Raw genomic sequence first — 52,888 nt, 5'->3', positions numbered from 1 at the left:
TAGACCGACGGAGCATCGCGCCACTGCAAACCGTTCCGCTTGACGTAGATGATCCCACTAAGAACCCGCCGATCATCCACCCTGGGCCTACCCTGAGATTTCCGAAAGTGCGGTCGAAGACGCTCCATCTGCGCCTCCGTCAACCAGTGGTAGTCGCTCATGCTGCCCCCATTGTTTGGCAGCGTGAAGCACGATCGTCCAACGGGCTCAAGAAGGTTTATGGGTCCTGACCCTAGAACCAGATTCTAGATGGAACCCATACCGATAGCGGAGTGCCCCTTCACCGCCCCATGGCTCACCACCGCCTGCCCATTAAGCACATAGCCCGATGGCCGGACCTCCGCGTGATGATGAAGCACGGCCGACTACAGCGCCACACTCGTCGCCTGCCCGCGACCCAGCCGGTCATGCCTCACCCGATGGCTGCCGAAGGAGTTGGCCCCGCTGGAAAGGTGCCCCGGTCGGGCTGCGCGAGGCAATAGATGGCCTCGTAGGTTTCAGGGTTCGGGATTTCTTCCAGGTCGTCGAGGAAATTGCCCCACAGGCCGGCGACAGCCTCCACATTGCGTTCCGAATGGTCTTCCGATTCAAGATAGGCGATCACGTAGCCGAGGCCGGTGGAACGATTTCCGACCACGGAGAGATGAAGTAGGCCATCAATGCGCCTCAGGTTCCCCTCGGTCCGTAGCAGATGGTGAATCGCGCCATCGACAGCCTCCGGCTTTACCTTGAATGGCGTGATACGTACGAACATCTGTATTTCCGCTCCCTGCGGCGGCACCGCTTCCCTGTCCGGGGTAGTTTGGGCAAAGGCTACGGCCACTTGCTTGAGGCGAGGTTAACGCGCGCCGGCCCGGCATCTGTCCGGCGAAGGCACTTGCGGAGCCGCGACCCGCCCCCTAGATTCCCGACGCAACGAAGAAAGGACTTGCCCATGGCCATCGAGGCCCAGGAAATCGAGGACCTCATCCGTGCCGCCTTTCCGGACGCGCGGATCACCATCACTGACCTTGCGGGAGACGGAAACCACTATGCAGCCGAGGTGATCGACGAATCCTTTCGCGGGCAGAACCGGGTGCAGCAGCAACGTGCTGTCTATGCCGCGCTGAAGGGCAAGATGGATGGGAACCAGGGTGAATTGCACGCCCTCGCGCTGACCACGAAAGCGCCGGAATAGTCCACGAGGCCCCTCCACTGGCGCTGTCATCGCGTTGTCCCTGCCCAACGCAGGTCGCAATTTGCATTGCCGCGGCGCCCCACCATGCCTATTTGACACCAAACCGCCGTTCCGCCCAGGCAGGATCACAGGTCCGGTCGTGGCACCCCGAAGGCAGGTGGCACTGGATACGACAGACGGCGGAACGCAACACCGGGAATGCTGGCCTACATGGGACAGCGTCCGCCGCGAGCAAGATGAAACAGGGCGCTTCGGCGCAACACGAGGAAACCAGAGATGAGCGACGCAAAGACCCGTATCGACGAAACCGTGAAAGCAAACGACGTGGTTCTCTACATGAAGGGCACGAAGATGGCGCCGCAGTGCGGCTTTTCCCAGCGCGTTGCCGGTGTGCTGAACTTCATGGGCGTCGATTTCGCTGACGTGAATGTTCTGGCCGACGATGAGATCCGTCAGGGGATTAAGGAGTACTCCGACTGGCCGACCATCCCGCAGCTCTATGTCAAGGGGGAGTTCGTCGGCGGTTGTGACATCATCACGGAAATGACGCTCTCGGGAGAATTGGACAAACTCTTCGAGGACAATGGCGTGACCTACAACAAGGATGCCGCCGACAAGATCCGGGAAGCAAACAACTGACCCTAACGGGTCGAGACCGGTAAACGAACTAGAAGGGCGTCCGCATTTCGGCGCCCTTTTTTTGCTTTGAGAGACCGCCACAGTAGTCACCGATCGGCGGCAAATCCGGGAACCGGGAGCCGGGCGCTCGAATTGCGCTCCTGATCGGCCTTCCCGCCTGCCTTTGCACGCCTTCGAGACGAAACCCAGAACACCGAACTAGCCGGTTGGCCGCGCGATATCGAGCCAATCGATGAGGATGGCAGGACATCTGTCGCCCACCAAGAGCAATGCCGAAAAAGATCGAACGACCGGCCGCGATTGACCAGCCCAACCGCATGCTTGCCGGACGTCACACTTCGGTCCCGACATAGGCGATCACGGCGGATCAGTGCCAAGTGGGAAAGCCGCTGCGCCCTAGCCCGCAGTTTTTTCCTCGGCCAACGCCGCAATGGCTTCCGCGCGGGCGGCAAGTTCTGCGAGGTTGTCGGACACAGAGCTCGGGATCACGGGCACTTCGACCTTCTCCGGCTCCGGTGTCGGCGCCGCGCGCATCTCCTCGATCAACCGCTCCTGCCGGGCGAGTTGCTCTTCGACCGAATTCACCTTTTCCTCGTAGGCGGCTGTTCGGTCGGCGAGCATCAGCCCGGCCATCAGCAGCATCCGCGTTTCCGGCATCCGGCCAATCTGGCTCACCAGCCCCTGCGCCTCACGGTCGAGCATGGCTGCGGCGGAGCGAAGGTATTCTTCCTCCCCGTCCTGGCAGGCCACCCCGAACTCCTTGCCACCGATGGAAATCATCACTTCAGGCATCGCGTTGCTCCTTCACCAGCGGCTCCAGCGCCGCGATCAACCCGTCCAGTTCCGCCCGGTCGGCGTCTCGGCTCTCCGCCTGTGTGTACAATTGCGTCTCCAACTCGTGAATTCGCTCCTGCTGGCGGTCTTTCATCGTCTTCAGCGAATTGACCCGCTCGCGCAATTGCGCACCGGCCGTTGTCTCCGCTTCCAGCGCCTCCTGAAGGCGGCTCACCTCGGCCTCGGCAGCTTCCGCCCGTGTTGCGGCCTCCGCCTCCGCCGCTTGCGCTGCCTCCGCCGACGCACGGGCTTCGGCCAGATCCTGCGCTGGAACGCCCGGTGCGTTCGACGCCGGCTCAAAGGCCTGAACCGCCCGCCCAATACGCTCCATGGCCGAGCTGATCCTGTTCTCCAGGTCGGAAATCTCGCTCATGCCGCTCTCCCCAAAGGTCTTTTCGTTTTTCCTTGATTGGCGCTCCACAGCCGCGAATCGCCCAACCGCTGCATGGCACACAGTTTAGCAAGGCAGAAAAGGGAATGCGCCCTCTTTATGCTCAGCCACTTAGCACCACTTCTTCATGTTCACGACCTCGCGTCGCGCCGAGCCTTGACGCTACCGCCCCCCCTGCTACACCGCATGGCGGAGAGAGGACGCGCCACCGCCGCTGGCCCGCAGCAAACCGAAAGGAATTTCCGTTGGAAATTGCAGCCCTGAAAAAAGCCCACCCAGATCACTGGCGAAAGGCCTGCGCAATCCGCACGCTGACGCTCGACGCCGTCGCTGCTGCGAACTCCGGCCATTCCGGCATGCCAATGGGCATGGCCGATGTTGCGACCGTTCTCTACGAGAAGCACCTGAAGTTCGACGCTTCGAACCCCGAGTGGCCGGATCGCGACCGCTTCGTGCTTTCGGCGGGGCATGGGTCCATGCTGCTCTACTCGCTGCTGCACCTCACCGGTTCGCCCGACATGACACTTGAGCAGGTGAAGAATTTCCGCCAGCTCGGTTCGATCACAGCCGGCCACCCCGAATACGGTCACGCCCGCGGTGTCGAGGTGACCACGGGTCCGCTCGGCCAGGGCATTGCGACCGCCGTAGGCATGGCCATCGCCGAAGAGCACCTGCGCGCGGTCTGGGGCGAGGAAATCTGCAACCACCACACTTATGTCATCGCCGGTGACGGCTGCCTCATGGAAGGTGTCAGTCAGGAAGCCATCGCTCTGGCCGGTCGCCAGCAGCTTGGCCATCTGATCGTGTTCTGGGACGACAACGGAATCACCATTGACGGCAATGTCGGCCTGTCCGACAGGACAGACCAGCAGGCCCGCTTTGCTGCCTCCGGCTGGCAGGTTCTGACCATCGACGGACATGATCCGGTTGCCATCGACCGCGCCATCACCGCCGCCAAGATGAGCGACCTGCCGACAATGATTGCCTGCAAGACGCATATCGCCCTCGGCTCCGCCGCGCAGGACACGTCCAAGGGGCACGGGGCGCTGACAGACGCCCAACTTATCGCCGACACCCGGGCCGTCTACGGCTGGGACCACGGGCCGTTCGAGATTCCCGCGGACGTCAAATCCGCCTGGGAGACCATCGGCGCACGCGGCGCTGCCGAACGCAAGGCGTGGGAAGGCCGGCTTGCCGGTCTGGAGGCGTCCGCCAAGGCCGAGTTCGAGCGCGCGCAGGCCGGAGAGCTGCCTGCCTCGCTGTCGGTGGCAATCGTCGCCCACAAGGAGAAAGTCTCCGCCGATCAGCCCAAGGTCGCGACCCGCAAGGCCTCCGAGATGGCGCTGACGGTGATCAACCCCATCCTGACTGAGACCCTCGGCGGATCTGCCGACCTGACCGGCTCGAACAACACCAAGACCGCAGATCTCGGCGTTTTCGACAACAACAACCGCGCCGGTCGCTACATCTACTATGGCATCCGCGAGCACGGGATGTCGGCGGCCATGAACGGCATGCAGTTGCACGGCGGGGTGCGCCCTTATGGCGGCACTTTCATGTGCTTCGTGGACTATGCCCGCCCGGCCATGCGGCTTGCGGCGCTGATGGGCATTCCGGTGACCTATGTCATGACACATGACTCCATCGGTCTCGGCGAAGATGGTCCGACGCACCAACCCGTCGAACACCTCGCTCTGATGCGCGCCACGCCGAACACGCTGGTGCTCCGTCCCGCCGACGCGGTGGAGACCGCCGAAGCCTGGCAAATCGCGCTGGAGCAGAAAAAGACGCCTTCTGTCCTCGCGCTTTCCCGCCAGGGCCTGCCGACCGTGCGCACCGAGCATACGGCGGAGAACCTGACCTCGAAAGGTGCATACATCCTTGCGGAGGCCGAGGCTAAGCGGCAGGTCATTCTTATGGCCAGCGGCTCCGAAGTGGCGGTGGCGCTTGAAGCCCGCGAGATGCTTGAAAAGGACGGCATCGGCACGCGCGTGATCTCTGTGCCCTGCATGGAGCTTTTTGCACAGCAATCGGAAGCCTATCGCAAGAAGCTTCTGCCCGGCACCAACGTGCGGGTGGCGATCGAGGCCGGCGTGCGCCAGGGTTGGGATGCACTTCTGATGGGCGAGCGTGGCCGTGCCGCAAAGTCCGATTTCGTCGGCATGAGCACGTTCGGCGCGTCCGCGCCGGCCGGCACCTTGTTCGAGCACTTTGGCATCACGGCAGAAGCCACGGTGAAGAAGGCCAAGGCCCTGCTCTGAGCCCCCGGCGCTCCATCTCCAGTATCAAAGGCCGCGCCCCAAAGCGCGGCCTTTTTTTTCGGACAGGGCCCGGATTCCATCATCGGCAAATTCTCTGCCCGCCCACCTCGAATGCCAACACTCGTCCTTCCGTGCCAACTGCTAGTGATCCAGGGACGGCGCAATAACACACGAACTCCGTCGCTGGTGCGCAGACGCAATGGCGCAAGGGTCCACCTCGCGTGCACCACCGGCCACCAACACAAACCGGGGTCGAAGCACACACTGTCCCGTCGTGCAAAGAGCCGCTCACCCCTAGCACCGGCACGCGGGACGCGTGCCTGGCCCAACGCTTTGGGACGCATCTCTGATGCGGCAGAAAGTGGCGGGAGCCCCCGGCCTCAGGTTTTCGACCCGAACATCTCGGCGACGGGACTGATCACATGGGTCACCAGTGGAACGATCATCAACCCGATTGCCAGGCCGAACACACCATCCAGAAACGCCGTCGTGGTCCAGGCCAAAAATCCTGCCCAGTCTTCGGGCACACCTTGCGCAACCGCATGGGCCACGTCGTGAATCCAATGCCCGATGGCACCAAACCCGATCACTTCGAGACTGTGTACGATAATGCTGCCTCCGACCCACAGCATTGCGGCCGTGCCTACGATGGTCAGGAGTTTCATGAACCCCGGCATGCCCCGCACAATGCCACGTCCGATGGCGCGCGTGACCCCGAGCCGTCCCTTCTGGGCCATCAGGAGCCCGATATCGTCCGCCTTCACGATCAGGGCCACCGACCCGTAGACCAGAGCCGTGATCCCGACGGCCACAATCGCAAGCGTCAACGCCTCCTCGACGAACCCCGAGTCCGGGATGGCCGACAGCGCGATGGTCATAATCTCCGCCGACAGGATGAAATCGGTCTTGATCGCACCGGCGATACGGGATTGCTCCAGTCTCATCGCATCCATGGGCTCGGCCGCATGATCGTCATGGGTGTCGTGCGGCCAGATCCAATGCAGGATCTTCTCGGCGCCTTCGAAACAGAGGTATCCGCCACCCAGCATCAGCAGCGGCGCAATCAGCCAGGGCGCAAAGGTGCTCAAGAGCAAGGCCGCGGGCAACAGCACGAGCATCTTGTTGCGGATCGAGCCCATCGCGATCCGACCAACAATCGGCAACTCCCGCGCCGCCGGAAATCCCATCGTGTATTTTGGCGTGACTGCAGCGTCATCGATGACCGCGCCCGCGGCCTTGGCCCCGGCCTTGACCGCGTCGTCGATCACACCGCCGGCCACCTTTGCCGTGGTCTTGGCCGCCTGCCCCGCCACGTCGTCGATCGACGCCGCCGCCACCTTTGCCAGCGCGGCAATGTCGTCCAGAAGGGCCAGCAATCCACTCATCTCGAACACTCCAAAAGCACTGCTCTTCCCGGAGCCTATCGGTCCGGCCGTCACAGGCCAAGCGCCACGTCGGGTCCGACCACAGCCCCCACATCCCGCCGGGCCTTCTTCCCGCGCAGCAAACCCACTACACAGGATGAAAATGCCCTATGGCCGGATCCGTGCTCATGTCTCACCGCTCCTGGATGATCCTCGCTGCTCTCGTCGCAGCCCTCATCGCGCTCGACCTCGCCATGGGCTGGGAGCTGCACATCTTCCTCGGAAAGCGGTTTGCCGACCTGATTGACTGGCTCGCATTCTGGCACTGAAAAAGGGTGTCGGGCCGATCAGGTCCCGCGGATCCCTTCGAGTTTTTCGTGCAGGGACATCTTTACCGCCGGTGTCACGAAAGACGAGACGTCGCCGCCAAGCCGCGCGATCTCCTTCACCAGCTTGGACGCAATTGCCTGATGCTGAGCCTCGGCCATCAGGAACACGGTCTCGATGGAATCGTTCAGGCGCCGGTTCATGCCGACCATCTGGAATTCATACTCGAAATCGGCAACCGCACGCAGACCGCGAATGATGACCCCTGCGCCCACATCGCGGGCGCAATCGATCAACAGGTTCTCGAAGGGGTGGGCGACTATTTCGCACCCGGTCTGGGCAGAAATCGCAGCGCATTCAGCCTCGATCATCGCCACCCGCTCTTCCAGCGAGAACATCGGCCCCTTGTCGCGGTTGATTGCAACCCCGATCACCAGCCGGTCAACGAGCGCTGTTGCGCGCCGAATGATATCCATGTGCCCCAGGGTCACGGGATCGAACGTCCCCGGGTAAAGGCCAATGCGCATGGGTCGCCCTCCTTGCTCCAGGCCACGCAACATTATTGCGCCACTCTTTGCAAGCGACACAGGCACAGCACCCGCATTCTGCGCCGCAGCGCATTGCCGCAGCCACAGGATGCGCCCACATTTTGCCACGCCGGATGCGCGGGTCGCTCACGCGGTATTCGATATCGTCTCCACCGAAAGGCAGCATAGCGCCGAAAAGGCGCAGTCACGCAGGACTACCCGCTCAATGCCCCATGATCATTCCTTCAAGGGCATCCTTCTCCATGGCAAGCTCCGTCAGGCGGGCCTTCACAACGTCGCCAAGGGTGATCAGGCCGACCATTTCGCCGTCGTCGACCACCGGCATGTGCCGGAACCGACCTTCTGTCATCCGGCTCAGAACCGATTCGGCGGTCTCTGACAACTCGCAGGTCTCGATCGATCCCGTCATCATGTCGTCGACCTTCTCCGCCATGCAGACGGCGCCGCGCTTGCCCAGTTCCCGGACGATATCGCGCTCCGACAGGATCCCCACGAAGCGCTTGCCGTCGGCAGAAATCACCACCGACCCGATCCGCTTCTCCGACAACACCTGAGAGGCCTCCTCGACGCTCGCCCCCGGTGCGATGGTAATGACCCCATCGGTTCCCTTGGACTTCAAGATCTGCTGGACGATCATGCGATTGGCTCCTCCCGTTATCGAAATGTCTCCGTTGACCCAGCGTCCTCCGAGGGGACCGCATCTGTCAATCCTTCCCGCACCTTCGCCATCTGCCGCCGCATACCCTCGACCAGCAGATCGGAGAATTGCGACAGCCGCCGGACACGGGCGTCGTCTGCATGGCGGATCAGGTAGAAACTCCGTTTGAGCGCAAAGGCCTCCGGCAGGACACGCTGCATCGCGCTGTCGCCCACCAGGGCGAAATCGTGCACCACGGCGAGGCCCGCACCTTGCCGGACCATGTGGTACTGGACCGCCACGGAGTTGCTCGCCATGCGCGGGCGCTCCACGCCAAGATCTCCAAGGTAGTCCAGTTCCTTGTCGAAGATCATCTCCGGAATGTAGCCAACCAGACGATGCCCGCGCAGATCCTCCTGCCGGGCGATGCGATCGGCCTTCGCCAAGTAGGTCTTGGCCGCGGCAAGGACCAGTTGGTAATCGACCACTTTCTGAACCGTCAGGCGGCCGGCCGTCGGGGCGCTGACACCGATGGCCATATCCGCTTCCCGTCGGTTCAGGTTGAATACCCGGGGCAGCGCCACGACCTGCACCTCCAGACCGGGATGGGCATCGACAATCGGCGCAAGGACCTGTGGCAGCAGGAAGTTGGCACAACCATCCGGTGCACCAATCCGAACGGTGCCACTCAGCCGATCCCCCTGCCCGCGCACCGCGTCCTGGGCCACTGTTACCGCCTGCTCCGCCTCCTCCGCATGGGGCATCAGGCGTTCGCCCGCCCCGGTCAGCGCGTAGCCCTGCGGGGATTTCAGAAACAGCGGCGCGCCCAGCGCCTCTTCCAGCCGCGCGATGCGTCGGCCAGCGGTCGCCGGATCGAGCTTCAGTGCCGTTCCCGCACCCGACAGGCTGCCCTGCCGCGCGACGGCAAGAAACACGCGCAGATCGTCCCAACTTGGTGTCACGGCGCCCCCTTGCAAAAATGCAAAACCCTTTTGGCAATCTGCCGCTTCTCCGGGCATCTGCGCAAGGCTATTGTGCGCGCAACACTTCAGGGAGAGCACTCATGCAAGACATCGGTCATTTCATTGACGGCGCGCTGGTCGCCGGCGCCTCCGGCCGCACCGCGGACGTATTCAACCCCGCCACCGGCGAGGTCCAGGCCAAGGTCGCGCTTGCCAGCAAGGACGAGGTCGATGCCGCAATCGCCAAGGCCGCCGCGGCACAGCCGGCCTGGGGCGCAACCAACCCGCAGAAACGTGCCCGCGTGATGATGAAGTTCGTGGCCCTTCTGAACCGCGACATGGACAAGCTGGCAGAGGCACTCTCCCGCGAGCACGGCAAGACCTTCGTGGATGCCAAGGGCGACGTTCAGCGTGGCCTCGAGGTCATCGAGTTCTGTATCGGTGCGCCTCATCTGCTCAAAGGCGAGTTCACGGACAGCGCCGGCCCCGGCATCGACATGTACTCCCTGCGCCAACCGCTGGGCGTCGTGGCCGGCATCACGCCATTCAACTTCCCGGCCATGATCCCGATGTGGAAGATGGGTCCGGCTCTGGCATGTGGCAACGCCTTCATCCTGAAGCCGTCGGAGCGTGACCCGTCCGTGCCGCTCATGCTGGCCGAACTGCTGAAGGAAGCCGGTCTGCCAGACGGATTGTTGCAGGTCGTCAATGGCGACAAGGAAGCCGTGGACGCGATCCTCGACAACGAGACCATTCAGGCCATCGGCTTCGTCGGCTCCACCCCGATCGCGCACTACATCTACTCGCGTGGCTGCGCCAACGGGAAGCGCGTTCAGTGCTTCGGCGGTGCCAAGAACCACATGATCATCATGCCCGACGCCGATATGGACCAGGCCGCCGATGCGCTGGTGGGCGCCGGCTATGGCGCTGCCGGAGAGCGTTGCATGGCAATCTCCGTGGCCGTGCCGGTGGGCGACGAGACTGCCGACCGCCTGATCGAAAAGCTGGTGCCGCGCGTCGAGGCGCTCAAGGTCGGCCCGTACACTGCGGGCGACGACGTGGATTTCGGCCCGGTTGTAACCGCCGCGGCCAAGCAGAACATCCACCGGCTGGTCGAAACCGGTGTCCAGCAGGGCGCCAAACTGGTCGTCGACGGGCGGGACTTCTCGCTTCAGGGCTACGAGGACGGTTTCTTCGTCGGCGCCCACCTGTTCGACCACGTCACCCCCGACATGGATATCTATAAGACGGAAATCTTCGGACCGGTTCTGTCCACTGTGCGTGCCAAGACCTACGAGGAAGCCATCGGCCTCGCCATGGATCACGAATACGGAAACGGAACCGCAATCTTCACCCGCGACGGCGACACCGCCCGCGATTTCGCCAACCGTATCAACATCGGCATGGTCGGCGTGAACGTCCCGATCCCGGTGCCGCTGGCCTACCACACCTTCGGCGGTTGGAAGAAATCCGGTTTCGGCGACCTGAACCAGCACGGGCCGGACAGCTTCAAGTTCTATACCCGGACCAAGACCGTTACTGCCCGCTGGCCCTCCGGCATCAAGGAAGGTGGGGAGTTCTCGATCCCTGTGATGGAGTAAGCTACGTCTGACGCCCCAAGGGAAAACCCGGTCCTCGTGGCCGGGTTTTCTGTTTGATGAACCGTGATGCGCTCCGATCCGGCCGCCGTGGCAGATACGCCCGGGCGGCGGCTACGCCTCCAGCGCCTCCCGGATTTCCACGCTGTGGGCGTCGACGTCGTGCAGCCGCTCGTAGGCAGCCCGCCCGTTGCGGGCAATCTGGGTCCGGGCCTCGTCGTTCGCTGCGTAGTACCGGATCTTGTCGACCATCTCGTCGAGCGTGTCGAAACTCACGTAGTCCTGATCCTCCACCAATGGCGCGCGCAGCCGCAGGGGTCGGATCGAAGGGGTAGAGAGCGCAAAAGCCCCGGCCCAGAACAGTTCCAGGTGGCGGAAGGTAAACGGGCCCATCCCTTCCAGCGCCAGGTTCACCTTCGTCTGCAGCATGATTTCCCGGTACTGGTCACGCCCGATCTGCTCCGTCAGAAGGTCGGGCGGCACGTCGTGCCCCGTCTTTGGCAAGATCCCCCCGACCGCGTTCACCCCCTCGGCCGCGACGATCTTCGCCCAGACGTCCTGCCGCGGAATCTCGGGCGTGTTCTGCACGGTACCGATGAAGAACACGTCAAGCACCTTCGGCATGTCCCACGCATAACGCTTCAGCGGCCGCACCCGGTTGCGGGCAGGCATCCGCCAACTCATTGTCGCCATCGGGTTCGAAAGGTGCGTGGGCACGATCTTCGCCCGGTTGGCCTCCGAGATCGCGTAGCGCTCCAGATCGGCAAAGGGTTCCCGTTTGAAGATCACCTTGAAACGGTCAAGGACGGGGTCCTCCCCCATGATCTCCGGCTGGGCATTGCCAATGAACAGCGACACAGGCTGCGGAAACATGTCAAATACACGCGCGTCTGCCGTATCGCCCCGCCAGGGCACGCCGGACTTGCCGTTCACCACCACCGCGTCGAACCGCTTCAGCCGGTCCCGGGGCATGGCCTGCACCTCCGCCCAGGTGCGGCGGGTCACATCGCAGGCCTGATGCAGGCTCGCCTCGAAGAACCCCTCCTGCCCATCCACGAAACCGATGCTCCAACGGTGCAGCTTCTTCACGACACTGCGGCCGGACCGGTCCCGGATGATGTAGAGAAGGCGCATCGCTGGCTCCCGTGGTTGCTATCCTGCGGTCGCATGCAGGGCCAGCGCGGTCAAGGCTGGCCAGCGGCTGGACAGGGACAGCGACACAGCGCAGATTGTGCCGATGCCAGTACGCATTGTCCCTCACGACCCACGCTGGACGGAGGCTTTCGCGAGCGAAGCGTGCGCGTTGCGGCGCGCGCTCGGCCCGACAGCATCAGGCATTCACCACATTGGCAGCACCGCGATTCCCGGCATCCGGGCGAAACCCATCATCGATATCCTGATCGAGACGCCCGCGCTCGACGAACTGGCGAGCCGCACGTCCGGGATGCGTGCGCTCGGCTACGAAGCCATGGGCGCATTCGGCATTCCCGGCCGCCTCTACTATCGCAAGGAGACGCCGGACGGTGTGCGGACGCATCACGTGCATGCCTTCGCGCAGGGGTCCGAACACGCCCGGCGTCACCTCGCCTTTCGAGACTACCTGATCGCCCATCCCGAGATTGCCCGCACCTATTCGGATCTGAAAGTGGCGCTGACACAGGGCGGAACGACCAATGCCGATGCCTACATAGACGGCAAGGATCCGTTCATCCAGCGTACCGAGCGCGAGGCACTGGCCTGGTGGTTGGCCAGTCGCCGCTGACCGACTCCGTGCAGGAAGCACGGTGCAGGTCGCACCATGACCGGAGGCGCGACCGGGGCGCAGCCCTTACCCCTCCAGATCGTCCAGTCGAACCGGTGTGTTGGCGGCAACCGCAACCTTGAGGCGCCGCCCAATCACGTCGCCGAGGTGCTTTGGTGCGGCGCCATACCCCGGACGCACGCTGCGCACGGCCTCGGCGGGCACGACCGCGCCCGCAGGCAGATCCTGGACGAAATAGAGCGAACGGCGGAACTGCACGTTGCCTGTCTCGCTCGACTTGCGGCCGTAGTCCACCTTGCCGACCGCTTCCCACGCGGTGCGAGCGCCCGTGCAAAGCGCCGCGACCTCCAGCGGTTCAAGCGAGAAGCTGTCGTCCGGCCCGCCGCCAGCCCGATCCAGTGTCATGTGCTTCTCGATGATCGCTGCACCGAGCGCGACCGAGGCAATGGCCGTCGTGTTGTCCAGCGTGTGGTCGGACAAGCCAGTCACCAGCCCGAAGCGGCTCGCCATGTCGGGGATGGTGGCCAGATTGTAGTCCCCGGCAGGCGCCGGGTAGCCGCTCACGCAATGCAGGATCGCGAGGTCCTTGCATCCGCCGTCACGGGCTGCCGCAACGGCCTCTGCGATCTCGTCTGCATCCGCCATGCCCGTGGAGATGATCATCGGCTTTCCGGTACCAGCGACATAGCGAATGAGCGGCAGATCCACGGCTTCGAAACTGGCGATCTTGTAGGCCGGCGCGCCAAGATCCTCGAGAAGATCCACGGCGGTAAAATCGAAAGGCGAACTGAAGAGCGGAATGCCGCGTTTGCGTGCATGGTTGAACATCGCCGCATGCCAATCCCAGGGTGTGTGGGCCCATTCGTATAGGTCATGTAATGTGTGCCCGTCCCAAAGTCCGCCCGATATGGTGAACTCGGGCGCATCGCTCTTCAGCGTGATCGTGTCGGCCGTGTAGGTCTGGATCTTGACCGCATCGGCACCGGCGGCGGCAGCGCGGTCGATGATCTCCAGAGCTGTCTCCAGCTTGCCGTTGTGATTGGCCGAGAGCTCGGCGATGACGTAGGGCGGGTGGCCAGCGCCAATCTTGCGGCCGGCGATGCTGATCTCAGCCATGGGTGTTGTCCTCAACGGGGGTCGGCTCGACGACGAGCGGCAGGTGATAGGTCATATAGGTGCCGTCGGCCAAGTCGTCACGGTAGCCGGCAGCCTCGAACAGCGCGCGCGAGGCCGCGTTGTCTCTGTGTACCTCCGCACGAAGAGCACGATACCCCAGAGCGCGCGCTGCCGGGCGCGCGAGGTCGAGCAGCCGCGCGCCAACACCCTGCCCTTGCCGCGCATCGGCAACGAGGATGGACACCAGCGCGCAATCCGATGTGTTGTCGACCCGGTCGAGGCGCAGATGGGCAGCCGGGCAACCGTCGATATCGGCCATGTAGAGCGCCCGCGATTTCTCCGCGAGCGCCCGTTCGAACCATGCGATGTGATCGGCAAGCGGCGTCTCGCCGTCTGAACGGAAGGCACGCGGGTCAAGGGCGCGGCGCCATTGCCAGACGGTCTTTGCATCGGCCATGGCTGCTGGCCGAAGCTCAAGCGGTGCCGCCTCCAACGCCGCGACGACCCTGTCCGCACCCCGCCCATCGACCAGTGCCGCTGACCGTTCCGACATGGCATCGAGACGACCCGGGCGCCCAAGCTCAAACAGCGCTGTCGCCAAACGCTCCGCAACTTGCGGGTCGCCGGCCCGTCCCAGCGGCAGGGCCACGCCTGCCGCGGTCAACGCCCGGGCCGCGGCCTCCTGATTGTCGGCCAGCACCAGCGACAGGGTCGGCAAGCCCATGCAGCAGCGCTCCCACGCGGTTCCGCCGGTCCCGCCGATTGCAAGGTCGGCCTCTTCCATCAAGGTGGCCATATCCGTGACATCCACCAGCACCTTGCAGGGAAATGGCATCGCCGCCGCCTGCGCCCGCACCTGCTCCAACGCCGGGGCAGCCCGCCCCATGACGACTGTCACGCGCATCCCGTTCGGACGTGGCGCACGCGCCAGGCCATCCAGCACCTGCGCCGTGCCGCCGGGAAGGTCGACGCCACCCATGGAGATCATGACATGCCCCAGTCCGCGCCCCTTGCGGGCGGAAAGGCTCGCCTGCCGCAGGCCCGCAAAATCGGGACGCAACAGAGCATATCGCGGCCCGATCATGCGGTGGCAGCCGGCCGGGACAAGTGCGTCATAGCCACCGGGATCAACGCCGAGGTTCTGGTCAAGCAAAAGGTCAGCCCGGTGGCGGCGGTCACGCAGGTCGTCCTGCACCATCAGCCGCGCCCCCTCGGGCACCGCGGCCGCCTGCCAGCGCGCATCCAGCGCATAGTGATCCATGACCACCCAATCCGGCGCGATCCCGGCAAGGCGTGCCGCACTTTCTGCCGCATCCTGCTCCCAGCCGACACCCAGCCAGTCCGAGTGGGCTAGATCGCCCTCCGGCACCGGGTCCGACGGCGCAGGGAGGACATGCAAGGCGAAGCCCTGTCCGGCAATCCGGGCGTTCTGATTTCCGGGCAAGTCACGGCACAGGAAATGGCATCGGTGCCCGCGTTCCCTCAACGCATTTGCCAGCGTCAGCGCACGCATCACATGACCGGATCCTATGGCGAGCGAGGCGTCGCAGCGGAAGCCGATGGTCAGTCCCATCCGCCCGCCTCCAGCGCCCCAAAGAGCACTTCGGCCCGACGCCAGTCCTCCGGCGTGTCGATGTCCTGCACACGGTAGGCAGGCAGTGCCACGCCCGCCGCACCGGGGCCGAAGACCGGAGTCCCCGCCGTCCAGGTCGCCGCCCGCGCCCAGTAGAACTGCCCGGCGTCATGCCAGGCCTCCTCCAGGTCCTGGCTGCGCACGAGCATGTTCGCGGGGTCGATCATCTCGACACTCCCATCCCGGCCCCGTCGGAGCGCACGTTGGATAGGGTATCCGAAACGGGTAACGGCCATGGCATAGCTCGCGCCACGCCCCAGCAGCCGCGCGCCCTCCGCGAGGTCCTCGGGCCGGACAAAGGGTGCCGTGGCATAGAGGCAGCACACCGCCGTATCCGGTGGCAATACCAGAGCCTCTGCCGCCTGGGCAACCACCGGAACCGTCGGCGCATGATCGTCGGCCAGATGCGCGGGCCGGCGAAACGGCACTTCAGCCCCTTCGGCCTCGGCAATGCTGGCAATCTCGTCATCATCGGTCGACACAACGATCCTGTCGAAACAGGCCGCAGCCCGCGCCGCCGCGATGGACCATCCGATCATCGGGCGGCCGTGAAACGTCGCCACGTTCTTGCGCGGGATCCGCTTGGAACCACCCCGCGCCGGAATGACTGCGACTTTCATGGGACCAAGGCCTCGCGCAGGGACGCCACGACCCGGTCCTGGTCGGCTTCGATCAGGCCGGGGTAGAGCGGGATGGAGATTGCCTCTGCGTAGTACCGCTCCGCTTCCGGGAAATCGCCGTCCCCGAAACCGAGTCCGCGATAGTAGGGCTGAAGATGGACCGGTATGTAGTGCAGGTTGACGCCGATCCCGGCATCACGCAGGCGCTCGAACACGGTTCGGTGCGGCGCGGTCTGCGACAGATCCAGCCGAACCACGTAGAGGTGAAAGGCCGAGAGCGTCTCCGCCTGCCGCGCCTGCGCCGTGACCGGCAGCCCCGACAACAGAGAATCGTAGCTGTCGGCCAACACGTTGCGCCGCGCAACGAACGCGCCGAGGCGGTCAAGCTGGCTCAGGCCAAGCGCCGCCTGCATCTCCGTCATCCGGTAGTTCCAGCCCAGTTCGACCATCTGGTAGTACCACGGGCCGTCACTTTCATGGGTCATCAGCGCCGGATCCCGGGTGACCCCGTGGCTGCGCAGAAGCGACATGCGTTGGGCAAGGCCGGGATCGTTTGTCAGCGCCAGACCGCCCTCCGCCGTGGTGACGATCTTCACCGGGTGGAAGGAGAAGACGGTGATGTCGGAATGTGCGCAACTGCCAACCGGCTGCCCCTTGTAGGCGCCGCCGACCGTGTGGCTGGCATCTTCGATGATGCGAAAGCCGAACTCACGCCCGAGCGCGGCGATCTCCGCCGCTGGCGTCGACATGCCACACAGGTGCACAGGGATCACGACCTTTGGTCGCGAGGCCTCGGGCGTCGCTTCAAGTTTTTCCCGCAAAGCTTTGGGGCACATGTTGAAAGTTTCTGGATCAATATCGACGAAATCGACATCTGCGCCGCAGTAGCGCGCGCAATTGGCCGAGGCGACGAAGGTTACGGGAGAGGTCCAGACCACATCCCCCGGCCCCACGTCCAGCGCCGCCACGGCAACATGCAGCGCCGATGTGGCCGAGTTCACGGCAACCGCGTGGGCCGCGCCGACCTTTTTCGCGACGGCCTGTTCGAAGCGCGGAACAACCGGCCCTTGCGTCAGGAAATCGGACCGAAGAACCTCAGTCACCGCGTCGATATCGGCCTGGCTGATCTCCTGGCGTCCGTATGGAATCATCAGATCGCCCCGATCTTCTCGCGGTTCGCCCCGATCCAGGCCTGAAGATCGGCGTCACTCATCCAGTCGGTGTTATTGTCCGAGGAATATACAAAGTCTTCAGGGACTTTCACGCCATCCTTGATGCGCCCTGCATCCTTGTCCCAATCGTGGATTGCCGGCAGAATCTTGTAGTGTTCGGGGTATTCGTAGGTGTGTGGCGCGTCTTCGAGCCCGACCATCTGCTCGTGCACCTTCTCGCCCGGACGGATCCCCACGACCTCCTGCTTCGCTTCCGGCGCGACCACGCGAGCAATATCTGTCACGTTCATCGACGGGATCTTCTTCACGTAGATCTCACCGCCTTCCATGTCCTCGAAGGCGTGCCAGACAAGCTCCACCCCCTGCTCCAGCGAGATCATGAAACGGGTCATCCGCGGGTCGGTGATCGGCAGAACCCCCTTGTCCCGGATCGACAGGAAGAACGGAATGACCGAACCGCGTGACCCCATCACGTTTCCATATCGGACGACAGAGAAGCGCGAGTCGCGCGCCCCGGCATAGGAATTTCCCGCCACGAAGAGCTTGTCGGAGGCCAGTTTCGACGCTCCGTAGAGGTTCACCGGGCTCGATGCCTTGTCGGTGGACAGCGCCACGACGCGCTTCACCTTGCGGTCGATACAGGCGTCGATCAGGTTCATCGCTCCATTCACATTGGTCTTGATGCACTCGAAAGGGTTGTATTCCGCTGTCGGCACGATCTTCGTCGCTGCCGCATGGACCACGTGATCCACCCCGTCGAGGGCGCGGTACAGCCGTTCGCGATCTCGCACGTCGCCGATGAAGAACCGGACACGCGGATCGCCCTGGAACTTCTTGGCCATCTCCCATTGCTTCATCTCGTCACGCGAGAAGATGATGACCTTTTTGGGATTGTAGCGCTCCAACGTCATCGGCACGAAGGCGTGCCCGAAGGAGCCGGTGCCTCCGGTGACCAGAATGGTTGCGTCCTGGAACATGCGCGGGCTCCTTCTCTGCCGGCTGGTGACGTCTCTGGACGGGATTACCCGCTTGGCGCGGGGAAATACAGAGGCACGGGGCGCTTTCCTCCGTCGGCACGGCGTTTCACGGACCGGCCTTCCCCAAGCGACTTACATCGGGTTCCGTCAAGGATTCCGCAAGGGATTCAGCTTCCCTCCACAGGGTGAACCTGACCGCTACCCGACACTCCGGCGTCGGTCTTGGCGATCCCAAAGAACCGGCGGCGTCTCGAACTACCGCAAGCGAGACCGCTGCCCCTCAGATGCACAGGCAAACCGCCCGCCGTCTGCGCCCCCGCAGACCGCAGGTCTGCCCGGCCCAACCGGATCTCCGAGCCCGCAAGGGCGAGGTGGCCGGGCGGGAGCTTTGCCCGTCGGCCCGATCCTTCCGTCCTTTGCTTCGCTGCCGCGCTCGGGTAACGCTTGGCGAACAGCCCTTTCCGGAGAACCGCGTGGAACGCTCGGCCCTTTTCCTCTTTGCCCCGAAGTTCGCAGCCTTCGGTGTCGACACCGCCCGCGCATGGGCCGACCGGGCGCGGGCCGCGGGCAGCGGGACGGTCCGAATCCACGGGCTGTGTACCGGCAGCGAGAAGATCCGCAAGGAGGTGTCAGACGGTCTCGGCCCGCTCGCCGGAGAGATTGTCTCCAGCACGGCCGAAGAATCCGGCTGGCTTGCCGGTGAGCCCGACCCGACCGTCCTGAAGGCGTTGGAGGCCCGCTACCCCGCAGGCACCTTCAGCCGCACGATCGTCGCCGACCGTCGTGTCGGCCGTGGCCTTGTCCGCAACGGGGCCACGCGTCCTGACGCCATTGGCGACACCGTTCTCGCGGCGCCGACCACTGCGCCGCGCGCCTATGTCGCCGGTCTTTATGCGTATCTTGAGGCAATGTTCGACCGCACCGCGCCCGACGTCGTCTTCTGCTACGCGGTGGCTGGGGCACCGGCCTATGCGCTCTGGGCGATTGCCACCGCGCGCGGCATCCCTTTCCGCAAGCTCACCCCCACCCGGGTGGGCGCCCGCTATGTTGTCGACGACAATATCCAGGATGCGCTCGGACCGGTCATCGAACGCTTCGCCGATGGTGCATACGAGCCGTCCAACGAGGATCTCGACGCCGCTCGCGCACATCTGAAATCCTTCCGCGACAAGCCCGAAATGCCCGAATACCAGAAACGTAATGACGCGCTTCAGACCGGGCGAAAGCCGGTATCGTTCACGCTCGGCCGGCTGCGCAAGTCCGCGCAGTTCGGCTTGCGCTCCATCGGGTCCACCGATCCCGAGACCGGCATCCGTGCCCGGCGCAAGTTCTGGGAGCTGAAGATGTTCTGGGCGGAGCGTCTGCTTGACCGTTCCATGTTTTCATCCATGGAGGACGTCACGACACCGTTCGTCTTCTACCCGCTCCACGTGTCCCCGGAAGCTTCGACCATGGTGCTCACCCCGCACCTGATCGACCAGATCGCGGTGATCGAAGCGCTGTCCAAGTCCCTGCCCGCGCATATGTCGCTGGTGGTGAAGGAGCATTTGCCGATGCTCGGCAAACGGCCCGCGGGCTACTACGAGACCATCGCGAAGCTGCCTGGCACCTTCCTCGTCGGTCCGGAATACTCCGGGTTGCAGATGGTCCAGAAAGCCGATCTGACCGCCGTCATCACCGGCACCGCTGCCTGGGAGAGCTTCATGCTCGGCAAACCGCCACTCGTCATCGGCACGGCGGCCTTCCTCGCGATCGGCGAGGGCGCGGTGCAAGCCGAGCATCTGGGTGCCCTGCCCGAAGCGATCCGCGCGGCCCTGTCCATGCCCCCCGCCCGCGAAGAGAAGCTGGAACGCTATCTTGCCGCGCTCATGGACGAAAGCTTCGACATGCCCGCCGCGCTGATGTGGGACGACTACGCGGCCTTTGATGCAGAAGTTCGCAAAGCCACCTGCGCGGAAATCGCGAACCGCCTCCCCCTCGGTCCGGCCGCATGAGCGCGCGACGGATCCTGGTGCCCTTCGTTGGCGACACCGTCGGCGGCAGCCATATCTCTGCGCTGCACCTCGTGCGCGGCCTTCCACGCGACCGCTACGATCCTGTCATCGGCCTCCATCAGCCGACCGGGTTGCTGGCCGACTACCTCGCCGAGAACGCCATGCCGTGGATCCCGCTGCCGGACGTGGCCCTGCCCAGCATGGCCTCGCTCCGCCGACAGATCCCGGTCTTTGCCCGTGCCACCGGCCCGCTGCGCAAAGTACTGCGGGACGAGCGGATCGACATCGTGCACACGCAGGACATCCGCATGCACCAGCTTTGGGGCCTGCCCGCGCGGCTCGGTGGTGCGGCGCATCTCTGGCATCAGCGGACACCGACGCGCAACAAGCGGTTGGGCACCTATGCCCGCACGGCGACCCGCGCGGTGGCGGTCTCCGACTACTGCCGCTCGCAGCTTGCGCCGCGCCTGCGCGACAAGGCGGAGGTCGTCACCAATCCGTTCACCCTGCCCGAGCTTCCCGACCGCGCAGTGGCCCGCGAAAAGCTGCTGGCGGAGATCGGACGGCCCGATGCACAAGCCGTCATCGGTTTCGTCTCTCACTTCACGGAGCGGAAGCGCCCGTTGCTCTTCGTGGAGCTTGCGGGCGCGCTGCGGGATCGCGGGTACACCAATTGCGTTTTCCCGATGTTCGGCGAGGCCCGCCCGCCGATGGGCCCCGAGGTGCTGGCGGCCATCGAGGCGCGGGGGCTCACCGGGACAGTCTTCCCCATGGGGTTGAAGTTCCCCATCGAACCCTGGCTCGCCGGGTGCGACCTGTTCATCGCGCCTTCGGTCAATGAGGCCTTCGGGCGCGCGCTGGTCGAGGCAATGTTCTGCGCCACCCCCTGCATCGCCGCCGACCATGGCGGCAACCCCGAGATCTATCGCAATGACGAAACCGGTGTGCTGGTGCCACCGGACGACCTCGACGCGTTTACCGACGCCGCGGCGGGGCTGCTCGACCATCCCGACAGGGCCCGCAGATTGGCAGAGGCCGCGCGGGCCGAAGCGGTCGAGCGGTTTTCAGTCGAGGCCCATGTGGCCGCCATGGAAAGGGTATACGCGAAGTGCTGATCCCCGGCGCAGCGTCTTCCCCGGTCCGCTCCGTTGAATCGCCCGCCGATTTCCTCTAGCCCCTTGCCACGGGCACCCGAAGGAGACGCCATGAAAAGCTGCATCGCGACCGGCGACTACTTTCGCAACGGCGAAACCTTCATCAATCGCCATATCCAGCACCTGTTCGGCGGCGAGACCTGCATCGTCGCGGGCCGCTACCATGGCGAGAACCCGCTGGGACGCCCGGTGTTCGAGCGTCGCAAGGGCTCCGGCGCGACCGACAAGTTGACCGCCCCGTACTGGCTGCTGCGCAATACGCTGGTGCACGGCACGTCCCGCCTGCCCTACGGCAATGCCAAGCGGGAGCTGGCCGATTTCTGGCGCGAAAACGGGGTCGAGGTCGTGCTCGCCGAGTTTGGCACCCAGGCTCTGGCTGTCGCCCCGCTCGGCAACGAGCTGGGTATCCCGGTCTTCACCTATTTCCGCGGCACCGACGCGTCCAAGCACCTCCAGCGGGAGCATATTCAGAAGGCCTATCGCAAGCTGATGCCGAAGCTCGCGGGCGTCTTCTCCGTCTCGCAATTCCTGCTCGATAACCTCGCGTCCAAGGGCGTCAGTCATCCCAACTCCCACGTCATCCCCTCGGGCGTGAACGTGCGCCTGTTCCAACCGGGGCAGAAATCCCCGCAAAGCTTCCTCGCTGTCGGCCGCTTCGTGGAGAAGAAGGCGCCACTCATCACCCTGCGGAGCTTCGCCCGGGCAACCGAAACCCACCCCGACGCCACGCTGGAAATGATCGGCGATGGCCCGCAACTCGAAGACTGCATGGCACTCGCCGGAAGCCTCGGCCTCGGCGAGCGCGTCACCTTCCCCGGGTCTATGCCGCATGACTACGTGCGCGAAAAACTCGCCAGCATCGAGGTTTTCCTCCAGCACTCCATAACCGCTGCCGACGGCAATACGGAGGGCCTGCCAACTGCCATCCAGGAGGCGCTGGCCTGCGGTTGCATCACCATCTCCACCCGTCACGCCGGCATCCCGGAAGCGGTCGACCACGGCATCAACGGCTTCCTGGTGGACGAATGGGACGAGGACGGCTTCACCGCGCAGATCGCGCGGGTTCTGGAGGAGGGCCGGCAGGAGGAAATGGCAGCCGCCGCCCGCGCCACGGCCGAGGCACGGTTCGACAACGGCAAACTGCTGACGAAACTGGAGCAGACAATCCTGAAAAGCCTCGGAAAAACCTGAGCGATCCTTGCGCGAAGCCCATTGCTCTGCCACGCTGACCGAAGGTCAGTATGGAGGGGGTCATGGTCAGGACCGCACCGGCGCTCACGCTCGGGGTCGAGGAGGAGTACCTCCTTGTGGATGCCGAGACCTATGAACTCGCCAACGCGCCCGAAGCGTTGATCGAGGAGTGTCAGGGCGCGATGCAGGGCCAGGTCTCCCCGGAGTTCCTGCAATGCCAGATCGAGATCGGCACCAAGGTCTGCCAGGACATTTCCGGCGCGAGAGAGGAGTTGAAGCGGCTGCGTTCGACGGTCGCACGGTGTGCAAAACGCCACGGCATGGCGCCGATCGCAGCCTCCTGCCACCCATTCGCGGACTGGAAGCTTCAGCATCACACCGACAAGAGCCGCTACAACGAACTGGAGCAGGCGCTCGCGGGCGTGGCACGGCGGCTGCTGATCTGCGGAATGCATGTGCATGTGGGGATCGAAAGCCCCTCCCAACGCATCGACCTGATGAACCAGCTGAGCTACTTTCTGCCTCACCTGCTGGCAATCTCCGCCTCTTCGCCCTTCTGGATGGGTCAGGATACGGGGCTCGCAAGCTACCGGCTCACCGTCTTCGACAACCTGCCCCGGACCGGGCTGCCTCCGCAGCTCAACTCGTGGGCCGAGTTCGAACGAATGACAGGCGTGCTGGTCGATCTGGATATCATCGAGGACAGTTCGAAGGTCTGGTGGGACCTGCGCCCGTCGTCTCGCTTTCCGACGCTGGAGACGCGGATCTGCGATGTCCCGACCCTGCTTGAGGACACATTGACGATCGCGGCACTGGCGCAGTGTTTCACGCGAATGCTCTGGCGCCTCGCAGCCCGAAACCAACGCTGGCGTCTCTACGACAACATGCTGATCGGAGAGAACCGCTGGCGCGCCCAACGCTATGGGCTGAACGAGGGCATGATCGACTTTGGCCAGCGCGAAATTGTGCCCTTCTCCGTGCTCGCGGAAGAGATTCAGGAGATTCTCGGCGAGGATGCAGAGGCCCTCGGTTGCCGGAAGGAGGTCGAGGCCGTCATCGACCTTGTCGCGCGCGGCACCAGCTCCGACAGCCAGCGCCGGGTCCACAAGGCCAGCATCGCAAACGGAAAGTCGGAGGATGAAGCCACGCGCGACGTGGTGCGCCACCTGATCGACGCGTTTCACGACGGGCTTTGAACCGTGCGGTGCGCGATCCGCCACTGAAGGATTGCCCCGGCTTTGCCGCCGGTTGGACAAACGCCCCGCAAAAAGGAGTTGCTTCCCGTGGCGCCGACGCAGCCTGACCTCGACGGATTGGCGACCCCAAAAAACTGCCAGGGCCAACACCGACAGCCTTTGCGCGGTCAAGCCACGTTCAGGGTTTTGCCTACCGTTTCCGCTCGCGCCTCGAACCCGCAATTGTCGCGCCACCGATGCACTTCGGCGTCAACCGTTGCCTAAGGGGCTCGCTGCACGGCATGGGGCCTGCAACCCACTGGCGGCCAGCCCGCCCCTCGCCTAGCTTTTCCCAAGGCCCAACGTTCCCCGAGAGCAGACAGATGGCGCAACGTCTCCGTGAAACCGACCTCTATGCCCCTGTGAAGGCGTTGCTGGAATCGCAGGGCTACGAGGTAAAAGGCGAGGTCGGTCCCGCTGACGTTGTCGCCGTCCGCGCTGAAGAGGACGCGCCGGTGATCGTGGAGCTCAAGACCGGCTTCTCCCTGAGCCTTTTTCATCAGGCCATCGCGCGACAGGCGATTACCGATGCCGTCTATGTCGCCGTACCACACGGGCGCGGCCGTCCCTTCCTGCGGTCACTGAAGGCGAACACGTCCCTCTGCCGCAGGCTGGGCCTCGGGCTCATCACCGTCCGCCTTGCCGATGGCCATACACAGATCCATATCGACCCGGCCCCCTATCGGCCACGCCAGTCGATGCCCCGCAAAGGCCGCCTGCTGCGCGAATTCGCCCGGCGCGAAGGCGACCCCAATACCGGTGGCGCCACGCGGCAGGGCCTCGTGACCGCGTACCGACAGGACGCGCTTCGACTGGTTGGGCACCTCGCCGAACATGGCCCCAGCAAGGGCGCAGAGGTTGCGCGCGCCACGGGGGTGGCACGGGCCACACGCATGATGGCGGACGACCACTACGGTTGGTTCGAACGCGTCGCGACCGGGATCTATCGGCTCACACCGAACGGAGCCGCAGCGGCATGCCGTCCCGGCGACGGTCCGGGCGCCACGACGACCGAATAGTCCGCGCCCGATCCCGACGCACCTGCGAGGGGGCCGCGACGACTTCGGCGCGGCTCCGCGCATCGTGTCACATCCCCGTGTGTCCCCTGCCCTGACGGCTTTACCGTACCATCCGGATCTGGCATTTTCCCGTCAACAAATGTGAACCAGAGCAGTCACCCATGACCCGAAAGATCTCCCGCCGTGGCCTTGTCGCCGGCATCGGCGCCCTTCCGTTGCTTGCCACTCCCGCGCTCCTGCGTGCGCAGGAAAACCGGGTTCCGGACCCGAACGTGCGCCGCAATGTCTCCAGCTTCCGCATCCGCAACTGGCAGGACCATTTCGACACCCTCGGCAAGGGCGCCATCGTCTGCGACGTCGACAGCCGCGCTCTGCATTTCTGGGATGCCAGCGGCCAATATGCCCTGTATCCAACTTCGGTGCCGCGCACCGAGGAATTGACCCGCCGCGGATATACCGAGGTCGTGCGCAAGAAGGTCGGCCCGACCTGGACGCCCACCGCCTCCATGCGCGAGAACGATCCCTCACTGCCGGAGTTCATGCCTCCGGGGCCCGGCAACCCGCTCGGGACCCATGCAATGTACCTCAGCTGGCCAGCCTACCTGATCCACGGCACCCATGACACGCGCAAGATCGGGCGCCCGTCCTCCTCTGGCTGCTTCGGCCTCTACAACGAGATGGTGGCAGAACTCTACCCGCGCGTGGACATCGGCACGCAGGTCCGTGTGATCTGACCGCCGCGACAGGCTTGCACAGGTTTCGGTGATCCGGTATCGAGGGCGTCTTTTTCGAAACGCTCCCGATCCGAGGACCACAGCGATGAGTCACCCCGTGCTCGCCGTCGATTTCGGCACGTCCAATTCCGCCGCCGCAGTGCTGGACGGATCCACCGTGTGGCGCATCCCCGTGGAAGCAGGCGCCGACACGCTGCCCACCGCCGTTTTCTTCCCGGCTGACAGCGGCCAGATGCGGATCGGCTCTGCCGCCGGCGCGGCGCTCGTCGCGGGCGAGGAAGGCCGCTACATGCGGGCATTGAAGTCGATCCTCGGCACATCGCTGTTTCACGAGCTTCGGCTGATCGAAGGTCGCCGCCGCAAGCTGGCCGACATCGTCACCGCCTTTCTCGTTCAGGTTCGCGAACGGGCAGAGGCCGAAACCGGCGTTCCCCTGACCCGCGTGCTGTCCGGCCGGCCGGTGCGGTTTCACTCCACCGACGATGCTCGCGACGCCCAGGCCGAAACCGACCTGCGCGGCTGTTACGCGGCGGCCGGTTTCGAGGAGGTCGATTTCCTCTACGAGCCGGAGGCCGCGGCCCGCGCAAGCCTCGGGCTGGGCGAAGCCGGAGAGACCGGATTGATTGTCGATATCGGCGGCGGCACCTCCGATTTCTCGGTCTTCCGCCAGTCGACCGGCGGCATCGAGATCCTCGCCAGCCACGGCATCCGCCTCGGAGGCACAGATTTCGACACCGAGGTCTCCATGGCCCATGCAATGCCGCTACTTGGCCATGGCGGTCAGTTGCGGCGCACCTTCGGCAACGGCCTGCTGCCGGTGCCAATCGCCATTTACCGTGAACTCGCCACATGGGCGAAGATCGCTTTCCTCTATGCCCGGGACACGGAACGCCATGTGGACGATCTGCTCGCCCATGCCGTAGAGCCCGAGAAACTGAAGCGCCTGCACGATGTGGTGCACGAGCAGCTCGGCCATGACCTCGCCTTTGCCGTGGAAGCTGGCAAGATTGCTGCCAACTCGGCCGCCGGTCGCGACGAGATCGGGCTGGGCTTCATCGAGCGCGGTCTTTCGGCCCCGATCACGCCGGGCAGTCTCAACGCCGCACTTGCGGATTTCGCCGCCCCGCTGCGAGGGGCCGTCTGGGAAACGCTCAGGCGCGCCGGAACCCCGCCGGCGGACATCGGCTCGGTGATCCTCGTCGGTGGTTCCAGCCTGATGACACTTGTCTCCGACCTTGCGGCCGGGATCTGCCCGTCCGCCACCCTGCGCCACTCCGAAGCCTTCACCGCCGTGGTGGACGGGCTCGCCCTCGCCACAGGGGAAAGTTGACCACCGGGGCATTCCCGCCAGACCGTCTTGCAAGAATCCCCCTTGCATCAACGCCTCTCCCCGTGGAAATTGAACGTGCATTCAATTCCAACGGCTTTTTTGGGAGGAGGCCCATGGATTTCGCGCTCACCGAGGAACAGGTGGCCATCTACGACATGGCCCATGCCTTTGGCGAAGAACACATCGCGCCGTTCGCTGCCCAGTGGGAAGCCGACGGCACGATCCCGAAGGCGCTTTGGCCAAAGCTGGCGGAGCTGGGGTTCGGCGGCCTTTATGTCTCCGAGGACTCCGGCGGATCCGGCCTGTCGCGCCTCGACGCGACGCTTGTCTTCGAGGCCCTCAGCGCCTCCTGCGCCTCCGTCGCCGCCTTCCTGTCGATCCACAACATGTGCGCCAAGATGCTCGATGGCTTTGGCTCGGAAGAGCTGAAAGCCCGCTACCTTCCCGGCGCGCTCACGATGGACACGGTCTTTTCGTATTGCCTGACGGAACCCGGATCCGGCTCCGACGCGGCCGCGCTCAAGACACGAGCGGAGCGCACAAATGACGGCTACGCACTGAACGGGACCAAGGCGTTCATCTCCGGCGGAGGCTATTCCGATGCCTACATCGTCATGGCGCGCACCGGCGCAGACGGCCCCAAGGGCATCTCTGCGCTGGTGATCGACGATGGCACCGAGGGGCTGACCTACGGCGGGCTGGAACAGAAGATGGGGTGGAAAAGCCAACCGACACGACAGGTTCAGATGGACGACGCGCGGGTTCCGGCTGGCAACCTGCTGGGAGAGGAAGGGCGCGGCTTCTCCTACGCCATGGCCGGGCTCGATGGCGGCCGACTGAACATCTCCGCCTGTTCGCTGGGCGCCGCGCAGGCCGCACTCGATGCGACATTGACCTACATGGGCGAGCGCAAGGCTTTTGGTCAGTCGATCGACCAGTTCCAGGCCCTCCAATTCCGACTTGCCGATATGGAAATCGAGCTTCAGGCCGCCCGAACCTTCCTTCGCCAGGCTGCGTGGAAGCTCGACACTGGCCAGCCCGACGCCACCAAGTTCTGCGCCATGGCAAAGAAGTTCGTCACAGAGGCCGGCAGCCGCGTGGCCGACCAGTGCCTGCAGCTGCATGGCGGCTACGGATATCTCTCCGACTACGGTATCGAAAAGATCGTGCGCGACCTGCGCGTGCACCAGATCCTGGAAGGGACAAACGAGATCATGCGGGTAATCACCGCCCGCCACATGCTGAGCAACCGCTGAAACATGAGTGACATCCACATCCGCAAGGCCGGTCGCACGGGCCGGATCACGCTGACCCGTCCCAAGGCGCTCAACGCCCTGACCTATGACATGACGCTGGAGATCGACGCCGCCCTGAAGGACTGGGCGCGCGACGACACGATCGCCATGCTGGTCATCGACGCGGAGGGGGAAAAGGCCTTCTGCGCGGGCGGCGATATCGCGGAGATGTATGCCACGGGCACCGCGGGCGACTACGAATACGGGCGCAGGTTCTGGGCCGACGAATACAACATGAACGCCCGGCTCTTCGAGTTCCCGAAGCCGGTTGCGTCCTTCCTGCAAGGGTTCACCATGGGCGGCGGCGTCGGTGTTGGCTGCCACGGATCCCATCGCGTGGTGTGCGAGAACAGCCAGATCGCCATGCCGGAATGCGGCATCGGCCTCATCCCCGATGTCGGTGGTTCGCTTCTGCTGGCACATGCGCCGGGGCGGCTGGGCGAGTACCTTGGCACGACGGCCACGCGCATGGGGCCCGCAGATGCCATCCTCGCAGGTTTCGCGGATTACTTCGTGCCCGCCGCTGCCTGGCCGGAACTGATCGCCCGGCTGGAGGAAACCGGCGACTGGACCCTGATCGATGCCGCAGCCGCGCCGCCGCCCGAAGGGAGGCTCTCTGCACTGCAACCGGAAATCGATCGGCATTTCTCGGGCGAAACGCTGGGGGACATCCTGCGCTCGCTTCGGGCGGAGGATACCGCGTTCACCGCGAGCGCACTCAAGGCGCTGGAACGAAACTCCCCGCTGGCCATGGCCTGCGCGGTGGAGATGGCGCATCGTCTTGGGGACAACACCGGCATCCGGCAGGCGTTGGGGCTGGAATATCGTTTCACATATCGGTCGATGGAGCACGCGGATTTCCTCGAGGGGATACGCGCGGCGATCATTGACAAGGACCGTGCCCCGAAGTGGCGCCATACGCTCGACACCGTGTCGCCGATGGATGTCAGCGCCATGCTGATGCCACTGGGGCCCGACGCACTGACATTCAACACCGAAAAGACAGGGGAGGAGACGCCATGAAGGTCGGTTTCATAGGACTTGGCAACATGGGCGGCCCGATGGCCGCCAACCTTGCGGCGGCAGGCCACACGGTGACGGGCTTCGACCTCGCCGCCCCATGTCCCGAAGGCGTGACGGCCGCCACAAGTGGCGCCGAGGCGGCGTCAGGCGCGGATGTCGTCATCACCATGCTGCCCAATGGCGCCATCCTGCGCGCCGTCGCCGCGGAGATCCACCCGGCGATGGCCGCCGGTGCCGTGCATCTCGATTGCTCCACCGTCGATGTCGACAGCGCCCGGGCGGTCGCCGATGCCGCGCAGACCGCAGGGTTGTCGGCCGTGGACGCGCCGGTTTCCGGCGGTGTCGGTGGCGCGGCAGGCGGCACATTGACTTTCATGGCGGGCGGGTCGGAAGAGGCCTTCGCCAAAGTCAGCCCCTTGTTCGATGTCATGGGCCAGAAGGCCGTTCATTGCGGCGATGCCGGCGCCGGCCAGGCCGCCAAGATCTGCAACAACATGATCCTCGGCATCACCATGATCGGAACCTGCGAGGCTTTCGCGCTGGCCGACAAGCTGGGTCTCGACCGTCAGAAAATGTTCGACGTGGTCTCCACCTCGTCCGGATACAGCTGGTCGATGAACGCCTATTGCCCTGCCCCCGGCGTCGGCCCGAACTCTCCCGCCGACAACGGGTATCAACCCGGTTTTGCCGCAGACCTGATGCTGAAGGATCTGCGACTGTCGCAACAGGCGGCCGAAGCGGTCGACGCCGACACGCCGATGGGCCAGGCCGCCACCGCTCTGTACGAGCGCTTCGTGGAGGCCGAGGACGGTGCGGGCAAGGACTTCTCTGCCATGCTGCCAAGGTTCGAGAAACGCGGGCGAGGCTGATACGGCAGGACCTGTCGCGCCGGGGCAGTGCCCGGATCGCGGACAGCACCCCGCGCCGCCGATGGCCTTTGTTTTGCCGTGTTCTTCGGACATGCTGGCTCAACCTTTGAACTCCCCGCACGGGACATCAGGAGTACGGCGCAGTGAAATCCCTGCTTGTGTTCGGCGTCATCCTCGCCATGAGTGTCAGTGCCGCCCACGCGATCACTGTCCAGAACGGAAGTTTCGAGCTCGGAAACGCGGGCAGCGGTTTCACGACGCGTCCCGCAGGCAGCAGCGCGCTGCCGGGTTGGACCATCGGCGGCAGTTCCATCGACCATATCGGCGGGTATTGGCAGGCCGCAGACGGCGGGCAATCGCTTGATCTGAGCGGGAGCAATGCCGGCAGCGTGTCCCAGACGCTCACGGGTTTCGTGGTCAACCGATCCTACCGGCTGAGCTTCGCCCTGGCGGGAAACCCGGACAATGGTGACCGCTACAAGGACATTCGCGCGACGATCGGTGCCTCCAGCCAGGAGTTCACCTTCGACACCGAGACGACGAGCCGATCGAACATGGGCTGGGTATACCACGACATCACGTTCACGGCTCCGACGGAGAACCTCCAGCTTTCCTTCCTCAGCCTCGACACCAACCCCTGGGGACCGGCGCTTGACGACGTCTCTGTCTCTGCCGTACCCCTCCCGCCGGGGGCGCTGCTGCTGCTCACCGGCTTTGGCTGCGCGGCCGCCCTGCGGCGCCGCAAACGGTAGGCCGACACCACCGCCCGCTCCGAACCTGCACATGATCCGAAACCCGATTTGACCGCCCGGCATTTCGCCCGAGGGGTACATTCGGTCGCCCACTGCCAACCGCAGAGGCTTGATGAGCGACGCCAATGCAGGCCAATCAAGGGCTCCGCGCTTCAGCCAGGGTCTGTGCATTGCCGGAATGGGGTCCAATCCCGCGGCGGCACCAGAACGTGAATATCATCCAACCTGTGTTGAAGGTCTGGAGGGCGCGCCCGCGTTCGCCGGTCCTGTCCTCGATACTGACAGTCGGCGCCTTCACCGCCACGACGCCGCGAAACCCTTCCATGGGGGCGGGAGCATCGCCGGGTATTGGGTTGCCGCAATGCGGCGTCGCACCGCCATGGCGAACCTCATCCCGAACCGCTCGATCCACCGGCGTTCAAAAACCCTTGGCGAACACAAGAAAGCGGCCCACCCGCCGCTATCCGACATGCACCCGACGCCTTCGCTGGGTTGCATGGGCAAGGTAGCAGTTCGACGGGGCAACGGTTGATTTCAGCACTCGCGGGCAAACCCCGATCAACCTGACATTGGAGCGCATGCCAGCCCGGAAACCATAGCCCAAACCCAAGGACCTGCTTCCGTTTGGCCGCCCCACTCGTCTGCCGACATAAATTGACCGCGCCGGGTCCATACTCGGCAAGGTCAGACAGGCCTGTGGCGCCACTTTGTCCCTGCTATTCGGCGGCCACCTTGCCGGGTTTCAGCATCGTTGCAAGGTAGTGCCCGGTGTGACTCTCAGCGATCTCTGCCACATCCTCCGGCGTACCTGTCGCCACAACCGTTCCACCGCCGTCGCCACCTTCGGGGCCGATGTCGATGATCCAGTCTGCGGTCTTGATGACATCGAGATTGTGCTCGATCACCACGACCGTATTGCCCTGCTCCACCAGTTCATGCAGCACTTCCAACAGCTTGCGCACATCTTCGAAGTGCAGACCGGTCGTCGGTTCATCGAGGATATAGAGCGTGCGGCCGGTCGAGCGCTTGGCAAGTTCCTTGCTGAGCTTCACCCGCTGCGCCTCGCCGCCAGACAGGGTTGTTGCCTGCTGACCGACCTTGATATAGCCGAGCCCGACCCGCACCAGCGCATCCATCTTCTCCCGGATCGAGGGCACGGCCTTGAAGAAGTCCTGCGCATCCTCCACCGTCATATCAAGGACATCCGCGATGCTCTTGCCCTTGAACCGGATCTCCAACGTCTCCCGGTTGTAGCGCGCGCCGCCGCAGGTCTCGCAGGTTACGTAGACGTCCGGCAGGAAGTGCATCTCGATCTTGATCACCCCGTCGCCCTGACAGGCCTCGCAGCGGCCGCCCTTCACGTTGAACGAGAAACGGCCGGGTTTGTACCCGCGCGCCTTGGCCTCCGGAAGGCCCGCAAACCAGTCGCGGATCGGAGTGAAGGCTCCGGTGTAGGTCGCCGGGTTCGAGCGCGGCGTCCGGCCAATCGGCCGCTGGTCGATGTCGATAACCTTGTCGAGATGCTCCAGCCCCTTGATCGTCTCGCAGGGCGCCGGCGTCTGCCGTGCACCGTTGAGTCGCATGGAGGCCGTCTTGAACAGCGTCTCGATCGTCAGCGTCGACTTTCCACCGCCACTGACCCCTGTCACACAGACGAATTTCCCCAATGGAAAATCGGCTGTCACGGACTTGAGGTTGTTGCCGGTGGCCTTGACCACGGTCACTTTCTTGCCGTTCCCGTCGCGCCGCTCGCCCGGCACGGAGATCTCGCGTTTGCCGCTCAGATACTCGCCCGTGACCGAATTCTCATGGGAGGCAATCTGCTCCGGCGTCCCGCACGCGACCACCGAACCGCCATGCACTCCGGCGCCCGGTCCGATATCGAAAACAAAGTCCGCCTCCCGGATCGCCTCTTCGTCATGCTCCACGACGATCACGGTGTTTCCCTGATCCCGGAGGTTCTTGAGCGTCCCGAGCAGCCGGTCGTTGTCGCGCTGGTGCAGGCCGATGGAGGGCTCGTCGAGCACGTAGAGCACTCCCGTCAGACCCGAGCCGATCTGGCTCGCCAGCCGGATGCGTTGGCTTTCGCCACCGCTGAGCGTGCCGGCGTTGCGGGAGAGCGTAAGATATTCCAGGCCCACATTGTTCAGGAAGCCCAGTCGTTCGCGGATCTCCTTCAGGATGGCCACCGCGATCTCGTTCTTTTGCTGGGTCAAGGCTTCCGGCACGGTGTCGATCCAGGCGAGCGCCTCGCGGATCGACATCTTCACGACTTCGCCTACGTGCAACCCCGCGATCTTGACCGCCAGCGCCTCGGCCCTGAGGCGGTACCCGCCGCAGGTCCCGCAGGAGCGATTGTTCTGGTAGCGTTCGAACTCTTCCCGAATCCAGTTGGAATCCGTCTCGCGATAGCGGCGCTCCATGTTGGGGATGACCCCTTCGAAGCTCCGCGTCACCTGGTAGACACGCCCGCCCTCGTCATAGCGGAACTGGATTTCTTCCTCTCCGGACCCGTAGAGGAACACCTTCTGCACCTTCTTCGACAGGTCCTTCCAACGGGATGACTTGTCGAACTCGTAGTGCTTGGCGATGGCCTCGATGGTCTGCAGGAAATAGGGTGACTTGCCCTTTCGCCATGGCGCAAGCGCACCATCGGCGATCTTCAGGGTGGCATCGGGCACCACGAGACGCTCGTCGAAGAACAACTCCACGCCAAGCCCGTCGCAATCCGGACAGGCACCGAACGGCGCGTTGAAGGAAAACAGGCGCGGCTCGATCTCCGGGATGGTGAAACCGCTGACCGGGCAGGCAAAGTTCTCGGAGAAAGTGATGCGTTCGGGCTCCCCGTCCTCCGTCCGTGGCGCGGTCTCGAGGATGGCGATACCATCGGCAAGGTCGAGCGCGGTTCGGAAGCTGTCTGCCAGCCGCGTTTCCATTCCCTCTCGCACGACCAGCCTGTCCACGACCACGTCGATGTCGTGGCGGAACTTCTTGTCCAGCGTCGGAGGCTCGTCGAGGTCGAAGAAAGCGCCATCGACTTTGACCCTCTGGAACCCCTGCTTGCGCAGTTCCAGGAACTCCTTGCGGTATTCACCCTTTCGATCCCGGACAATCGGGGCGAGCAGGTAGGCCCGCGTGTCCTCCTCCATGCCCATGACCCGGTCCACCATGTCCTGGACTTGCTGGGCCTCGATCGGGAGCCCCGTGGCGGGCGAGAAAGGCGTTCCGACACGCGCGAACAGCAGGCGGAGGTAGTCGTAGACCTCCGTCACGGTTCCGACGGTCGAACGCGGGTTTTTTGAGGTGGTTTTCTGCTCGATGGAGATGGCCGGGGACAGGCCGGAGATGTGGTCCACATCCGGCTTTTCCATCATGTCGAGGAACTGGCGGGCGTAGGCCGAGAGGCTCTCCACGTAGCGGCGCTGACCTTCCGCGTAGATCGTGTCGAAAGCCAACGACGACTTCCCTGAACCCGACAGGCCGGTGATTACCACCAACTCGTCGCGGGGGATGTCCACGTCGATGTTCTTCAGATTGTGCTCGCGCGCACCGCGCACCTCGATGAACTTCTGTTCGGGCATGACCCCTCCTGGGATGGATAGGTCAGAGATAAGGCAGCCCGGCGGATTCTCCAATCGGAAATTGAGAACAAATCATAAACGTATAAGTCTGCGCCGACACCAGAATGCAAAAAAGGCGGCCCGAAGACCGCCCTCGTGCTCTTGTGGCCGTGTCGCTTCAGGACTTGCGGCGACGCATCGCGGCGAGGCCACCAAGGCCAGCCAGCAACAGGATCCCTGCCGCCGGAACCGGAACCAGCGAGATGCTGACGTTGTCGATCATCGCGCCGGAGGCGCTCCCGCTTGCACGCGACGCGAAACGCAACCGCTCCGACGTGTTGCCTGCGGTGAAATCGAAACTGGCAGGGGTCCAATTCACCACGCCACGCGTCAGGGTGTTCGTACCGACAGTGATTGCATCCCTGAAGTTGCCGATCGAGGCTGCAAACCGGATCACCACTCCCCTGCGAACCGCGGGGTTCGCGGCGTAGTCGAATGAAATGCGGTAGGTCGACCCAACGGAAAGACCGTTGACGACCTGGCGAATATCACCAGATCCACTTGACGCCACGAGATCGATCGACTGGTTTCCATCCGATGCCGGGTAGTATGCGGAGTGCTTCACATCGACACCATCGCCACCGATGATCCAACCTGGAAGACCCGGACTGCCCGCCCCCAGAATGCGCCACGAATCCGGGCTGATATCCTCGGCTTCGAAGCTACCATTCGTAATGGTGGCGGCACTCGCGACACCTGCCCCCAGGGAGCAAAGTACGCAGGCAAGAAGAAGCCTTTTCATGTCACCCTCGATAAAAAAATATTCACACCTGAGAAATCGTTAACAGATCCTTTACAGCAGTCAAACAGTGACCGGGCGAGACCCGAAAAAATGTGTCATTTGAGCCTGTTTGGCGACATTCGGCTTCAACAATGACCCTCGAAACACGGGTTTGGAGAAGTTTCCACGCTCAGAATTCCGACATTTCAGCCTGCCAAGCGAAGTGTGTTGCAAAGGGAATCACCTTTGCCGCACACAAAGGGGCGGCGGAGCTGACCTTTGCATCGCGACACCGCCGGTTTCTGGCAGGCAGGTCCGACGCGCGGAACTGCCTTGGCACAGGGAATGCAGGTTGCGTCAACGTGTCGGTGAATTACCGCGAGATCAGAATCGGCGGGCATCATGAGGAGATTTCTCCAAGCGTTGCCTGACATCCGGCCACTCGCACCGCTCGCACCTCGTTTTGTCCGTGAATTGCCTGTCCACGGACAATCCTCATGGTGCTTTCAGCCGCGCCGTTCGGGGTAGCATATCCAGAGTCCCCCGTCCCGGATTTACCCAGATTCTTGCCGAAATCTCGGGCCGGCCTGATGGCCAGCCCGATCCAGTGCGCTTCCTGCCGAATGCACCACCCTCTCTGGAGATGACCGCAGCTTGGGATTCAGCCAAGCCTCAGACCGTCGGGAAACCGGCATCGCGTCAGATGTGGATCACGCGATCGAAAGCATCCAGAACGCTTTCGTGCATCATTTCTGACAGGGTAGGATGCGGGAACACGGTCTCCATCAGATCCTGTTCCGTCGTCTCAAGCTTCTGGCCGATCACGTAGCCCTGGATAAGTTCCGTCACCTCGGCGCCAACCATGTGAGCGCCCAGAAGCTCCCCGGTCTTGGCGTCGAATACCGTCTTGATCAAACCCTGCGCTTCGCCCAACGCGATCGCCTTGCCGTTGCCGATGAAGGGGAACCTCCCGACTTTCACGTCGTGGCCCGCTTCCTTCGCCTTTGCTTCGGTCAGCCCGACGCTGGCAACCTGCGGGTTGCAATAGGTGCAGCCTGCAATGCTCTCGGGCTTTACCGGATGGGCGTGCTTGCCCGCGATCAGTTCGGCAACCATGACCCCCTCGTGGGAGGCCTTGTGCGCCAGCCAGGGGGCACCCGCGACGTCACCGATCGCATAGAGCCCATCGACACCGGTGCGGCAGAACTCGTCGGTGACCACATGCGTCCGGTCGACTTTCACACCGAGCGACTCCAGCCCCAGGCCTTCGACATTGCCGACAATGCCGACGGCAGAAATCACGGTATCGAACGTGTGCTTCTCAACCTTGCCGCCGCTTTCGATGTGGGCCACCACCTTGTCGGCGGATCGGTCCAGTTGCTTGACCATGGACTTCTCCAGAATCTTCATACCCTGCTTCTGGAACGACTTCTTCGCGAAGGCGGAAATCTCCGCATCCTCGACCGGCAGTACCCGATCCAGCACCTCGACCACAGTCGTCTCGGCGCCGAGGGTGTTGTAAAAGCTGGCAAACTCGATGCCGATCGCACCCGATCCAATGACCAACAGCTTCTTCGGCATATGCGGCGGTTGCAGCGCATCCTTGTAGGTCCAGACCCGCTTGCCGTCACCTTCAAGACCCGGCAACTGGCGCGCCCGCGCACCTGTGGCGAGAACGATGTTCTTCGCCGTCAGCTCTTCCGTCCCTTTGTCGGTCTTGACGGAGACCTTGCCGTTTCCGGCCAGCGTCGCCTCGCCCATGATCGTCGTGACCTTGTTCTTCTTGAACAGGTGGCCGATCCCGCCAGACAGCTGCTTGGCGACCCCGCGCGAGCGCTTAACGACGGCATCGATGTCATAGCCGAGGTTCTCGGCCTTCAGGCCGAACTCTCCAGCGCGTTCCATCAAGTGGAACACCTCGGCAGAGCGCAACAGCGCCTTGGTCGGAATACAGCCCCAGTTCAGGCAGATACCGCCGAGGTGCTCGCGCTCCACGCAAGCCACCTTGAGCCCCAGCTGGGCGCCCCGGATCGCCGCCACATAGCCTCCGGGGCCGGCGCCGATCACGATCATGTCGAATGTCTGTGCAGCCATCTCCGGCCCTCCGCTACGTAAACTGGTTTAGTGTTAAACTAATTTGAGCCACGCGCGAAGCCCCAAGCAGGGGCAAATCCGACAAAGGGCAAGAAAGGCTGCCATTCCCCGTTTGCATGGCTCGCGGCAGCGACATCATGGCTCGCGCCGTCCTGAAACGCCCCGGTCAGGGACATCGGAAGCGTCGCGCACCATCGCCGCCGCCCGTTCAGGCGTCGTCTTCCGCCTTGAGCGCGTTCAGCACCGCCGCATACCCCTCTTCGGCAAGGAAAGCCTCCTCTCCAGGCAAGGTCATCCGCCCAATCGCCGCGTTGCGATAGGGAAAGCGCCCGAAACGGCGAATGATCTCCCGATGAGCACGGGCATGGATCAGGTTCTCGGCGCCGGTCTCCGGCAACCGCTCCGTCATCAGGCGGATACACCGGTCCTGATTGTCCAGCCGCTCCGAATGCATCAGTGGCAGGTAGAAAAACTGCCGTTCGGGCTCGTCGATCTCCATGTCCCACCGGCGATCCACGGCCATTTTGGCGGCGGTCCGCGCCAGCGCGTCGGTGGCAAAGGCCCGCGCCTCGCCCCGAAACATGTTCCGCGGGAACTGGTCGGTGAGGATAAGGAACCCGAACATGCTCTCGGCGCAGATACACCAGTCGAACATGTCACCGGAATGCGCCTCCTCCCACGCAGTCAGAAACCGGTCGCGGATTTCGGCGTCCAGCGCCTCGTCCACCTTGTACCAACCCGAGGGACCGACGTCCTCGAGCCAGAACCGCGCAACTTCCCGGGCAGTGGTGTCGGGCATGGTCTTCTCCTGTACCGGAAAGCTCAGGCGGTGTCCTCCGCCTGTCTCTCGTTGTCCTGTTCCTGGGCCTCGGCTTCCGCCTCGGCCTCCGCTTCCTGTGCAGCTTCGATGAATACCTCCTGTGCGACCTCGACCGCAACCGGAGATGCAGTCGGCAGAACCGGCGCGTAGCTCCCGGTTTCATCGACCGGGACGGCGTCGCTCTGGGTCATGCGCCAGGCGGCATAGGCCGCCAGTGTCACGCAAAGCAGGACAAGGAACAGGAAGAAGCCCTGCGCTCCGACCACTCCCATCATCCAGCCGGTGATCAGCGGCCCCATGATTGCGCCGATGCCGTTGATGAAGATCAGCCCGCCGGAAGCGGCGGCCATATCCTCGTAGTCAAGGTGATCGTTCACATAGGCGAGCAGAAGCGCGTAGAGCGGGTTGGAGGTGCCCCCGATGACAAAGGCCGCCGCCAGCAGCGTGGGGAAATCGTCCGCCATTGTCATAGCCAACAGGGATGCGACCGCGCCGATGATAGCGGATGCGAGGATGAGCAACCGGCGGTCCATGCGGTCGGACAACCAGCCGATCGGGTACTGCATCAGCATCCCCCCGAGGTAGATCGATGCAATGAATCCGGAGATCTGGGGCACCGACAATCCGGCCTCGGAGCCATAGACCGAGGCCATGCCGAACAGCGCGGAAAACACACCACCGAGCAGGAAGAAACCTACGCAACCGAGTTGCGAGACATCCCAGAGCGCCCGCAGGCTCATCGGTTTGGTTGAATCGAACGCGGGTGTGGGCTGCACCGCCAGCAGGATCGGCGCGAAAGATATCGACACGAGGACCGACGGGATCACGAAGAGCACGAAGCCGGACGGGTCACCTGCCAAGAGCAACCCCTGTGCGGCGACAACGCCAGCCATCTGCACCATCACATAGAGCGACAGCGCCTGCCCGCGCCGCTCGTTGGTGACGGCATTGTTCAGCCAGCTTTCGGCGGTGACATAGACGCCGGAGAGGCAGAAGCCCATCAACACACGCCCGGCGGTCCATGCGACCGGGTGTGCCACGAGGGGATAGAGAATCAGGATCGCGGATACGAAGGAGCCGAGCGCCGCGAAGACGCGGATGTGGCCAACGCGACGGATCATCTCCGGCGCCAGCCGCGATCCGCCGAGGAAGCCAAGGAAATAGCCCGACATCACCACTGACATCTCGAAGGTCGAAAAATCCTCGATGCCGCCGCGAATCCCCAGCAAAGTGCCCTGTACGCCGTTGCCGACCATCAGCAGCAGCATCCCGAACAATAGGGCCCAGGTGGCCGAGATAACCTGAAACATGTCGTGCATTCCTGTTGCTTGAGGGGTTGAGGCTAGCGCGCCCGGGCAAAGACATTCGCGCCCCACAGCGACGTCGCGATGTCGCTTGCGGAGGACCGGGTGCTGTCGTCACCGGGATCGCCCGGGGACCTTGCCCGACAACCACACTCAGTGGCGCATCACAAGCCCATTCCGGCGATGGCTTTGCGTGGCCCGGCGCTCTCTCCCAAACGGTCGGCGATCCGGCGGCGCACCATCTCTACGTGAAGCCGCGCGTTGTACGCGCCCCCCCGGAAAGCTGGGGGCAACCGCATTGCCACCAACCGCTTGTCGATCTCGATCAGCCTGGCGTCGAGCCCGCGCAGCGTCTCGTCGTCCTCCGCCACCGCCAGGTCCATTTCCACCATCCGAACCTCTGTGTAGTAGCGCCAGATCCGGCGGTTCATCGACCAGCGATAAATCCCGGGCAGCGCCCGGATCATCGGGATGACGAGGAAGAACAGCGGCACGATCACCAACAACACACGCCGGATCTGCGCCGCAATCCAGTAGGGCAACCAGGCGTGAAAGTTGCTCTGCCCTTCGGCGAGCAGTTTCAGCGCTCCGGCATCGATTGGCATGTCCACGGCCTCAGCCGTCGGGAAGAGTCCCTGCCGGGAGAATATGTCGGCATCTCCGTGGATCTTTCGCGCGGCGAGGACCAGGCGATCGACGACGGCGGGGTGCAGATCCTCCACAGCGGCGAGGCGCGCCCAGAGTGCGACCTGAAGGGTGGTCTCAGCCGGTTTCACCGGATCGAGCGACATTGCGCCGGAGGGAACGACCGCAATCCGGCTGTAGGGAAGACGAAGGGAGATCGCGTCGATATGGTCGAATGTCAGCAACCGGACGGCATCGGTATCCTGCAACGGCTCAAGGTAACCCGCGTCCAGAACGGCCACGTAGATCGCCACATCGACGTCGCCTGCAAGAAGGGCGTCCGTCGCCGCCCGACCGCCGAGATCGGCCATCGTGTTGCGATCCATGAGGTCGAGCGCTCCGAGCAGCTCATCGGCCGCGGTACGCGTTCCCGAGCCCTCGTTGCCGCGGGCGATGATCAGGCCACGCCAAAGCGCGGGGTTGGAGGACACCTCGCGGTCGGTGCGAACGTAAACCAGGTAGGGTTCAACAAAGACTGTGGCCAGCGCCTCGATCCCCGGCACCCGGGCGGGAACCCCCCCTTGAAGCAACCCGATATCGGCCTTCCGGGCTTCCAGAAGTTCAAGGTTGTCGATCGAGCCACCGGTTTCAAGGATCTCCAGCGTGATCCCGTCACGCGCGAGTTCCTCCCGGTAGCGTTCCGCGACGCTCCAGTAGCCACCGTCGCGGCTGCCGGCGGCGAAGGTCAGGGTCGTCGGCGGCGGCAGGTCGCGCAGAAGGAGCACGGCCAGGACCACGAAGACGAAAATCGCTCCGACAATGCTCAGCAGTCTCACCGTGGCACTCCTCTGCGTCCCGCACCGGTCCGGGTCCATCGCCCGGACTTTGCCATGCCCCCTGCCGCAGTCCAATAGACCAATTGAGGCTTGACGTGGCGTGGCCATCGGCGCATTGCATTGGGCATGAACCGTTCCGCCGCCTCCCGATTTTATTGGGCTCGCTTCTACTAGTCGCGGCCGAACGGAGGATATTGTCTGAATGGCCGCCCCGGGCGGCCTTTTTCATTTCCGGTTTCCCGTGGCGGTTCGCCCCAAGGAGACCGACATGAACCACAGCAAGATCGACATTCCCGGCAGCCGGAAACCCGCAGGTCCGGTGACCATCCGCCAGGCGAAACGCGGTGACGCTTCACGCCTGATCGCCATGATCACTTCGCTTGCGGGCCATCATGGCGACGCGGCCACCGTCACACCCGCAACACTCGATCGCGACATCTTCGATGCGAGCGCCTGCACCACCGCACTTGTCGCGCATTGCGGCGGATCCCTGCTGGGCTATGCAGCGCTCAACCTGATCACGCATCTGCATTTCGGGCGGCGGGTCATGGACCTCGCGCACCTCTTTGTGGAAGACCTGCACCGGGGTCACGGGGTCGGCCGCCAGCTGATTGCCGCATCTGTGGAGGAAGCGCGCCGTCAACGTTGCACGCGCCTGACCGTAGGCACGCACCCTGAGAACGAAACCGCGCAGGCGGTCTATCGTTCGCTGGGGTTTCGCGATGCGCCGGTTGGCGGAACGCGTTTCCAGCTCGACCTGCCGGAGACCGGCGCATTGCCGGACGGATGGGTATGAGCCTTGCCGCAGGGCAAAGGTGATCGTCCTACCGGTCGATACCGGCCGGTTGGGCGCATCCCGGCGATACCACCGGCTGACCAAAACGCGTGCGCCACAGCCAACGGATGTGTACTATGGGAGCAGGTCCTTTCATGCTGGAGTTTCTCATGCGGTTGCATTCTGTCGCCCTGATACTGACGGCCCTTCACTTCGCCGCGCTGCCGGCCTCCGCGGATGTGAAACTCAAGGGCAACAATATCAACGTCAAAGTCGGCAAACACGGCATCAAGGGCGCAACGATCAAGGGAAACCACGCCAATGTCGACGTTGGCAAGAAGGGCGTGAAAGGAGCGTCGGTCAAGGGCAAGAACGCCAACGTCAAGGTCGGCAAGGACGGCGTCAAGGGCGCAACCGTCAAGGGCGGCAATGCCAATGTGAACATCGGCAAGGATGGTGTCGAGGGGACCACCATCAAGGGGAAACACGGCAACTTGCGGCTGTCTGCCGACGGCAGGACCTGCCTCAACAGCAAGGGGCAGTCGGTGAACCTGTCCAAGTGCAAATAGCCGCTGAGCCGCGTGACGCACCGAGCCGGGCCGCCTGAGGCTCCCCGTACGTTGGAAGCGTCGCGTTCCAACCGCAACGGGTCTGGCAAGCGCCTAGCCAGTCCCGAGGCCATCCGATGGTGACGTGATCCGCGCTTCCTCAGACCTTTGGCAGCAACAAAGAGGCATCCCCGTAGGAGAAAAACCGATACCGCTCTGCGATCGCGTGGTCGTAGATCTGCATCATCCGTTCCCGCCCCATCAGCGCCGACACCAGCATCATGAGCGTAGACTTCGGCAGGTGGAAATTCGTCATCAACCCATCGGCGATCCGAAACCTGTAGCCCGGGCGGATGAAGATATCCGTCTCTCCCTGCCACGGTACGATGCCATCGCCCGCCGCCGCGCTCTCGATCAGCCGGCAGGCCGTGGTGCCGACCGGGATGATCCGGCCGCCGGCCGCCCGGGTGGCGTTGATGTCCTCGGCCGCGGCCTCCGTCACCTCCCCCCACTCCGAATGCATGCGGTGCCTGGAAACATCGTCGACCTTAACCGGGAGAAAAGTGCCGGCGCCGACGTGCAATGTGACCTCGGTGAAATCCACGCCCATCGACGCGATCTCGCGCAGCAGCGCCTCGTCGAAATGCAGACTGGCGGTCGGGGCCGCGACGGCGCCGGAGTGGCGCGCAAATACCGTCTGGTAGTCGGTCCGGTCCTGCGCATCCGCCGCCCGGCGGGCCGCGATATAGGGCGGAAGGGGCATGACGCCTGCGGCTTCCAGTGCCGCGTCGAAATCCTCGCCGTCGAGTGAAAAGGACAGGTTGAGTTGGCCCTCCGAACGCCCGGTCACTGTCGCCGAGAAGCCGGGCGCGAAGTGGATTCCCTCGCCGTCGCGCACCTTCTTCGCCGGTTTGACCAGAGCCTGCCAGCTGCCATCGCCCTGCGGTTCGAGCAGCGTGACCTCGATCCTCGCCTCGGTAGGCCCCTGCTCGCCTTGCCGCCGGCGCAGCCCGGACAACCGTGCGGGAATGACCTTGGTGTTGTTCAGCACCAGCCGGTCGCCGGGCCGCAGATAGCGTGGCAGATCAAGGACCTGCGCGTCCTCGGTCGCCGCGCCCAGAGCCACCAGAAAACGCGCATGAGTGCGCGGGTTTGCGGGCCGGGTGGCGATCAGCTCCTCGGGAAGGTCGAAGTCGAAATCGCTCAGCAACATCAGTTCTGTCCCCGGACCATTGGCGGCGGCGCACGGAAGATCTCCCGGAACATGCCGGGGGTGAAGGCCGACAGCGGGTTCACTTCGACAGAGGGGTTGGCAGAGGAGCCGCGCATTCGGTAGGTCACCCCGATAAGCCCCTCGCCCTTTCGGGTGAAGATCGAGCCGATCGAGTTTACCATGTAGACGGGCGAGAACACGCCCTGCATGTCCAGCCTGTCGCGGACCATGTCATAGACCCCTTCCATCGAGATGCCGAGCGAGGGCCCGACGCCGGAGGAGCGTGTGACCCGCACATAGGATGGCGTCAAGCGAAACAGCGCCTCGATCTCGTTGAAGACGATGCCGGAGCCGTTCAGCTCGTCGATCAGCCCGACGACGGAGATCGCGTTGATCAGCGCGGCAAGGCCGGACGCGCTGCGGACACGCACATTCCCGACCTTGAGTTGGCCATCATATTCCCCGGGCTCGGGGCGCGGGGTGAGGAGCAGGGTCATCGAGCCGCCGTTGCCCTGTTCAAAGAGTCCCGCTGCCTTGAATACCGCGCCGGCGTTGTCAGAACGGACACGCACCCCGGTGCGCCCGCCCCGCCCCGGCGCCAGCGTGCCGGTGACGGCGGCCTTGCCATTCACCCGGCCAGTGAACGTTCCCGAGAGGCCGCCTGCACGTGTCAGTTCACCGCGGAACGCCGTAAGCGAAAGCCCTTCGGAGACAACCACACGGTCAAGAGACAACGCAATCGGCGGACCGCCGGTGCCGCCAGCCGATCGCCCGCCGGAAGGCCCCATGCTCGTGCGCCGGATGTCGACCGTGCCACCTTCGACCGACACTGCGGGTTCCCGCCCCGCGCCGCGCCCCCGCAGGGTGACCGGAGCATCGAGCCAACCGCCCAGCGACACGCGGGAGAACCGGGCCCGGTCGAGCCCACCTTCCGGCGTCAGGGTGATTGCCCCCTCCGCCGACAGCCCCGGCGCAGTGAGAAGGATCCGGTCGATCTGCCCGCCTGCGCCAAGAGTGCCGACGACATCGAGCCCGCCGGTCGCAGCGCGGGTCTTGGAATACTGGAGCGCAGGCAACGACAGGCCGACGCCGCGCAGATCCGAGGCCAGCGAGAACCGTGGCAATTGCCCCTTCGGCAGGTCGACGCGGAAACGTCCCTCACCCGCCCCGGAGACCAACCCCTCCGGCAGGCCGATGCCGAAGTTCTCAACCGCGCGCGCGCCAACCTCCAGGGTTCCCTCGACAAAGGCAGGCGGGACATCAGCACCGAGAGGAAGGGTGAAGGCGCCCTCGACTGGCACATCCTCAAGCGACGCCGCCCCCCGGATTTCCAGTCCGGTCGGCCGCGCTCGCAGGGACAGGCGCTCGGCGACAAGTGTCCTGTTCGGGACCACCACGTCGGACGACAGCCCCGTCAGTGTCCCGGCAATGTCGTAGTCAACCTCCCCGGGCACGATCTTGCGTTGCATCGGGAACCGGAGGACGCCGGTCAACTGCGCCTCGCCCTCGGCCAGCCCCACGGGCAGGTTGGCCCGGCTCAGGAACCGGAAGGGCGGCTGGTCCAGCAGCGAAAGGCCCGCATGAACCGGGGAGCGCGATTGCCAGAGCACTTCGGCGATACGGGGCAACCGGTTCATGTTGGAAATGCGGATCGAAGCGCCCGACAGGTCGACAATACCGCCTTCAGGGGCCGCAACGCTTCCCGAGTCGATGGACAGCCCGAAGCTGTGACGCCCGACAGAGGCATAGCCGCTGGCGCCCTCGATCGGGGGCAGGCTGGGCATGGCGATGGCAGTGCCATCCCGGAACTGGAACGTCAGCGCAAGGTCCGGCCGCTCACCCTGACGGAAACGCAGCCCGGCATGGGCATCGTGGACCCGCCCCGAAATCAGGTTGTTGGCAACCCATCGCCGCGTCCCCGGGGCAAGCTCGTGAGGCCAGAGTGCCAGCAACGGTTCGCTCTCGATCTGGTCCAGTCCCATGTCCAGAATGACGTTCCAGCCGTCGGCATCCGCTGTCACCTTGCCACTGGCCCTGAGCCGGGTCACCTCGGCCGCCGGGTCCTGCGAACTGGTGCTCAGGACCGCCTGCCCGATATGGATCGTGAAGGGATCGAGCGTGGTGTGCAGGTCTACGGCACCGTCTTGGAAACGCGCCGGTTCGGGAAAGAGCCCGGCGCGGTCCACGCGCAGGTCGCTGACCTGAAACTGGCCGACCATCGCGTTGGGCCAGCCGCTGTCCAGCCCCTCCAGGGTGATGTGTCCGCTGGCCTCCACGCCGCCATCGGGTGAGTCGAGGCTGAGCTGTTCGAAACGGACTCTGGCCTCTGCCGGGTCGTAGCTGAAATAGGCGCGCGCGCTGTCGAACGGGACCGGGCTGGCGGCTTGTGCGGGCTGGAAGGCGCCCTCGCCAATCTCCAACGTCCCGTTGATCGTCCCCATCCGGCCAGCGGCATCGGCGGTCGCGATCAGCGCGCCGGAGACCTTTGCATCCAGTGGCTCCAGCCACGAAAGGGCTGGTGCCTGCGTCGCGATCACCTCTGCCGGGACCCCCTCTACCAGCGTGGACAGCTCGGCCTGTGCGGTATCCATGTCGAGGCTCAGCCGCAAGGCAAGCCGGGCACCGGCTGGATCGTTGGGCAAGGTCAGCGGCGCCGTGACGGCGATGGAAAGATCGTCGCCCTCGTGGTCGAGATCGAGCGCGGCATTCTCGATCTGCCAGACCTGTTGCGCGCGAAGGTCCTCAAAGACCACACGTAAATCGCGCACCTCGATACTCCGGATCGGGGCAAGCCCCTGCAGGGCAAAGGTGGCACGCAACGCACCGATCGCCTCCTCAAGGGAACCAAGCTGCGCAAACCCATCTCCTTGCCCGAACCCGAGATCCAGAGCGCCGGTCTCGTCCCGACGAAGTCGCGCCTCGGCCCCGGACACGCGAAGTGCCTCGATCTGCACCCGCCCCTGAACCAGCGCCGATGTGTCGAGCGAAACCCCAAGTTCCGGGATCCCGGCCAGTTCCGTTCCGTCCGGAGCGGACAGGCGCACGTCGTGGAACAGGACCTGCGGCAGGTCCGCGTGGTGCATCCGCACCGAAACCCGGCCGACATCCGCCCGTCCGCCGCCCAACCCGCGCGAGAAAAGGGCGCCGGCCTCCTCGGCAACCCAACCCGGCGCGGGAAGGTCGCGACCATCGAGAACAACCGCCACGACAACAACCGCCACCAGCGCCAGCACAAGAAGATCGAATGCGAGGAACAGAAGCCATCGGACAGGCGTCAACGGGCCCATACGAGCCCGCCGCGGTTTGCGACCCTTGCTGTCGTGTGGTGTCCCGGGCGACGGCGGTGCCGCAACGTCCGGTGATGTCTTGCCGCTCACATTCGTCCTCGACGACCCTGGCAACCTTTATCTTCGCGCCTTGCGCACTAAAACGGAAGGCAATGCATGGAACTAGAGGATAACAGATACATGATCGACACCGGACATGCCGCCCCCGATTTCACGCTTCCCCGCGATGGTGGTGGCGCGGTGACGCTTTCCGACCTGCGCCCGGCGCCGGTGGTGCTGTACTTCTATCCAAGGGACGATACGTCGGGCTGCACGAAGCAGGCACTCGCCTTTACCGAGGCGCTTGCCGAGTTCGTGGCTGCGGGCGCTGTCGTGCTCGGGATTTCCAAGGACACAATCGCCAAGCACGACAAGTTCCGCGACAAGCACAATCTTGGCGTCGCACTGCTGTCCGATGCGGAGAACGAGATCTGCGAGGCCTATGGCGTGTGGAAGCAGAAATCGATGTACGGCAAGACGTTTTTCGGGATCGAACGCAGCACTTTCCTGATCGATGGCGAGGGGCGAATCAACCGCATCTGGCGAAAGGTCAAGGTGCCGGGGCATGTGGAAGAGGTTCTGGAAGCGGTGCAGGCGCTCGGCTGATATCACCCCAGGCTGGCAGGCGACACTATCTGCAGGCGCGTCCGCTGCCGCGAAGTGAGGGTTGGCGGTCGCGTTGAACGGTTGGGCTGCGGACCCTGCGGCGCAGGATTGGTGTCGGCAACCCACAACCCAGACCGACCTTGGCCATGCCATGCGGGTCAAAGAGCAGAGCGGGAGCGGTCGAGGGCGCGCGAATTGGCTGCTATTGGAGCACCGAACGTCCTGGCGGACTCAACGCTGGAAGACGGAGAACGGCTGCAAGGAGTGCAGGTTGGCGGTCGCTCGGGGATTCGAACCCCGGAGACCCTTTCAGGCCTGACGGTTTTCAAGACCGCTCCGTTCAACCACTCCGGCAAGCGACCGCACCAACAGGCTCCAACTACCGCGCCATTCGGACGTGGACAAGGGGCGAACGGGTTTCCTGAAGCTGGTCCGCCTGCCCCGCGCACAGATCGACACTCAGCATCACAGGTCTCTGAAACCAATCCGCTGCGGGGTATATCCGACCACCCGCCGAACAGCTTTCCGGGCCATTGCCAGCCGCACCGCCGACGGGCCATCCGAACGCGGCCTGCTGCCGGCGCGTGCATTTCCACCTCCTGGCGGGCTGTCGGTGGCGGTGCACCTCGCCCGGGCAATCGCCTGTTTCGCGACAGGACAACGCCTTCGGAGCGCATGAGCCCGGCTCATCGAATTGCACAAATCGTAGCCATCGGGAAACAGCACCCGCAGAATAGCGCCCGGCACGGCGCACAATCCTTTGCGTGCCACGCAAGACCATGTATAACTTTCCCAAACAGGCCCAAAATCGGGCCAAATCGAGCAGCGAGGCCGCAACGGCGGCCTGAGAGCGTGGGCAACACGCTACAAAAGGGGCGAACTATGGGCGGAATCAGGCTGACTCTCTTTATCGGAGCATCTGCGCTGGCATTGACTGTGTCGGGATGCATGGAAGGTGGTTCGGGCACATCGGACGGCTCGGCCGAAGCTACGGCCTTTTCTGAGCGCCCCTCCTCCACCCGGCTCGTCGAGCGCGATGTCGAGGCGCCGGAAGTGTTCCAGGTTACCGAAAAAGGCTTGTGGGACGGACGCCCGTCGCTCGGTGGTGTCTGGGTCGCCCACCCCGACGTGACCGACCCCGAGCGTGTGATCATCCGCAACGAGGCCAACGGGAAATTTGTCATCGGCGCCCTGTTCAAGCGCGAGCGGGAACACCCCGGACCCAAGATCCAGGTTTCGTCTGATGCCGCCGCCGCGCTGGAACTCCTGGCGGGCTCGCCGACGGTTCTCAATGTGACGGCACTCCGGCGCGAGGAACCCGAACAGCCCGAGGAAGCCATCACACCTGCGGAGACCGAGGCCGTCGCGGAGGCCGAAGCCCCGGCAGAGAGCGGCGATGCAACAATTGCCGGCGCCGCCGCCGCGATCGATGCCGCTGAAACCGGAGACGGCACCGAAAGCCTCGCCGCGACCACAGCCGCTGCCGAAACGGCCGCCCCTGCTGCCCCGGCCAAGACCAAGCGTAGCTGGAACCCGTTCCGCCGCAACAAGCAGCCCAAGAGCGCGATCCCGGTCGCTGCAACCGCCACCACTGCCGTCGGCACCACCGTTGCGACCGAAGCGCTCGCCACCGGCGACGTCAGCAGCGCCCCGCTCGGCGGACAATTGCCGAAGACCACGGGCGGCACGACACAGGCCGCCAAGCCTGCCGCATCGGCCCCGGCGCCGAAGAAAACCACCTCGGTCGACAAGCCCTACGTGCAGATCGGCATCTTCTCCGTGGAGCAGAACGCCAACAACACAGCGACCGCGATGCGTCAGAACGGCGTGGTGCCGAAGGTCTTCGAACAGGAGATGAAGGGCAAGAAATACTGGCGCGTCGTCGTCGGCCCCGCGACCAGCAAGTCGGATCGCTCCGTTCTGCTCAAGAAAGTGAAGGGCATGGGCTTCACCGATGCCTATGCTGTCAACGGCTAAGGCGCTAGAACACGGGCATGATACGTAGACTTGCCGCCTTTCTGATTCTCGCCACCAGCCTGACCGCGCCTGCGGTCAGTGCCGGTTTTGAAACCCGTGCCAGCGCCGCCTGGATTCTCGACCAGACCACCGGGACGGTGCTTCTGTCCAAGGATGCCGAGACCCCGTTGCCGCCGGCCTCCATGTCCAAGCTGATGACGCTGAACATGCTGTTCGAGGCATTGCGCGACGGACGCGTCACACTGGACACGAAATTCTCCGTCTCCGACAAGGCGTCGGCCATGGGCGGCTCGTCCATGTTCCTGACGCCAAAGGACCGCCCCACGGTCGAGGAGTTGATCAAGGGCATCATCGTCCAGTCCGGCAACGATGCCTGCGTGGTTGTCGCCGAAGGGCTCGCGGGCACCGAGGAGGGTTTCGCCCGCCTGATGAACGAGCGCGCCCGGGCCATCGGCCTGCGCAACTCGACCTTCGCAAATGCCTCCGGGTGGCCGCACCCGAACCACCGCATGTCGATGCAGGACCTCGGGCTACTGGCCCGGCGCCTGATCGAGGAGTTTCCGGAGTATTATGGCTACTTCGCCATGCTCACCTTTGAATACGATGGTCGGGTTCCCTCCAACCACCGCAACCGCAACCCGCTGTTGACGCTCGGGATCGGTGCCGATGGCCTGAAGACCGGACATACCGCCGAAGCGGGCTATGGGCTCGTGGGGTCGGCCGTGCAGGGTCAGCGTCGGATCATCTTTGTCATTTCCGGCCTCGACAGCGAGCCGCAACGCGCCGAAGAGGCGGAGAGCGTCGTCAACTGGGCCTTCCGCCAGTTCGTGCAGAAGACCGTGGCCGAAAAGGGCACGCGCCTGGCACAGGTGCCGGTCTGGATGGGCGCGGAGCGGACCGTCGGCATGGTCGTCCCCGAGAACCTGGACCTTCTGGTGCCCGCCGTGGTGCGGGGCGAGATCGAGGCGGAAATCACCTATGAGACCCCGCTGCGCGCGCCCATCGCCGAGGGCCAGCAAATCGGCACGCTGATCGTCGATCTTCCGGATCTCGAACGTCAGGAACTGCCGCTCACCGCCGAAACGGCCGTCGCCAAGGGCGGGTTTCTGCCGCGCATCCGGACCGCTGCCTATGTGCTCTTCCAACAGGTCACCGGACAGGCCTCCGGGCAGGCCTCGGGGCGCTGATGCCCGGGACGCGGGGCAGGTTCATCACCTTCGAGGGAATTGACGGGTCGGGCAAGTCGACCCAGGCCCGCCTGCTGGCCGAGGCCCTGGAAGCGGCCGGACGGGAGGTGGTTCTGACACGCGAACCCGGCGGTTCCGAAGGGGCGGAGGAAATCCGCGCGCTGGTGCTCGAAGGCGACCCGGACAGGTGGTCGGCGGAGACGGAGCTGTTGCTCTTCACCGCTGCCCGACGAGACCACGTCGAAAAGCGCATTCGCCCTGCCCTGAACGCGGGAAAGACAGTGATCTGCGACCGCTTTGCCGATAGCAGCCGGATCTACCAAGGCATGAGCCGGGGCAACCTGCGCCACGAGGTGGACGCACTGCACGCGATGATGATCGGGCTGGAGCCGGATATCACATTCGTCGTCGACATGGATCCCTCGCTGGGCCATGCGCGCGCCAAGGGACGCCAGACGGCCGAAGAGCGGTTCGAGGATTTCGGTGTGGAGTTGCAGCACCGCATGCGTGCGGGTTTCCTCGAACTGGCGCGGGAACATGCGCAGCGCTGCATCGTGATCGATGGCGCACGGGAGATCGAGGCCGTGGCCGCCGACGTGCTGGGCGCCGCCCTTGCGCGCCTGCCCAATCCCGTGCCTGCCCCATGAGCGAGACCGAAGACCTTCCGCAGCCGGACCAGCTCGAAGGCGCGCCGCATCCGCGCGAGACGAGGCACCTCTTTGGCCAGGAGCAGGCGGAGGAACGCTTTCTTGAAGCCTTTACATCGGGACGGCTGCATCACGCCTGGTTGCTGACCGGACCGCAGGGCGTGGGCAAGGCAACGCTGGCTTGGCGCATCGCGCGCTTTCTGTTGGCGACGCCGGAGCAGGAGGACGACGGGCTGTTTGGAGCGCCGCCGCCGCCGACAAGCCTCGACATCGATCCCGAACACCCCGTGGCGCGCCGGTTGCAGGCCCTTTCCGAACCGGGCCTGTTCGTGCTGCGCCGTCCCTGGGATGACCGCGCCAAGCGGCTGAAGCAGGAGATCACGGTCGATGAAGCGCGCAAGCTGAAAGGGTTCTTCGCCCTCTCCGCAACCGATGGCGGGCGCCGCGTGGTGATCGTGGACGCCGCGGACGAGTTGAACACCAGCGCCGCCAACGCAGTGCTGAAACTGCTGGAGGAGCCGCCCGACCGCGCCTTCCTGCTCCTGATCTCGCACCAGCCCTCGCGGCTTCTGCCGACGATTCGCTCCCGTTGCCGCACCCTCCGCTGCGCTCCGCTGGCCCCCGAAACCTTGCAGGAGGCACTTGTCGCCGCCGGGACCGAGCTGCCGGAGGACACCGCCGCGCTCACCGCGCTTGCCGGCGGCTCCGTCGGAGAGGCGCACCGGCTGTTGAACGAGGGCGGATTCAGCGTCTATGGCGCCATCCTGCGGCTCTTCGAAGGCGCCCCCCGGATCGACCGCGCCATGGCGATGGGCTTTGCCGACAAGCTCGGCGCGCGCGGATCCGATGTGCCCATGGCACAGGTCCTGCATATGCTGGATCTGTTCCTGTCGCGCCTTGCCCGCTCCGGGGTGCTGGGGCCGCCCGATCCCGAAGCCGCCCCGGGTGAAACCGCGCTGCTGTCCCGGCTCTGCCCCGATGCCCGCGCCGCGCGTCACTGGGCGACGTTGCAACAGGCGCTCGGCGAAAGGACACGCCACGGCGTGGCAGTCAACCTTGACCCTGCCGCGTTGCTGCTTGATACGGTTCTCAAGATAAATGCGGGTGCCGAAGAGGTATTGCCCGCGCCAGCTTGAGCCGAGCAGACATGCCCCAACCGCAGATTGTAGACAGTCATTGTCACCTGGATTTCCCTGATTTCGATGGCCAGCATGCCGAGATCGTGTCTCGCGCGGCCGAAGCGGGCGTCGCCCGCATGGTCACGATCTGCACCCGGTTGCGGCTGGAGCCGCAGGTGCGTGCGATTGCCGAGTCGCATGCGCCGGTCTTCTACGCCGCCGGGACGCATCCGATGAGCGCCGCCGAGGAGCCACTGGCCAGTGTGGACGAACTCGTGGCCCTGTCCGCCCATCCGAAGTTCGTAGGCATCGGCGAGACCGGGCTCGACTACCACTACACGGCCGAAAGCGCCGCCGTGCAGCAGGAGAGCCTGCGTATCCACATCGAGGCCGCCCGCCGGACCGGCCTGCCGCTGATCATCCATGCCCGCGATGCCGATGACGACATGGCCCGGATCCTCGGCGAGGAACATGCAGCCGGTGCCTATTCCTGCGTGATGCACTGCTTCAGCTCCTCTGCCGCATTGGCGGAGGCCGCTCTCGGGCTGGGATTCTACCTCTCGATGTCGGGCATCGCCGCCTTCCCGCGCAGCAAGGACCTCAGGGAGATCTTTGCCGCAGCACCCCTGGACCGCATACTCGTGGAAACGGATTCCCCCTACCTCGCGCCGCCACCGCACCGGGGCAAGCGCAACGAGCCGGCCTACACGGCACACACGGCGAAGGTCGGGGCCGAGGTCCACGGCCTCTCCTACGAAGACTTCGCGGCGCAGACGACCGCCAATTTCGACCGCCTCTTTGCCAAGGCCGCAAGCTGGAGCCCCGCCGCCTGATGGCAGAGCTGCGCTTCACCATTCT

Annotated in this window: 48 protein-coding genes and 1 tRNA gene (1 of these 49 cut by a window edge); 26 read left to right on the top strand and 23 right to left on the bottom strand. The window is 64.4% G+C overall.

Annotated elements, in window-relative coordinates; translation table 11 throughout:
* A partial coding sequence (locus CLV78_RS15795; RefSeq protein ID WP_146136706.1) for a transposase occupies positions 1-161 on the bottom strand: 161 nt, incomplete at its 3' end.
* Between the two features lie 251 nt (positions 162-412).
* Positions 413-754 (bottom strand): hypothetical protein, encoded by a 342-nt coding sequence (locus CLV78_RS15790; protein ID WP_106205784.1) that lies wholly within the window; start codon positions 752-754, stop codon positions 413-415.
* A gap of 180 nt (positions 755-934) precedes the next feature.
* Here CLV78_RS15790 and CLV78_RS15785 point away from each other — a divergent pair, with 180 nt between their 5' ends.
* Together CLV78_RS15785 and grxD are read left to right on the top strand one after the other, a co-directional pair.
* Positions 935-1,177, top strand: coding sequence for a BolA/IbaG family iron-sulfur metabolism protein (locus tag CLV78_RS15785; RefSeq protein ID WP_106205783.1), 243 nt, complete (start codon positions 935-937; stop codon positions 1,175-1,177).
* A 276-nt stretch (positions 1,178-1,453) separates the two neighbouring features.
* On the top strand, positions 1,454-1,816 hold the full coding sequence (gene grxD, locus CLV78_RS15780; protein WP_106205782.1) for a Grx4 family monothiol glutaredoxin: 363 nt from the start codon (positions 1,454-1,456) through the stop codon (positions 1,814-1,816).
* A gap of 396 nt (positions 1,817-2,212) precedes the next feature.
* On the opposite strand, the gene CLV78_RS15775 is transcribed toward grxD, so the two are convergent.
* Positions 2,213-2,608, bottom strand: coding sequence for a cell division protein ZapA (locus tag CLV78_RS15775; RefSeq protein WP_106205781.1), 396 nt, complete (start codon positions 2,606-2,608; stop codon positions 2,213-2,215).
* Positions 2,601-3,023 (bottom strand): hypothetical protein, encoded by a 423-nt coding sequence (locus tag CLV78_RS15770; RefSeq protein ID WP_106205780.1) that lies wholly within the window; start codon positions 3,021-3,023, stop codon positions 2,601-2,603. Before CLV78_RS15770 ends, CLV78_RS15775 begins: the two co-directional genes overlap by 8 nt.
* A gap of 263 nt (positions 3,024-3,286) precedes the next feature.
* Between CLV78_RS15770 and tkt the strand changes: the two genes are divergently transcribed.
* A complete protein-coding gene (tkt, locus tag CLV78_RS15765) occupies positions 3,287-5,302 on the top strand; it encodes a transketolase (protein WP_106205779.1) in 2,016 nt (671 codons plus the stop codon).
* Positions 5,303-5,682: 380 nt separating this feature from the next.
* On the opposite strand, the gene CLV78_RS15760 is transcribed toward tkt, so the two are convergent.
* A complete protein-coding gene (locus CLV78_RS15760; RefSeq protein WP_106205778.1) occupies positions 5,683-6,687 on the bottom strand; it encodes a DUF808 domain-containing protein in 1,005 nt (334 codons plus the stop codon).
* A 167-nt stretch (positions 6,688-6,854) separates the two neighbouring features.
* On the opposite strand from CLV78_RS15760, the gene CLV78_RS24185 reads away from it, so the two are divergent.
* Positions 6,855-6,995: a hypothetical protein gene (locus CLV78_RS24185; protein ID WP_170111670.1), complete on the top strand. Its 141-nt coding sequence runs from the start codon at positions 6,855-6,857 to the stop codon at positions 6,993-6,995.
* 18 nt (positions 6,996-7,013) lie between these two features.
* Here CLV78_RS24185 and coaD read toward each other — a convergent pair whose 3' ends face one another.
* The 3 genes from coaD to CLV78_RS15745 form a co-directional block, all read right to left on the bottom strand.
* Positions 7,014-7,520: a pantetheine-phosphate adenylyltransferase gene (coaD, locus tag CLV78_RS15755; protein WP_106205777.1), complete on the bottom strand. Its 507-nt coding sequence runs from the start codon at positions 7,518-7,520 to the stop codon at positions 7,014-7,016.
* Positions 7,521-7,743: 223 nt separating this feature from the next.
* Entirely contained in the window at positions 7,744-8,178 is a 435-nt protein-coding gene (locus CLV78_RS15750; protein ID WP_106205776.1) for a CBS domain-containing protein, read from the bottom strand.
* Positions 8,179-8,195: 17 nt separating this feature from the next.
* Positions 8,196-9,140, bottom strand: coding sequence for a LysR family transcriptional regulator (locus tag CLV78_RS15745; protein WP_106205803.1), 945 nt, complete (start codon positions 9,138-9,140; stop codon positions 8,196-8,198).
* A 101-nt stretch (positions 9,141-9,241) separates the two neighbouring features.
* Here CLV78_RS15745 and CLV78_RS15740 point away from each other — a divergent pair, with 101 nt between their 5' ends.
* Positions 9,242-10,741 carry a CoA-acylating methylmalonate-semialdehyde dehydrogenase gene (locus tag CLV78_RS15740; protein WP_106205775.1) on the top strand — a complete coding sequence of 500 codons (1,500 nt, stop codon included), beginning with the start codon at positions 9,242-9,244 and terminating at the stop codon, positions 10,739-10,741.
* Positions 10,742-10,852: 111 nt separating this feature from the next.
* On the opposite strand, the gene CLV78_RS15735 is transcribed toward CLV78_RS15740, so the two are convergent.
* Positions 10,853-11,872: a glycosyltransferase gene (locus CLV78_RS15735; protein WP_106205774.1), complete on the bottom strand. Its 1,020-nt coding sequence runs from the start codon at positions 11,870-11,872 to the stop codon at positions 10,853-10,855.
* A 103-nt stretch (positions 11,873-11,975) separates the two neighbouring features.
* Between CLV78_RS15735 and CLV78_RS15730 the strand changes: the two genes are divergently transcribed.
* Complete coding sequence (locus CLV78_RS15730; protein ID WP_106205773.1) at positions 11,976-12,500, top strand: GrpB family protein; 525 nt, start codon at positions 11,976-11,978, stop codon at positions 12,498-12,500.
* 66 nt (positions 12,501-12,566) lie between these two features.
* Here CLV78_RS15730 and pseI read toward each other — a convergent pair whose 3' ends face one another.
* The 5 genes from pseI to pseB are packed head-to-tail and all read right to left on the bottom strand — an operon-like array spanning position 12,567 to position 18,018.
* Positions 12,567-13,616, bottom strand: coding sequence for a pseudaminic acid synthase (gene pseI, locus CLV78_RS15725; RefSeq protein ID WP_106205772.1), 1,050 nt, complete (start codon positions 13,614-13,616; stop codon positions 12,567-12,569).
* Positions 13,609-15,189, bottom strand: coding sequence for a UDP-2,4-diacetamido-2,4,6-trideoxy-beta-L-altropyranose hydrolase (gene pseG / locus CLV78_RS15720; protein WP_158263555.1), 1,581 nt, complete (start codon positions 15,187-15,189; stop codon positions 13,609-13,611). Before pseG ends, pseI begins: the two co-directional genes overlap by 8 nt.
* Entirely contained in the window at positions 15,180-15,869 is a 690-nt protein-coding gene (gene pseF / locus CLV78_RS15715; RefSeq protein WP_106205771.1) for a pseudaminic acid cytidylyltransferase, read from the bottom strand. Before pseF ends, pseG begins: the two co-directional genes overlap by 10 nt.
* A complete protein-coding gene (pseC, locus tag CLV78_RS15710) occupies positions 15,866-17,020 on the bottom strand; it encodes a UDP-4-amino-4,6-dideoxy-N-acetyl-beta-L-altrosamine transaminase (protein WP_106205770.1) in 1,155 nt (384 codons plus the stop codon). The genes pseF and pseC overlap by 4 nt, the downstream gene beginning before the upstream one ends.
* Complete coding sequence (gene pseB, locus CLV78_RS15705) at positions 17,020-18,018, bottom strand: UDP-N-acetylglucosamine 4,6-dehydratase (inverting) (RefSeq protein ID WP_106205769.1); 999 nt, start codon at positions 18,016-18,018, stop codon at positions 17,020-17,022. The genes pseC and pseB overlap by 1 nt, the downstream gene beginning before the upstream one ends.
* A 473-nt stretch (positions 18,019-18,491) precedes the next feature.
* On the opposite strand from pseB, the gene CLV78_RS15700 reads away from it, so the two are divergent.
* The 11 genes from CLV78_RS15700 to CLV78_RS15650 all read left to right on the top strand — a co-directional run bounded on the left by CLV78_RS15700 (position 18,492) and on the right by CLV78_RS15650 (position 30,614).
* On the top strand, positions 18,492-20,012 hold the full coding sequence (locus tag CLV78_RS15700; protein WP_106205768.1) for a hypothetical protein: 1,521 nt from the start codon (positions 18,492-18,494) through the stop codon (positions 20,010-20,012).
* Entirely contained in the window at positions 20,009-21,127 is a 1,119-nt protein-coding gene (locus CLV78_RS15695) for a glycosyltransferase family 4 protein (protein WP_106205767.1), read from the top strand. The genes CLV78_RS15700 and CLV78_RS15695 overlap by 4 nt, the downstream gene beginning before the upstream one ends.
* 90 nt (positions 21,128-21,217) lie before the next feature.
* On the top strand, positions 21,218-22,357 hold the full coding sequence (locus CLV78_RS15690; RefSeq protein ID WP_106205766.1) for a glycosyltransferase: 1,140 nt from the start codon (positions 21,218-21,220) through the stop codon (positions 22,355-22,357).
* 62 nt (positions 22,358-22,419) lie between these two features.
* Positions 22,420-23,553, top strand: a complete 1,134-nt coding sequence (locus CLV78_RS15685) for a carboxylate-amine ligase (RefSeq protein ID WP_106205765.1) — start codon at positions 22,420-22,422, stop codon at positions 23,551-23,553.
* A gap of 362 nt (positions 23,554-23,915) precedes the next feature.
* Positions 23,916-24,611, top strand: a complete 696-nt coding sequence (locus tag CLV78_RS15680; protein WP_106205764.1) for a DUF2161 domain-containing phosphodiesterase — start codon at positions 23,916-23,918, stop codon at positions 24,609-24,611.
* Between the two features lie 161 nt (positions 24,612-24,772).
* Entirely contained in the window at positions 24,773-25,345 is a 573-nt protein-coding gene (locus CLV78_RS15675; protein ID WP_106205763.1) for a L,D-transpeptidase, read from the top strand.
* 85 nt (positions 25,346-25,430) lie between these two features.
* The gene (locus tag CLV78_RS15670) at positions 25,431-26,675 is read left to right on the top strand and encodes an Hsp70 family protein (protein WP_106205762.1); all 1,245 of its coding nucleotides are present in this window, start codon (positions 25,431-25,433) and stop codon (positions 26,673-26,675) included.
* A gap of 113 nt (positions 26,676-26,788) precedes the next feature.
* Complete coding sequence (locus tag CLV78_RS15665; protein ID WP_106205761.1) at positions 26,789-27,931, top strand: acyl-CoA dehydrogenase family protein; 1,143 nt, start codon at positions 26,789-26,791, stop codon at positions 27,929-27,931.
* A 3-nt stretch (positions 27,932-27,934) separates the two neighbouring features.
* Positions 27,935-28,993, top strand: a complete 1,059-nt coding sequence (locus tag CLV78_RS15660; RefSeq protein ID WP_106205760.1) for an enoyl-CoA hydratase/isomerase family protein — start codon at positions 27,935-27,937, stop codon at positions 28,991-28,993.
* Positions 28,990-29,862, top strand: coding sequence for a 3-hydroxyisobutyrate dehydrogenase (mmsB, locus tag CLV78_RS15655; RefSeq protein ID WP_106205759.1), 873 nt, complete (start codon positions 28,990-28,992; stop codon positions 29,860-29,862). Before CLV78_RS15660 ends, mmsB begins: the two co-directional genes overlap by 4 nt.
* A gap of 143 nt (positions 29,863-30,005) precedes the next feature.
* Positions 30,006-30,614, top strand: a complete 609-nt coding sequence (locus tag CLV78_RS15650; protein WP_106205758.1) for a choice-of-anchor C family protein — start codon at positions 30,006-30,008, stop codon at positions 30,612-30,614.
* Positions 30,615-31,330: 716 nt separating this feature from the next.
* On the opposite strand, the gene uvrA is transcribed toward CLV78_RS15650, so the two are convergent.
* From uvrA to CLV78_RS15615, 6 genes are all read right to left on the bottom strand, one after another.
* Positions 31,331-34,195, bottom strand: a complete 2,865-nt coding sequence (gene uvrA / locus CLV78_RS15640; protein WP_106205756.1) for an excinuclease ABC subunit UvrA — start codon at positions 34,193-34,195, stop codon at positions 31,331-31,333.
* 157 nt (positions 34,196-34,352) lie between these two features.
* Positions 34,353-34,976, bottom strand: coding sequence for a DUF642 domain-containing protein (locus tag CLV78_RS15635; RefSeq protein WP_106205755.1), 624 nt, complete (start codon positions 34,974-34,976; stop codon positions 34,353-34,355).
* Positions 34,977-35,654: 678 nt separating this feature from the next.
* A complete protein-coding gene (gene lpdA / locus CLV78_RS15630; protein WP_106205754.1) occupies positions 35,655-37,049 on the bottom strand; it encodes a dihydrolipoyl dehydrogenase in 1,395 nt (464 codons plus the stop codon).
* Positions 37,050-37,257: 208 nt separating this feature from the next.
* Entirely contained in the window at positions 37,258-37,848 is a 591-nt protein-coding gene (locus CLV78_RS15625) for a DUF924 family protein (protein WP_106205753.1), read from the bottom strand.
* A 23-nt stretch (positions 37,849-37,871) separates the two neighbouring features.
* Entirely contained in the window at positions 37,872-39,179 is a 1,308-nt protein-coding gene (locus CLV78_RS15620; RefSeq protein ID WP_106205752.1) for an MFS transporter, read from the bottom strand.
* A gap of 158 nt (positions 39,180-39,337) precedes the next feature.
* On the bottom strand, positions 39,338-40,633 hold the full coding sequence (locus tag CLV78_RS15615) for a TAXI family TRAP transporter solute-binding subunit (protein ID WP_158263554.1): 1,296 nt from the start codon (positions 40,631-40,633) through the stop codon (positions 39,338-39,340).
* Positions 40,634-40,901: 268 nt separating this feature from the next.
* On the opposite strand from CLV78_RS15615, the gene CLV78_RS15610 reads away from it, so the two are divergent.
* Both CLV78_RS15610 and CLV78_RS15605 read left to right on the top strand, forming a co-directional pair.
* On the top strand, positions 40,902-41,429 hold the full coding sequence (locus tag CLV78_RS15610; RefSeq protein ID WP_158263553.1) for a GNAT family N-acetyltransferase: 528 nt from the start codon (positions 40,902-40,904) through the stop codon (positions 41,427-41,429).
* Between the two features lie 134 nt (positions 41,430-41,563).
* Positions 41,564-41,977 carry a hypothetical protein gene (locus CLV78_RS15605; protein ID WP_106205749.1) on the top strand — a complete coding sequence of 138 codons (414 nt, stop codon included), beginning with the start codon at positions 41,564-41,566 and terminating at the stop codon, positions 41,975-41,977.
* Positions 41,978-42,116: 139 nt separating this feature from the next.
* On the opposite strand, the gene queA is transcribed toward CLV78_RS15605, so the two are convergent.
* Together queA and CLV78_RS15595 are read right to left on the bottom strand one after the other, a co-directional pair.
* On the bottom strand, positions 42,117-43,169 hold the full coding sequence (gene queA, locus CLV78_RS15600; protein ID WP_106205748.1) for a tRNA preQ1(34) S-adenosylmethionine ribosyltransferase-isomerase QueA: 1,053 nt from the start codon (positions 43,167-43,169) through the stop codon (positions 42,117-42,119).
* Positions 43,169-46,456 carry an AsmA-like C-terminal region-containing protein gene (locus CLV78_RS15595; RefSeq protein WP_106205747.1) on the bottom strand — a complete coding sequence of 1,096 codons (3,288 nt, stop codon included), beginning with the start codon at positions 46,454-46,456 and terminating at the stop codon, positions 43,169-43,171. The genes queA and CLV78_RS15595 overlap by 1 nt, the downstream gene beginning before the upstream one ends.
* A gap of 180 nt (positions 46,457-46,636) precedes the next feature.
* On the opposite strand from CLV78_RS15595, the gene bcp reads away from it, so the two are divergent.
* A complete protein-coding gene (gene bcp, locus CLV78_RS15590; RefSeq protein WP_106205746.1) occupies positions 46,637-47,101 on the top strand; it encodes a thioredoxin-dependent thiol peroxidase in 465 nt (154 codons plus the stop codon).
* A 272-nt stretch (positions 47,102-47,373) separates the two neighbouring features.
* On the opposite strand, the gene CLV78_RS15585 is transcribed toward bcp, so the two are convergent.
* Positions 47,374-47,463: transfer RNA gene (locus CLV78_RS15585), tRNA-Ser, on the bottom strand.
* Positions 47,464-47,983: 520 nt separating this feature from the next.
* On the opposite strand from CLV78_RS15585, the gene CLV78_RS24535 reads away from it, so the two are divergent.
* The 6 genes in view from CLV78_RS24535 to CLV78_RS15550 are tightly spaced (at most 17 nt apart) and all read left to right on the top strand, a layout consistent with a single transcriptional unit that may run on beyond the window.
* Positions 47,984-49,078, top strand: a complete 1,095-nt coding sequence (locus tag CLV78_RS24535) for an SPOR domain-containing protein (protein WP_245925103.1) — start codon at positions 47,984-47,986, stop codon at positions 49,076-49,078.
* 17 nt (positions 49,079-49,095) lie between these two features.
* Positions 49,096-50,265 carry a D-alanyl-D-alanine carboxypeptidase family protein gene (locus tag CLV78_RS15570; protein WP_106205745.1) on the top strand — a complete coding sequence of 390 codons (1,170 nt, stop codon included), beginning with the start codon at positions 49,096-49,098 and terminating at the stop codon, positions 50,263-50,265.
* Positions 50,265-50,912, top strand: coding sequence for a dTMP kinase (gene tmk, locus CLV78_RS15565; protein ID WP_106205744.1), 648 nt, complete (start codon positions 50,265-50,267; stop codon positions 50,910-50,912). The genes CLV78_RS15570 and tmk overlap by 1 nt, the downstream gene beginning before the upstream one ends.
* Positions 50,909-52,048 carry a DNA polymerase III subunit delta' gene (locus CLV78_RS15560; protein WP_106205743.1) on the top strand — a complete coding sequence of 380 codons (1,140 nt, stop codon included), beginning with the start codon at positions 50,909-50,911 and terminating at the stop codon, positions 52,046-52,048. The genes tmk and CLV78_RS15560 overlap by 4 nt, the downstream gene beginning before the upstream one ends.
* An 11-nt stretch (positions 52,049-52,059) precedes the next feature.
* Positions 52,060-52,863 (top strand): TatD family hydrolase, encoded by an 804-nt coding sequence (locus CLV78_RS15555; protein WP_106205742.1) that lies wholly within the window; start codon positions 52,060-52,062, stop codon positions 52,861-52,863.
* On the top strand, positions 52,863-52,888 hold the beginning of the coding sequence (locus CLV78_RS15550; protein WP_106205741.1) for an MBL fold metallo-hydrolase. Its footprint extends 772 nt past the window's final position; the window shows 26 of its 798 coding nt (coding positions 1-26); the start codon lies at positions 52,863-52,865; its stop codon lies off the right edge, out of view. The genes CLV78_RS15555 and CLV78_RS15550 overlap by 1 nt, the downstream gene beginning before the upstream one ends.

It is taken from the genome of Aliiruegeria haliotis (genome assembly GCF_003003255.1).
Lineage (GTDB): Bacteria > Pseudomonadota > Alphaproteobacteria > Rhodobacterales > Rhodobacteraceae > Tropicimonas > Tropicimonas haliotis.
The sequence above is the reverse complement of the archived record's forward strand: the minus strand, read 5'-3'. Positions and strand labels throughout refer to the sequence as shown.

Excerpts from the sequence above, each read along its gene's own strand:
- CLV78_RS15635 (WP_106205755.1), bottom strand. The coding sequence starts at position 34,976 with ATGAAAAGGCTTCTTCTTGCCTGCGTACTTTGCTCCCTGGGGGCAGGT.
- CLV78_RS15595 (WP_106205747.1), bottom strand. The coding sequence starts at position 46,456 with ATGGGCCCGTTGACGCCTGTCCGATGGCTTCTGTTCCTCGCATTCGAT.
- CLV78_RS15735 (WP_106205774.1), bottom strand. The coding sequence starts at position 11,872 with ATGCGCCTTCTCTACATCATCCGGGACCGGTCCGGCCGCAGTGTCGTG.
- CLV78_RS15740 (WP_106205775.1), top strand. The coding sequence starts at position 9,242 with ATGCAAGACATCGGTCATTTCATTGACGGCGCGCTGGTCGCCGGCGCC.
- CLV78_RS15675 (WP_106205763.1), top strand. The coding sequence starts at position 24,773 with ATGACCCGAAAGATCTCCCGCCGTGGCCTTGTCGCCGGCATCGGCGCC.
- CLV78_RS15570 (WP_106205745.1), top strand. The coding sequence starts at position 49,096 with ATGATACGTAGACTTGCCGCCTTTCTGATTCTCGCCACCAGCCTGACC.
- CLV78_RS15760 (WP_106205778.1), bottom strand. The coding sequence starts at position 6,687 with ATGAGTGGATTGCTGGCCCTTCTGGACGACATTGCCGCGCTGGCAAAG.
- CLV78_RS15750 (WP_106205776.1), bottom strand. The coding sequence starts at position 8,178 with ATGATCGTCCAGCAGATCTTGAAGTCCAAGGGAACCGATGGGGTCATT.
- CLV78_RS15785 (WP_106205783.1), top strand. The coding sequence starts at position 935 with ATGGCCATCGAGGCCCAGGAAATCGAGGACCTCATCCGTGCCGCCTTT.
- pseF (WP_106205771.1), bottom strand. The coding sequence starts at position 15,869 with ATGAAAGTCGCAGTCATTCCGGCGCGGGGTGGTTCCAAGCGGATCCCG.
- CLV78_RS15665 (WP_106205761.1), top strand. The coding sequence starts at position 26,789 with ATGGATTTCGCGCTCACCGAGGAACAGGTGGCCATCTACGACATGGCC.
- pseG (WP_158263555.1), bottom strand. The coding sequence starts at position 15,189 with ATGGGACTGACCATCGGCTTCCGCTGCGACGCCTCGCTCGCCATAGGA.
- CLV78_RS15670 (WP_106205762.1), top strand. The coding sequence starts at position 25,431 with ATGAGTCACCCCGTGCTCGCCGTCGATTTCGGCACGTCCAATTCCGCC.
- CLV78_RS15730 (WP_106205773.1), top strand. The coding sequence starts at position 11,976 with ATGCCAGTACGCATTGTCCCTCACGACCCACGCTGGACGGAGGCTTTC.
- pseC (WP_106205770.1), bottom strand. The coding sequence starts at position 17,020 with ATGATTCCATACGGACGCCAGGAGATCAGCCAGGCCGATATCGACGCG.
- bcp (WP_106205746.1), top strand. The coding sequence starts at position 46,637 with ATGATCGACACCGGACATGCCGCCCCCGATTTCACGCTTCCCCGCGAT.
- CLV78_RS24535 (WP_245925103.1), top strand. The coding sequence starts at position 47,984 with ATGGGCGGAATCAGGCTGACTCTCTTTATCGGAGCATCTGCGCTGGCA.
- pseI (WP_106205772.1), bottom strand. The coding sequence starts at position 13,616 with ATGGCTGAGATCAGCATCGCCGGCCGCAAGATTGGCGCTGGCCACCCG.
- CLV78_RS15695 (WP_106205767.1), top strand. The coding sequence starts at position 20,009 with ATGAGCGCGCGACGGATCCTGGTGCCCTTCGTTGGCGACACCGTCGGC.
- CLV78_RS15770 (WP_106205780.1), bottom strand. The coding sequence starts at position 3,023 with ATGAGCGAGATTTCCGACCTGGAGAACAGGATCAGCTCGGCCATGGAG.
- CLV78_RS15775 (WP_106205781.1), bottom strand. The coding sequence starts at position 2,608 with ATGCCTGAAGTGATGATTTCCATCGGTGGCAAGGAGTTCGGGGTGGCC.
- tmk (WP_106205744.1), top strand. The coding sequence starts at position 50,265 with ATGCCCGGGACGCGGGGCAGGTTCATCACCTTCGAGGGAATTGACGGG.
- CLV78_RS15555 (WP_106205742.1), top strand. The coding sequence starts at position 52,060 with ATGCCCCAACCGCAGATTGTAGACAGTCATTGTCACCTGGATTTCCCT.
- uvrA (WP_106205756.1), bottom strand. The coding sequence starts at position 34,195 with ATGCCCGAACAGAAGTTCATCGAGGTGCGCGGTGCGCGCGAGCACAAT.
- grxD (WP_106205782.1), top strand. The coding sequence starts at position 1,454 with ATGAGCGACGCAAAGACCCGTATCGACGAAACCGTGAAAGCAAACGAC.
- CLV78_RS15690 (WP_106205766.1), top strand. The coding sequence starts at position 21,218 with ATGAAAAGCTGCATCGCGACCGGCGACTACTTTCGCAACGGCGAAACC.
- coaD (WP_106205777.1), bottom strand. The coding sequence starts at position 7,520 with ATGCGCATTGGCCTTTACCCGGGGACGTTCGATCCCGTGACCCTGGGG.
- CLV78_RS15560 (WP_106205743.1), top strand. The coding sequence starts at position 50,909 with ATGAGCGAGACCGAAGACCTTCCGCAGCCGGACCAGCTCGAAGGCGCG.
- lpdA (WP_106205754.1), bottom strand. The coding sequence starts at position 37,049 with ATGGCTGCACAGACATTCGACATGATCGTGATCGGCGCCGGCCCCGGA.
- CLV78_RS15610 (WP_158263553.1), top strand. The coding sequence starts at position 40,902 with ATGAACCACAGCAAGATCGACATTCCCGGCAGCCGGAAACCCGCAGGT.
- CLV78_RS24185 (WP_170111670.1), top strand. The coding sequence starts at position 6,855 with ATGTCTCACCGCTCCTGGATGATCCTCGCTGCTCTCGTCGCAGCCCTC.
- CLV78_RS15680 (WP_106205764.1), top strand. The coding sequence starts at position 23,916 with ATGGCGCAACGTCTCCGTGAAACCGACCTCTATGCCCCTGTGAAGGCG.
- CLV78_RS15605 (WP_106205749.1), top strand. The coding sequence starts at position 41,564 with ATGCTGGAGTTTCTCATGCGGTTGCATTCTGTCGCCCTGATACTGACG.
- pseB (WP_106205769.1), bottom strand. The coding sequence starts at position 18,018 with ATGTTCCAGGACGCAACCATTCTGGTCACCGGAGGCACCGGCTCCTTC.
- CLV78_RS15790 (WP_106205784.1), bottom strand. The coding sequence starts at position 754 with ATGTTCGTACGTATCACGCCATTCAAGGTAAAGCCGGAGGCTGTCGAT.
- CLV78_RS15660 (WP_106205760.1), top strand. The coding sequence starts at position 27,935 with ATGAGTGACATCCACATCCGCAAGGCCGGTCGCACGGGCCGGATCACG.
- queA (WP_106205748.1), bottom strand. The coding sequence starts at position 43,169 with ATGTTGCTGAGCGATTTCGACTTCGACCTTCCCGAGGAGCTGATCGCC.
- CLV78_RS15625 (WP_106205753.1), bottom strand. The coding sequence starts at position 37,848 with ATGCCCGACACCACTGCCCGGGAAGTTGCGCGGTTCTGGCTCGAGGAC.
- CLV78_RS15620 (WP_106205752.1), bottom strand. The coding sequence starts at position 39,179 with ATGTTTCAGGTTATCTCGGCCACCTGGGCCCTATTGTTCGGGATGCTG.
- mmsB (WP_106205759.1), top strand. The coding sequence starts at position 28,990 with ATGAAGGTCGGTTTCATAGGACTTGGCAACATGGGCGGCCCGATGGCC.
- CLV78_RS15685 (WP_106205765.1), top strand. The coding sequence starts at position 22,420 with ATGGTCAGGACCGCACCGGCGCTCACGCTCGGGGTCGAGGAGGAGTAC.